Here is a 57671-nt window from a genome sequence, read left to right on the forward strand (position 1 = left end):
CGGATTATAAATTCGCTGAAAATTCGATGAATCCATTTTAATGTAAAAAAATCATATATCTTTTATAATCAATCATTTCATTTTTTATATAACATCTACAGCACTTGAGAAGCAGCAGTAATAGACTGGTCCTCCTTTCCTGGCAGGCTATAAATAATGCCTTGGAAATGAACATTAGAAAAAGAAAATTCTGGCTTTTTATATTGACTTCGAATTTATAATCCGCTATTGGCAAATGGAGTGGCGACCAACTCGCCACCATTAACCCCATATTTTAGTCTGTCTATGAAGAAAACATTATTCCTGGCGGCCCTCATCACACTCTCCTCCATCGCGGTTCAAGCGGCCACGGTGGTGATAACATTCGGCGTAAACTCCCTGGCTCAAGGCACATCCTCCATGGATGGCACCTATCTTGGGGAACAGGGAAAAGTAAATCAGATCAAGACCGGAAGTTCAGGGAACAGCTATACAAGTGGCGCCCTCAAAAATTTCGATGGTTCATCTACGGGCATCACTCTGGTAACAGGAGCCTCGGCCTGCGGTCCTAACGGCATCCTGACAGCGGACAAAATCCAAAATTCCTACAATCCCGAGAACTCCAACAAATTTTTTGACGTATTCGGTTCCGACATGACAACGGGCAACAGCGGAGGAGGATGCATCAATAAAAATCCCGGCCCTTACACCATGCAAATGCGGGGGCTCTCCGCCGGAAGCTATACGCTGACCATGCTTGTAGGGCGCGGCAACCCTTTTGGGACCGCCTCTTCAACCTATGATTTGACCGGGAATATAGAAGGACTCTCCGCCACCCTGCTTGACTACTCGGCCGGTTCCAATGCCTCACTTTCCGGCACGACGTTATCCTCGGAATTCGGAGAAGGAGAATGGGCTCTGGTGGAATACACCTTTACGGTCACGGAGGACAACACCACGCTGAGCCTGACCTCAAACGGTACCGGCAACATCAACGCTCTTGCATTATCCAGCATCCCGGAACCCGCCACGGCCTCTCTCGGCTTGCTGGGTCTCGCAGTCCTGGCGATGCGCCGCCGCCGGGCTTAATGAGACTCAAGCTCTCTCATCAATGGAGGCCGTAACAATGACGGTCTCCATTGATTTCTTTTTACGGAATCATCCGGTCGGAGGGATTCCCCATTGAGAATATACATTTTTTTGTTAGAATAAGGAATATGGAACGCAGGCGCTCCTTGAATCTCATGAAATTCCTCCGCGGCATATCGGCAACTCTCCTTCTATTCCTGGCCGGTACGGGCTCCCTGAATGCGGAAGAAATAGGTATCGGCGTCCTGAACGGAACCGTGGCTACGGAAGTGGCGTTTCTGAATGCCCAGCCCGGAACACTGGCGCAGGAAGGGGAAACATGGAACTTCATCACTCCGACGGCGGCGGCCAAAACCTCGGCAACAGACCTGAAAACTGTTCGGGGAACAGCCACACAGGCCTCCATATCCTTTAACAATCCCGGCTACTGCTTCAGCAACGGCACGTTTGCCGCCGACAAAAACCGTGACTACCTGCTCATGGACTCCTGGGCCGGAATCCGGGGCACGGAAAATGTAGTCATCTCCCAGCTCCCCGACTCCATGGCGGAATACTGCCATGTGGAAATCTACGGGGATTGCAACACCACGGACCGCGACATGCTCTATACGGTCAACGGCATGGTGAAAACCATCCAGGACAGGGAAAACTTCTCCGGCACATTTAACGAAGGAGCCAACAAGGTCACCCTGCAATATGTTCCGGTCGTGAACGGCGTCATCACCATCACGGGCAACGGAGCGGACTCCACCCGCTCCGCCATCAACGCCGTGCGCCTGATCTCCCCTGCTCCCGGCATCATCTCCTTCACCGCTACACCTCCTGAAATCATGGAAGGAAGCGCCTCGGGCGCGGAACTAAGCTGGAAAACCTGGAAATGCGGAGAAGTCACCTTAAGCACGAAAGACGGTGAAAACATTCCCGTCACCACGGAAAACGGCACGGGAGCGATCACGGTCAACCCTGAACAAACGACTACCTATGTGCTGAACGCGCGGGGAGAGGGCGAAACGGAATCCACGGCGGAAGTAACGGTAACCTTCAAGAAACAGGAACCGGAAATCCTTGTATTTGAGTCGGATAAAAAAAGGGTAGTTCCCGGAGCGGATGAAGAAGCCACCTTGACCTGGAGCACCGTCAAGGCGCAAAACCTGGAACTGACGGCCAACGGAAAAAACATCGCCATCACCAGTGAAAACGGAGCCGGCTCCCTTCGTGTCAAACCGACGGAAACAACTCTCTACACATTGACGCTGACCGCCGGCGATGGAACGCAAAAAAGCAAATCTATCATCATCGCCGTTCTGGCGGAAAATACGCCCAATGTCCTGGTCTTTCTGGTGGACGACATGGGCTGGCAGGACACCTCCGTTCCTTTCTATTATCAAAACGGCCAACCCGTTAAAACGGCACTGAACAACTTCTACAAAACACCCTCCATGGAAAGGCTGGCGGCACAGGGCCTGAAATTCACGAATGCCTATTCCTGCCCGGTCTGCTCCCCCGGCCGCACCTCCCTGATGACCGGCAAAAACTCCGCCCGTCACCGGGTCACCAACTGGACCAACGCCACCTCCGCCACACTCAATGAATCGGGGGGCGCCCTGCCCCATATCCAGGCGCCCCAATGGAACATGGGAGGCATGGATGAAACGGAAATTCCCCTTCCCCGCGTCCTCCAGAATGCGGGTTACCGGACCATCACGGTGGGCAAGGCACACTTCGCTCCTCCTTCCAGGCTCTTTTCCAACCCCATCCATCTGGGCTTCGACATCAACATCGCCGGCAGCTCCATTGGCCAGCCGGGCTCCTACCGTTCCCAGGACAACTTCGGTTCCGGAACCTACCATGTCCCGGACCTGGAAGAATACCATACCCAGGGAACCTCCCCCACGAATGAAAAGCAAAAGCAGAACTTCCTGACGAATGCCCTGACGCAGGAAATGAAAAAGCAGATCAAGCAGGCTGTGGATGACCATGTACCCTTCTTCGCGTACATGACCCACTATGCCGTCCACCAGCCGCACGGCAATCCGGACCCCAACGGGGATTATGATACATACACCGTTCCCAACGGCTCGGCCTTTGAATCCGGAGTACAGGTGAACGCCAGCCTCCGCACCTTTGCCACTCTGATTGAAGGCATGGACAAATCCCTGGGCGATCTGATGGACTATCTGAAAGAGCTGGGCGTGGCCGACAAGACACTGGTCATCTTCCTGTCCGACAACGGGGGAGACGCCCCCATCCAGCAAAACTACAGCCAAAATATTCCCATGATTGAAAAGGTCAGCGCGGTCGCTCCCCTGAGAGGGCGCAAGTGCAGCCGGTACGAGGGGGGAACCCGTGTTCCGATGATCGTGGGATGGGCGGAAGTAGCCCCGGAAAGCCCCATCCAGCAGGAATATCCTATTCCTCAAAATGCCGTGAACCATGACATCGTGGCCATGTGGGACATCTATCCCACCATCCTGAGCATGCTCAAGCTCAAGGTGCCTGTGGAACAAAAGGTGGACGGGGAAGACATCAGCCCCTACTTCAAAGGAGACGCCTCCTTCCACCGCACCCAGAAAATCTACCATCACTACCCGCACCACCATACCTACGCCAACTTCTACTCCACCTACCGGGAAGGAGACTGGAAAGTCATCTACAACTATATTGACCAGTACGCCAATACGGACCTCTGGACCAGTAACGGCTACAAGACTGCGGGCCGCTTCCCGTGGCAGCTCTTCAACTTGAAGGACGACATCAGCGAAAGCAACGACCTGGCTCAGGACCCCGCCCACCAGGTACGCCTGATGCGCATGGCGCGCGCCCTCATCCGGGAACTCAACCAGGCGGACGCACAATACCCCGTCCTCAAAAAAGATGGAAAAATCATCGCCACCGCCTATATCCGCATGCCGGACCTGCCGGATATGGACTCCGACGGGGACGGTGTACCGGACCTGATTGAAGACGCCAACAGAAACGGCCTCATCGATCCCGGGGAAACGGACCCGGACGATCCTTCGTCCGTCGTGCCCCTTCAGGAATAAACACTCCGACCAACAGGACAAGAATCATGAAGCAACCACGCCATTATTCCGCCGTTCCTGCCCGCATGCGGCTTGGCAGGCTGGTCATCTGCGCCGGAATATTCCTTTCAGGGGCTCTCCTCATGGGCGACACCGTCATCAATGCCGGAGGAGGCGTCAGTAATGCAAAAAAAACGGGCAACGGGGGAGGCACGCTGGACTACGGCCAAGTCACCATTTCCGGAACGGCCATCTATGAAAACAACACGGTCAGCGGATTTTCCCAGGGCGGTGCGGTTTACGCCGGCTCCATCATCCAGAATGAGGCCGTCTCCTTCTCCGGCAACCGGGCGGAATCCGGCAGCGGCGGCGCGCTCTACTGCCGCGGAAACGTAAAAATAGCGGCAGGCTCTTCTTTTTCCGGCAACATGGCATCCCACAACGGAGGCGCCCTGTGCCTGGATGCCAATGACGGGGAAGCCCCCCGCACCGCAGACATTGAAAGCGGCAGCACCTTCACGAACAACAGCGCGGGCAAGCTGGGAGGAGCCATCTATGCAGCCGGCAAAGACGCCGCCTGCCAAACGGAACTGACGCTCCACTCCGCAGACTCCTCCCATCCCATCTCCTTCAGCGGCAACTACCGCGGAAGGGCCGTCGGAACCTCTGCGGGCGGAAGCGCCAACTCCATCACGGTCATGGGCAACGTCAGCATGGTCATGCAGGCGGAACAAAACTGCCTGATCAGCATGGAGGACCCCATCTACTCCTTTGCAGGATACTCCGCCACCTCAAGCCTGAGGAAAACGGGGCCCGGTACCCTCGGATTCGGTGGAGGCATTTCCCGATGCCATTTTCCGGTAAGCGTGGAAGCCGGCACGGTGAATCTGGGTGCGACAGCTTCCCTGCAGGGAATGACGGAACTGGACATAGCCGGAGGAACCCGTCTGGGTTTCACGCTGCCGGCAGAACCGTCGGCAAATGCCAAATGGAGCGCTCAAGGACCGGTTAACCTGAATGGCGCTGCGGAACTCCACGTGACCCTGCCGGAAATGATGGACACAAAACAAGGCAAAACCTGGAAACTCGTGGAAGGCAGTGCCCTGTTCATGACGGGCCAGCCCTCCGTCTCCTATGACCCGGCAACAGCCGCTCCGTGGCAGCAGGCGGGCAGCTTCTCCCTGCACCGGGAGGAAACAATAGGAAAAAGCGCTCTGGTCTTAAGCTGGACTCCCACTCCCTCCCCCTATGAAAAATGGAAGAATGACCATTTTACCGACGACACTCCGGAAGACCAAACCGCTCCGGACGCCACCCCCGCCGGAGACGGTATCACCAACCTGATGAAATACGCCACGGGGCTGCCGCCCCTTCAGCCCTGCGGAAGTGTCACCACGCTGACGGTCAGGGAAGTGGATGGCACTCCGCATCTGGTGCTGGAATGGCCGGTAAATCCGGATGCCACGGATGTCGTCTTCACTGTGGAAAGCTCGGCAGACCTGAAAAAATGGGATGACGAGGGTACGGTAACTCCGAGGGGATCCCGCGGCGAGTACCAGGATCGGGTAACGATTAATCACAACGCGCCGGAACGTCGTTTCCTGCGTCTGAAAGTGACGCGGGAATAAAAGGGGAAAGTAGAAAAACTCTCTCTCCGGCCTTAAAAAATCCCCTTCTCTGCACTTTGCAAAAGTATGTTGTCCCCTGAAGGGAAGGAGACTTCCATGCTCCGGTTTTCCATAAATAAACTTTACCTGGAACAAATCGAAACCATACCCGCCTGCACCTTGTATCCACCTCTCCGGAGAAACTCGTTCCTGAACCAGGAGGCGTCTCCCCATGGACAGCCGCCTATAACCCTGGAACACATCAATTCCACGGGGGATCCCCGTACCTGTTCTCCCCCAGCTGGCTCTCCCCATAGGACAAATACCACAGCAGCAGCCATCCCAGCGCGGGCAGCCCCAGGCACACCAGCCAAATACCGCTTCTCCCCACATCGTGCAGACGGCGTACCATGGTAGCCGCCAGAGGAATGGCCAGGAGGGACAAAACCAGATAAAACAGCCCCAAAAAGACGATTCCCATCCACAGCGCCGGATAGAAGAAAAAACCGTACTTTTCCAGGACCAGGAGACAAACCGCGGCCAGCCACACCGGCCCCAGAATGGCATACACCTCCTGCAATTCGCTCTTGCCTGCACGTCCGCGGAAGCTGCACCACTCCCTGATCACCCTGAGCCAATGCTTCTTCCGTGACCAATGGGGAACAAGAACTCTCCCGCCACAATTCGCCTCTCCTTCCGCTGCCCTGTCTCCATCCTCGTCCAAAACAGTCATGGGCGGAATATAGGAAGACAAAGGCCTCCAAGCTCCGTCGGGCAACTTTCTCACCAGAGCCTGGTTGGACAACCGCCCCTGGTTCCGGGCCTGCAACAAAAGCACCAGGGCAACGGGTCCTTTGGAAGAACCGTCAATTGCCTGGTACTCGTAAAGATCGCTCATGGATCGGCCTTACTTGCCATCGGGGGAATGGCTGAACGCCGAAACGGGAATTTCCTGCTTGGGCAGATTGGGGCCTTTCCACTTCAGAGTCAGTGTAGAACCGGAACCGGCCGTTCCCACATAACCGATGCGGATGGGGTGCAGGCCCGCCTTCAAATACACGGGGTTGCTCTCTTTCCCCAAATCGGAGGACACTTCCGTTCCGGGATCGTACACCTTGTCCGCATCAATCAGTTCCATGCCGTGCAGGCGGACAAAAGCCTTGCTCCCCTTGTTGGCGTCCGTAGTCAGATAAAAAGTGTAGGCGCCGTCTTCGGGAACATTTACGTAACCCGTCAGCTCCACGCCGCGCTTCTTGGGACCGTTCATCTTGACGGACGGGGTCTGCGTCACACCCTGGGAAACCGCCGGAGTCTTCATCTGGCGAAAATCGGGTACCCAGGGGAATTCCCCTTCATACAGAGACCACTTCAGACCGGGAACTCCCTTCGCTTCCACGGCAGGCACCAGAGCCGTATCAAACACCGTCTTGGAAGGATGGGACGCCCGGCGGTTGGACAGAGCGGCAGCCTTCATGCGGGCCTGCAGCTCCGGCTTGGAGGCGGCCAGGTCCTTGCTTTCCTGCGGGTCCTTCAAGGTATCGAAAATCATGAAATCCTTGTCCGCATCCTTCACCCCCATGCGCAGCCCCTTCAAGCCGTCCACAAAAACGATCTGCTGCTGGCCGCGCTGGGCTCCCTTGTGCTCACCCAGGAAATCCTTGTACCCCGGGGTTTTGCCTCCGTGATTGTACTCGGTGTAAACAATGCCGGGCTTCTGCTGATCCGCATGTCCTGTCAGCGTCGGCATCAGGGAAACACCGTCGCTGCGGGCCGGAACAGGCACACCGGCGGCATCCGCCAGGGTAGCCAGCCAGTCATGAAATTGTCCGGGCTGAAGGCTGACCTGACCCTTGGGAATGCGGGCCGGCCAGCGCACCAGCGTGGGAACGCGCATGCCGCCTTCCCAGCAATCCCGCTTGATGCCGTCCATCATCCCGTAACTCTTGAAAAACTGCGGATTCTGCGCGCCATGCCAATGCTTCATATCGGCTCCCCCTTCATTGTGGGGGCCATTGTCGGACGTGAAGACGATCATCGTATTGTTGTCTATCTTCAAATCCTTCAGCAAATGAATCAAATCCGCCACCACATCATCCACACGGCGGATCATGGTGGAATGGCGCTTGGCCACCTCATTCGGAAAACGGGAATTGTCCGGATAAATATAAGTATCCTTGTCCTTCTCCGCCTTGGGGTCAAAAGCCGTATTTGCGGATTCCGTGCCGTTCTTCTTTACCCATTGCAGGCCGCCTTTCACACCGCCGCCGGAAGGATAGGGCGTACCGGGAACCGTCAGGCTCCCGTGAGGAGCCGGAAAAGCCAAATACAGGAAAAACGGCTTGCCGGTCTTGCGGGCGGACTTGCGCTGGTCCATGATCCACTGCTTGGCGCGGGCGCCAAACAAATCCGTGGAATAGGCGGTCAGGGGAACCTGCTCCTTGATATTCTTCCACTCCGGATTCGGGGCATAACCGTTGTATTCAAAAATATCCCGGGACTCGGAAGGATAGTGGAAATGTCCGGCCAAATGGTCCAGGATGCCGTAAAAATAATTGAATCCGCGCTGGTGGGGGCCGCCCGTCACCGGGCCATTGCTCTGGCCACCCCCGCCTACGCCCCATTTGCCAATGGCTGCGGTATCATACCCGGCTTCCTTCAAGACGGAACCCAGCGTATGGGAATCTTCAATGGGATGGTCAAAACGGTTATTCCTCACCACGCGGGAAGTTCCCTGGTGCACGCCCAGCAACAGGGAAGCGCGTGCCGGAGCACACACGGGCGCGGCGGAATAATGGCGGCGCAGTTGAATCCCTTCACGGGCCATGGCTGACAAGGCCGGAGTTTTAAACTCGTTCTTCCTGCCCACCGTGCGTCCATTCAAATTCTCCTGGCTCCAGTTGGAATCCAGATCGCCCCACCCCATGTCGTCCACGAGGATGAAAATAATATTGGGCTTGGAAGTCTTTGCCTGCCCGGACGCGGGCTTCACTGCTTGCCCTGAGGCGGTCATGCACGGAACCAGGGCAGCAAAAAAAACGGTGAAAAAATGCAGCAACTTCATATGAAAAAGGTGATATTATATATAAGAACGTCAGAAACAGGGAGCATTTTACATAAAACAATTCACTCCTCAAGCTAATTGAGAATTCCAGGGGAAGATTGACTCTCCGCCTTCAAGGACTACAAATCACAGGTGCTATGAAACTACCCCATACTTTCTCTCTGCGTCCTATTCCTCCTGTCCGGAAAGCTCTACGGCATGGAAAGGTGGATGACTGACCTGGAAAAAGCCAAAACACGGGCGGCGGAACAAAAAAAGGACCTGTTCATCATCTACAAAGGAAGCTCCTGGCACCCTGAACAATATGGCGTTCCAGAAAGAATGTTTACGTGCGGTACCGTCAGAAAACATCTGGAGGAACGGTTCGTTCTGCTCATGCAGGATTATCCCCCGGGTTCTCTGAAGGGACGAACCCTGTTCTCTTTCAAACTCCAGGTAAAAACCTCCCTTCCGGAACTCTCTTCACTGGTCTTCGGCCTGAACGGGAAAGAGCGAAACGAGAATGCCTCCCTCCAGACCATTACCGAATGGCTTCCCACCCTTCGTGAGCTGTGAAAAAAAAACAGATCGGGAACAAATATGCCGCAGAAGCATACAAGGAAGGCCCCCATCTTGCTTTAGGCATTAATTGCGGACTTTAACAATCATGCTGCTTTTTCCGGGCATTCAACTTCCGCCTTCTTGCAGGAAGCCCCGGGCTTGCCTTCCGCAGGGAAGGCAAAGAAATTAAAATCTTTTCTTCCGGTCATTCCGCCGGAAACGGTCGTTCCCGCGGTCTCCCCGTTCGCTGCGGAATCCGCTCCGGCCGCCCCGGAAGCCTCCGCGGTCATTGCGGTCACGGTCTCCACGGTAGCCGCCGCGGAATCCTCCGCCGCTGCGGCGGGGCGGACGAGGTGAATCCGCGGAATATTCAGGAATTCCCTTATCCTCGCGCACGTTCACTTCATACCCGCAGATGGTGGCCGTAGCCAGGGCATCCAGAAGCCGGGGAGCCACGGACGCATCCACTTCAATCAGGGAATGCTTGCCGAAAATGCGGATATCCCCCACGGTGCCCTTCTCCATTTCCACCGTGTTGTAAAACAATCCGGCAATATCCTTGGGCCGCAGGCCGATCATCTTGCCGCCGTTCATGAACAAGGTCACCGTATCCCCGTCATGGGTCCAGGAATCGCCCTTCTGCGGGCTTTCCGCTTCATCTCCGGGCTGCTGCACGCGGCGCGTCCTGCGGGCGGGCTTGTCTTCCGGAATGGGCTGTACTTCGCGGTGCGTACGCGCCTTCAGCAACTCAAACAGGGCGGTGGCGAGAGCTTCCGGAGAAGCCTCCACATCCTTCAACTCTTCAGGCAGAACCGCGTCCGGCGTGAGACGTTCCAGAATATCGTCCACCAGGGATTCCGTCCGAAGCTGGTCCACCTGCACGGCGGTAAGCACGGGTTCCGGAGTAAGTTTGACGCCGATGAAGCGCTCGATACGGCTCATTAGGGAAAAATCCCGGCGGCCCACGAACGTGATCGCCTTCCCCTTGCGTCCGGCCCGCGCCGTACGGCCGATGCGGTGCACGTAATCTTCCGGATCGCGCGGCAATTCAAAATTCACGACGGCATCCACATCGTCCACATCCAGGCCGCGGGCGGCGATGTCCGTGGCCACCAGCAGGCGCAAACTCCCCTTGCGGAAGGAATCCATCACGCGTTCGCGCATGATCTGGGGCATGTCCCCGTGCAGGCGGTCCACGGCGTATCCGCGGGCCGTCAGGCCGTCCACAATATCGTCCACCACCTTCTTGGTATTGGAAAACACCAGCCCCATCTTGATCTTTCCGGTATCCAGCAGACGGCTCAACACTTCTATTCTGGAGGAAAACACCACTTCATAATAAACCTGCTCAATAGTGGGAACCGTCAGTGTGGGGCGTTCAATGGAAATCTGGATGGGGTCCTTCATGAAACGGCTCACCAGCCGGTTGATCTCCGGAGACATGGTGGCGGAGAAGAAAAGAGTCTGCTTCGTTTCCGGCATGGCTTCCGCAATGCGTTCGATATCTTCCAGAAATCCCATGTCCAACATCTCGTCCGCTTCATCCAGAATCAGCATGCGGAGATGGTCCAGGCGCAGGGCGCCGGACTCCATCAGGTCCATCACGCGGCCCGGGGTGCCTACCACGAACTGCACGCCGCGGCGCAGCGCATCCAACTGGGGGCGGAAGGAGGAACCGCCGTAAATGGGCACCGCGGAAACGCCGTCCATGAACAGGGCCAGCTTATCCACTTCCCGGCAAATCTGCACGGCTAGTTCCCGTGTGGGGCACAGGGCCAGCACCTGGACGGCGCGTTCATCCGGATCAATACACTCCAGGGCCGGAATGGCAAACGCAAGCGTCTTGCCGGAACCGGTATGGGAAAGCCCCACGATATCAGACCCTCCGATGGCCGCGGGAATGGCTTGTTCCTGGATGGCGGACGGGGTGTCGAAGCCGAGAACCTCGATGGCCTCCAGAACTTCCGGTGAAATGCCAAGCGTCGAAAATGAAGATGTCTGAGTCATGGGGAAAAAGGCTCGGTCAGAGCCACGGGAGAAGCTGAACATTATTGCCCGCCGTGTCCAGCCAAAAGAACGAAACATGCAGCCACATGCCACGATTTCCGCAGGGCGTCCATTCTCCCGGAAAAAGGCCGCTTCCGCCCCTTCTGGTCTTTACGTTCGCACACGGGCTTGCAACTTGCGGGGAAACCTGTACGTATGTTACGAACTCACATCATTCAATTCATGGATAAAACGCAATCCGGCTCCCGTTCCTCTCTCCTCGGCATCTTCATCAACATCCTTCTGCCGGTGTTGATCCTGGACTATTGCAGCGCAGGCCCCGCCAACCCGCTGGAACGGCCTTCCGGAGAAAGCTTCTGGCACATCGGCCCCGTCTGGGCCCTGGTAATCGCCCTGTCCCTTCCGCTGGTGTACGGAATCCGTTCCCTCGTCGTCACCAAAAAATTCGACCTCATGTCCGGCGTAGGCATGGCCGGCGTGCTGCTTACCGGCATCATCAGTATCTTCGTCATCGGTCCGGGCGGACGCATCCACGGCGCTACCCCCTGGCTCTTCGCCGGCAAGGAAGCGCTGATTCCCCTCATTCTGGCCGCTGCCGTCATCGTCTCCCGCTCCACAAGCGCCCCCCTGCTCAACATGTTCATTTATACGCCGGAACTATTCGACGTCCGCAGAATAGAGCAGGCGGTGGCATCCGGCGGCAGGGAACGGGACTACCAGCGCCTGCTGGCCGGCTCGTCATGGATTCTGGCGGGAACGCTCGTGGCGTCCTCCATAGGCAACTTCTTCCTGAGCCTCTCCTTCATGTCCTCCGTCATGCGCCTGCCGGCGGAAGAACAGCAGGTAGCCTACAACGTAGCCATCGGCAGCATCACGTGGTGGGGATTCCTCATCATCGGCGTTCCCATCCTGGCGGCCCTCATCTTCATCATGATTAACCTGATCAGGCGCCTTGGGGAACTGACCGGGCTCACGCGGGATGAAATCCTTCTCAAATAAACCTCATCATGCGCCACTACATTGCATTCATCCTGGCGGCGGCCGCACTCAATGCGGCATGGGCCGCCGCACCGCAATTCAACCGGGTATTCGGTTCCCACATGGTTCTGCCCCACGGGAAAAACGTTCCAGTCTCCGGAACGGCGGCCCCCAACAAGGAAATATCCGTTACCTTCGGCGGCGCCACACTGAAAACGAAGGCGGACTCCAAAGGCAACTGGGCCGTCACATTGCCCCCCATGCAGCCCAATGCCGCCGGACAAACGCTCACAGCCTCCCAGAACGGAGAGGCCGCGACGCTGGAAGACGTGCTGGTAGGAGAAGTCTGGCTGGCCTCCGGCCAGTCCAACATGCTCTTCCGCCTGGACCAGACCCCCACGGGCAGGCAGCAGGATATCGCCGCTTCAGCCGATCCGGAATTGCGCATCTTCAACAATGTTCCGCAGGCGCACACGGCGGGAAAAGCATACACGGACAAGGACTTCGACTCTCTCACAACAGACAGCTTCTACAAGGGGTCATGGGCGGTCAGTTCCCCGCAATCCTCCGCCCCAACCTCCGCCGTAGCCTACTACTTTGCCAAAAAGCTCCGCCAGGAACTGGGAATCCCGGTAGGCATCATCCATTCCTCCCTGGGCGGTTCCGAAATGGCCGCCTGGATTCCCCAATCCGTCATTAACTCCAACGGCAGTTTGCGCAGCCTGCGGGGCAACGACTGGCTGCAATCCCCTCTCGTCTCCGCCTGGGTGCGCGGTCGCGCCAGGCAGAACATTGCTCCAAGACTCAAGGACGGGAGCCCGAACCACCCCTTCAAACCCGCCTTCCTCTATGAATCCGGAATCTCCTGGATGACCGGGTTCCCCATCAGCGGCATCATCTGGTACCAGGGGGAATCCGATGCGGAAATCATTGACAACGAGCAAAACGCCATGCTTCTCGGTACGCTTATCTCCTCCTGGCGGAAGGCCTTTTCCAACCCTTCCCTTCCCTTCCTGATGGTTCAGCTCCCCCGCATCAACGACAAATCCGCCCTGCGGGCCGGATGGCCGGAATTCCGGGAAGTTCAGGACCGAATCGCAAACACTCTTCCCAAGGTATACAGCGTCAACACCATCGATCTGGGGTCCGTCAACTCCGACGTGCATCCTCCTGACAAGCAGCCTGTGGGAGAACGTCTGGCGGACACGGCCCTGAACAAAATATACGACAGGAAAACTCCCTGTGAAGGTCCGTCATTCAAGGCCGCCAAAACTCAGGGCAACAAACTCCTGATCCAGATGGGCCACGCTGCGGGACTGACGACCAGGGACGGGCAGTCTCCGGCCCATTTTGAAATTGCCGGGGCGGACGGCGTTTACCACCCGGCAGAAGCAAAAATCATCTCCGCACGGGACAATGCCGTCATCCAGCTCACCTCCCCGGACGTGAAAAGCCCCAAGGAAGCGCGATACTGCTGGGCCCCCTTCGTCACGCCCAACCTGGTCAACGGAGCAGGACTGCCCGCCAGGGCATTCCGCACGAATTCCTCCGTGAAACCTGCCAAACACTGATAAGATCAAACAAATGAAAAAGGCCATCATCGCATCCGTCCTGTCCGCTCTCTTCATCGGCAGTCTTCATGCGGCCCCCGTCAAGGTAGCCTGCGTAGGAGACAGCATCACGTTCGGCTCCGGGCTCAAGCCGGGAGATGCCCGCTACCCCCAGGTGCTCGCCACCCTGATGGGGCCGGACTATGACGTCAAGGGATTCGGCAACCCTGGAAAAACGGCGGGAGACTATCCGGGACAGGCAGGCCGCTGGTTCGGAAGCACCCCCCAGCACAAGCAGGCCCTGGACTTCAAGGCGGACGTCTATATCAGCAACCTGGGCATCAACGACACGGGGCGCTGGTGGAATCCCGACCTGTTCGTCAAGGGCTACGACGACCTGTTCAAGGCATGGAAATCCGCCAGCCCGAAAGCCAGATTCTTTGCCTGGGGCATGCTGGGACCGGACTACCGCGGACCGCTCGGCAAAAAAGCCTTCCCCGGCAACTGCTATCCGGACGTACGCAAATACGCCCTGTCGGACAACGGTTCCGCCGCCAACCGGCCGGAAGCGGAAAAACTGATTGCCTCCGTAGCACGCAGGCACAAAGCCGCACTCTTTGACGCCCTCACCCCCCTTTCCGACCATCCGGAATGGTATGTGGACGGCCTGCACCCCACGGCGGAAGGCGCCAGGCGCATTGCGGAAATCACCTTCGCCAAGCTGGTGAAAAACATGAAAATCAAACAGCCGGCTCCCCAACTGGAAACAGGCGCGGACAGCCTTATCATCAACAACAAGGGAAATTCCGGCATCCTGCTGGACGGCTGGAGGCTCACGGACGGAGCCGGAACGCTTGTCTTTGAAAACACCACGGTCGTTCACCCCGGAGACAGGATCATCATCAGCATCGGAACGGAAACGCAAACGGACCCGACGAAGCCCCTGGCAATCAAATCCGCCAAATCCCCTTCCGCGTTCAAATTGCTGCCGCCAAGAAAATAACGCCTTTCATCCTCTTTTTCCAGGGCCGTTCCCACAGGGGAACAGCCCTTTTTCTTTACAAGATATTTGTTAGACAGCACTGGCCGTCAAAGGAAAAGACTCAATGGAAATTATATTGCGTTTTATTTGAGCATTTTTGCTTCCGGCGAGGTCATATAGTGCATGGAACAGAATAAATGCAAATCTTCCGCATGCTGCCTGCTGGGATCACTTGCCACAAACACCAGCATGGACTTCGGCGTTCTGCTGCTGCGCCTGGGCGTGGGCGCAATGATGCTGGTGCACGGCATCCCGAAGCTGAACATGCTCCTCAGCGGAAACTGGGCCATGTTTGAAGACCCGCTGGGCATCGGTTCCTTCCTTTCGCTGCTGCTCTGCGTAGGAGCGGAAGTGGGATGCTCCGTTCTTCTGTTTTTCGGTTTCCTGACACGCCTGGCCTCCCTGATCCTCATCATCAACATGTGCGTGGCCCTGTTCCTTTACCTCGGCCTGTCCGGCTGGGGTGCCCAGGAACTGGCAGCCATCTACCTCCTGATTTACCTGACCCTCTTTTACACGGGGCCCGGCAAATTCTCCGTGGATGCATGGTGGCTCCGGCGGGACTGCAAAATAGAGGTGGAATAAGCGCCTCGTAAAAGACCCCGGCCCGCGACGCCTCATGGCAAAAATACTTCTTTTTTCACTCGCCGCGGCAGGGGCCTTCCTTTAGGATGTGGCCACACCCAGTCCATCCGTTCAATGTCCGGCAAGTTAACCTATAAGCAATCGGGGGTCGATACCAAGGAAGCGGCAGCTTTTGTATCCGACATCAGTTCTCACGTTAAAAGAACACAGAAAAAGCGCTCTCTGCACCAGGCTTTCGGTCTCTTTGCCGCCGCCTATGACCTGAGTTCCTATCAGGAACCCGTCATCGTCACCGGATGCGACGGCGTAGGCACCAAGACGGAAATCCTCTTTGAACTGGACATGGTGGAAACCGCCGGCAAGGACCTCGTGGCCATGAACGTCAACGACATCCTTACCACCGGAGGCGATCCCCTTCTCTTCCTGGACTATCTGGGCATCTCCAATCTGGAAACGGAACGCACGCGCATCACGCGCCTGGTGGCCGGCATGTGCGACTATCTGGAATCCTGCAACTGCATCCTTGCCGGCGGGGAAACGGCTGAAATGCCCGGAGTCGTTCCGGAATCCATCGTGGAGCTTTCCGGCTTCTGCATCGGGTGTTGTGAAAAAAGCAAGCTGATCGACCCCACGACCGTACGCCCCGGAGACGTCTTCATCGGCTACAAATCCGACAGCTTCCATGCCAACGGCTGGAGCCTCATCCGCCGCGTTCTGGAAGAAAACCCGGACGTCGTCAACGAAGAGGAACTCCGCTCCCTGCTGCAGCCCACCCGCCTTTACCACGACGTGGTGGAAGACATGCGCCGCTCCAACGTCATTCCCAAGGCATACGCCCATATCACCGGAGGCGGCCTCCCGGAAAACCTGGAACGCTTCCTGGGAGACTATGGCGCGGACCTGACCATTCCGTACTGGGACAATGAAGCGGCCCAGAAAATACTGAAGCACGTGGACGCCGGCGACCGCTTCAACACGTTCAACATGGGCATCGGCTGGGTGGCTATCGTCAAACCGGAAGACGTGGAGGCCGCGCTCAAGGCAGGTCCGGGCGGCGTAGTGATCGGCACACTGAGGGAAGGCCGCGGCATTCATGTAAAAGTAGAGGGCGAATAAAGAACATCATTTTACCGCGTCGGTTACACCACACTTGCAGGACAATCCTTTCATATCAATCTCATGAGCGATTTTCTTAAACACGAGTGCGGCGTAGCCGCCATTCGCCTGCTTAAGCCTCTCTCTTATTTTCAGGACAAATACGGCAGTACCCTCTGGGCATTCAACAAACTGCTCATCCTGATGGAAAAGCAGCACAACCGCGGCCAGGACGGCGCGGGCATCGGCTGCGTGAAGCTCAACATGCCTTTGGGGCAGCCCTACCTGTTCCGCACCAGGGACGCCAGCAAGGACGCCCTTACCACCATCTTCAACGGCCAGATCAAAAAGCTCAACAAGAAAATCCGCCGCGGCCAGGTCAACCTGAAAGATGCGGAAGACATTAAGAATAACTTCGACTACGGCGGTGAAATCCTGATGGGGCATCTGCGCTACGGCACCTCCGGCCTCTTTGACGAAGGCTCCTGCCATCCCTACCTGCGCCGCACCAACTGGCCCACGCGCACGCTGATGGTGCTGGGCAACTTCAACATGACCAACACGCCGGAACTCAACCAGCGCATGATTGAACGCGGCCAGCATCCCGTCTTCGGCACGGACACGCAGACCGTTCTGGAAGAAATCGGCTATCATCTGGACGAAGCCCACACGGACCTTTACCGCGCTCTGCGGGACAGCGGCATGCCCGGCCCGGAAATTCCCCACGCCATCTCCTCCCAGCTCAACATTCAGGAAATCATCCACAACTCCGCCCAGCGCTGGGACGGAGGCTACGCCATCATGGGGGCCATCGGCAACGGAGACTACTTCTGCCTGCGCGACCCCCACGGCATCCGCCCCTGCCACTACCTGATTACGGACGAATTCATCGCGGTGGCCTCCGAACGCGTTCCCCTGATGACCGTATTTGAAGTGGAAAGCGAACAGGTGCACGAGCTTCCCCCCGCCAACATGCTTTCCATCAAGGCGGACGGCACGCACGCCATCACGGAATTCACCACCCCGCTGAAACCCACCCCCTGCTCCTTTGAAAAAATCTACTTCTCCCGCGGCAACGACCCCATCGTCTACCGGGAACGCAAGGCTCTCGGCGCGGCCCTGACGCCGCAAATCGTGGACTCCCTGGAAGACCGTTTTGACAAATCCGCCATCACCTACATTCCCAACACGGCGGAAACCGCCTATTACGGACTCCTGGAAGGACTGCGGGTATACCGCCGCAAACGCGTCCATGCCCAGCTTCTGGAAGCCCTCCGGAACGGAACGCTGGATGAAAAAATGCTGGACAGCGCCATTCTGAAACGCTGGCCGCGCGGTGAAAAAATCGCGCACAAGGACATCAAGATGCGCACCTTCATCACGCAGGAAAAAAGCCGCGCCCAGCTCGTCTCCCACGTATATGATCTTACATACGGAGCCGTGGGACCGGAAGACGTCCTCGTCGCCATTGACGACTCCATCGTCCGCGGCACCACGCTGAAAAAATCCATCCTGCGCATCCTGGGACGCACCAATCCCCGGAAAATCGTCGTCGCTTCCACCGCTCCGCAAATCCGGTATCCGGACTGCTACGGAATCGACATGTCCGAACTGGGCAACTTCATCGCCTTCCAGGCCGCAGTCTCCCTGATCAAGCAGCACGGGAAAGCCCGCCTGCTGGAAGAAGTCTTCCAGGCATGCAAGGCGGAACTGGCCAAACCCAGGGAAGAACGCCGCAACTGCGTCAAAGCCATTTACGACGGCCTGACGGATGCGGAAATCTCACGGGAAATCACCCGCCTGGTCACTCCGCACGACGCACCGTGCCCGGTGGAAGTCATCTTCCAGACCATCGAAAACCTCCACGCCTCCATTGAAGGACCCTGCGGGGACTGGTATTTTACGGGCGACTATCCCACGCCGGGCGGCTACACCACAGTTAATGTGGCATACATGCGCTGGTTTGAGGGTAAAGGGGGCCGTGCATACGATTTGCCCTTGTAGGCCCCCCCGATTTTTAGGTAATCTACGCCTAATATGTCGGGCCCCATTGATTATACGACCCTGGAAGACACTGAACTGGTCGCCAGAGCCCGGGAAGGAGATTCCCGTGCTTTTGACGAGCTGGTGATCCGCCACAGCCGTAAGCTTCATGCCACGCTGTACCAAATGACGGACAACTACGACGATGCCTATGACATCGCCCAAGAAGCGTTTTCCAAAGCCTACAGGGCCTTGCGCTACTTCAACGGTCAAAGCGCATTTTACACATGGCTTCACTCCATTGCCGTCAACCATGCCAGGAACTTCCTGAAAAAGCGCAACCGCAGAATGACCTACAGTCTGGACGACGACGAATACGGCGACCATACGGAAAAGGACATGAACATGGCGGATGAAACGGACGGGGCGGACCCCGAACGCCGCACTCATTTAAACGAACTTCAGCTCAAGATCAACGAAGCGCTCAAAAAGCTCTCCACAAAACACCGTGAAGTTGTGGTTCTGCACGACGTCAAAGGGCTTAATCATACGGAGATTTCCGCCCTTCTCGGCATCTCGGAAGGAACGCTCAGATCCCGATTGCATTATGCCCACAAGGAACTCCAGGGATTGCTGGCGGAATATCTTAGCTAATGCATTAAAAAATATTGAACACTGTATCCTGCTGGCCTGTCAAACGCTTAGTCCTGAAATCAGGACCAAACACCCTAACCCATATTATACACAAAATCAACGACGATGGATAAACAATCCACAGAACAAAAAGAGGAAACTCTGGTTGCCATGCTGGCGTCCTTCCGTAAGGAAGCCTGTTATCATGACAATTTTGAAGAAGATTTCCTCCGCAATTTTCATCTGAGAAAGGAAACCGATCAGGCTACTCAATCTACTTGGAAATTGTTGCTCGAACGCCTGGACAACTATCTGCAGAACTTTAGAGGTTGGCAGTGGATATACGCGTCCATGTCCATCGTGACATTGGCTGCCGTAGGCGTTATCATAGCGTCTGGGGACATGGAACCGGCGGACGCTTACGTATCTGCCCCCCGTATCCCTGACGGGAAACTTCAACCCGTTAGCGACGAAGAAGTAGAAATAACCTCAACTGACGGCGCGGCCGGAGCGACAACTACGCTCACCACGGATGCCCCGTCTAACGAAACATCGATCAAAGAAAATCAGCTACAGACTGATTCCAATACCGATGACAAACCGGTATCCCGAGTTCTCATTGAGATGTAAATGCTCATTATGAACTTGGTGGTTCCCATATTAGCAGGCATAGCCGTCGCAGGCATTATTCAGCAAGCGGCGGCCGTGCCTGCTCCTTTTAAGGTAACGGCTGTTCCTCAACAGGCAAACGGAGAATCATACACGACCCTGGCCGCCCGGACGGGCAAAGACTTTATTGCCGCCCTGATCCCTTACAGGGTTTTTAAAAACGGAGCCGTAACCTACCACCTGGGCGGCAAGGAAACACCGCCCCTCCAGGTATGGGCGCAGGAAAAGCTTACGGGACTGACGCTGTTCAAGGTAAATCCCGCTCTTCTCTCCGGCACCTCCCCTGCCATCGCCGCAAGCACTACCCTCAGACGGGGCGCCAGGCTTGCCTTCACCAACAGCGAAAATGAACCCACACTGGGCATTTACGTGGGCATGGAACACTCCATAGGGGACATCAGCTTTCCGTTGCGTCTCATCCGCGCTCAATTCCCCAAGCTGGCTGCACCCCCGATCGGCCAGCCGTGCTATGATGCGGACAACCGTCTCGTCGGCATCGTTCTGGGCGTTTCCCGCAAGGGCACCTGCCATCTTCTCCCGGCCCAGGCCATCTCTTTCCTGGCAGAAAACCCCAAAGCCAAACGGGTGCGGCTGGGCTGCCTGCTGGACATCAACTCATCCACGCCCGTCGTGGAAGGAATCATCAACGGCGGCCCGCTGGCGCGCGGCGGCATCCAGACCGGAGACATTCTCATGAGCATCAACGACGTCCCCATTCGCAACTACGGGGACATGCTGGATGCCACCTACTACCTCACAGGGGAAAAGCCCCTGACCATCCAGGTCATCCGCAGGACCCAGATCGTGGAAAGCAAGGGCATTATTCCCACGCAGGATTCCCGTTGATGCGGTCCCCGCACCCGGAGGAATGAAAGAAGCGCCCCTTCCCTCCTCAAAATCGGGACCTTGCCTTGTTTCAGGCTTGAACTTGACTGCCGCCCCACTTAAAAAGGGGCGTGCTTCAAATCGTCTTTAATAAAATCAGTGCTGCGGAAATATCCCGCATTCCTACGCTGGAACAACTGGACCTGCTGGGAGAATTCCAGGTTTCCGAATCCATGCTTCAAACGCTGGATGACGCCCGCTTCGGCAAAATGGAAAAAGACGGCAAAACGCTTTACCGGTACGTGGCCAAGGACTACCGCATCTACTTTGAAGTCATTGACGGCAAGGTAGTCGTTCACCGCGTGCTGCATGCCAACAGCCTGAACGACTTTTTATTCCGTACGAACATCTCTCCCACGGCGGGGGAAGATGAAATCCTCAGCCAGTCCAAGCACTTCTGGAAGCTGATTGACGAAGGCAAAAACTCCTCCAAAGCCTGAACTCCCCTTTCCATGGCCTGCATCATCCTAGGCGTCACCGGCTCCATTGCCGCGTACAAGGCGGCGGACATCGCCTCCGCCCTCGTCAAGCACGGACATGACGTGCACTGCGTCTGCACGGCCAAGGCCCTGGAATTCGTCACGCCCCTCACTCTCCACACCATCTCCCGCAACCCCGTTTTCTCCTCCTTTGACGATGAAAAAGGGGAATGGGTTCCCCCCCATATCCAGCTGGCTCAAAACGCCCACCTCCTGGTTGTGGCGCCCGCCACGGCAAACACCATGGCAAACTTTGCCCACGGCATGGCGCCGGACATGCTCAGTTCCCTCTACCTGGCCTGCAAGGCCCCCGTGTTGATTTGCCCCGCCATGAACGTCCACATGTGGGAGCATCCCGCCACCCGGAAAAACGCGGAAATCCTGAAACAGCGGGAACACCACCACATCTTCGGCCCCGCCGAGGCCGGCATCCTTGCGTGCGGAGCGGCCGGAGCCGGCAAGCTGATGCCGGTGGAACTGATTGTGGAAAAAACGCTTTCCCTTCTGCAGTAAAGGCTGTGTAAAAATCACCTCATGCCTTTTTATTGGTTTGCCCCCGGAGGGATAAATCTTTTATCATCCCCAGTATGAAGCTGCTCACGCTTTTCCTTGGAACCCTGTTGCTTTGTTCCTGCGGGTCTGACAAATATCCTGTCAGCTTCCATATGCAGACAGGCGCCTCCGACAGTCAGAAATTCTCCTTCCGGAATGAAGATGACGGTTACTACTACTCCAAAGTACCCTTCATCTCCCAGAATGACATTGACTCCTACTACTCCTTCCGGGCGGCGGACAATACTTACGGAGCCGTATTCAACATTAAAAAAGGCCTGCACAGCCGGGTGGAAGGGGTAACCGCATTAAATCTCGGCAAGCAGATACTGCCCATCGTCAACGGCCACCGCATGCAGCCCATGCGTCTCTACAACAATCCCATCAAGGGAGGCAAACTGGCCGTTCTGGGGGGCTTCTCCCCGGCGGACCTTGCCGCCATGGCGGAATTCATCCCTCCGGCGGACCCTAAAAGGGAAGAAGCCATCAACAAGCTCGCTCCCGTCACCAAGCCTCTGCTTCCTGCAATAGACCCCACCAAGGAAAAGAAAGAAGCCAAGGACCCTGAAGACCACAAAGACCGCACTGTGATCAGCACCCGCCGCGGACGGCTCTGATCCCGCACGTTTTATGAACATGCACAGCAAGTTCCTCCTGTTCCTGTCCGGATGCTTCCTGTTCCTGTGGAGCGCCTCTTATCTGGCGGCAGACATTGCCGTGCGCTTCCCCACCTCAAACACGGCCCTTCTGAACGACCGTCCGCAGGACTTTTACATGTACGTGGACCGGAACTTCGAGGGGCAGAAATCCCAGCCCTGGCAGGCCGGAGCCTACGGCTTTACCCGCACCCTGGTCAGAACCCAGGCAGGCCCGGTAGCCACCAAATTTCATGAAGGCATTGACATCAAGCCCCTCAAAAGGGATGCCGCAGGCGTCCCCCTGGACGATGTCCACCCGGTGGCCGGCGGTATCGTGGTCCATGCTTCCGCAAATCCTGCGCACAGCAACTACGGCCGCTACGTCGTCATTGAACACCGGCTGAAAGACGGACCGCTCTACAGCCTTTACGCCCACCTCGCCTCCGTCAACTGCCGGGAGGGGGACCAGGTAGGCACCGGAAACGTCATCGGGCGCCTGGGCTATTCCGGCGCAGGGCTGAACAAAACGCGGGCCCACCTGCATCTGGAGCTCTGTCTCAAGCTCCAAGACAACTTTCAACCCTGGTATGACAGCCTGAAAATGGCCACGCCCAACCGCCACGGCAATTACAACGGCCTGAACCTGGCGGGCTTTGATGCGGCGCCTGTCCTCATCCACTGCAAGGACGGGGAGGAATTCTCCCTGTCCCGCCATATCTCCTCCCTCCCGGTGCAATACGTAGTGCGCGTTCCCTCCACCGGAGAAATGCCCAGCCTGGTCAAAAACTATCCTTTCCTGCTGAAACCGGGTCCGTCACAGCCCAAATCCTGGGAAATCAGTTTCACCGGACCCGGAGTTCCCACCTCCGTCACTCCTTCTGCGGAACCCTGCAGTGAACCTGCCGTCATCCGGGCTGTTCCCCATCCCTTCTCCCAACTGTACAGAACCTGCAACCGCGTTTCCGGTTCCAGCAAGGAACCCAGGCTGACGGCTTCCGGAAAACGCTACATCCGGCTCATTTTCATGGGAACGGAACCATAAGCCCCTTATTGATCATGCAAATACCCTCCACCAGGCACCACACCATCCCCGCCGCCATGGCGGCATGCGCCGCGTTCCTGCTGTCCCTGGGGGGCCTCTCCTCTGCGGCGTCAGGCAACACTCCTCCCGCCGCTTCCGCCCTGTCGCAGGACGAACAGGCGCTATTGAAAAACAAAAAATACCAGCAGGGCCTGAAGGACCTGGCGGCACACCTCCCGCTGGAAGCCAGCAAAAACTTTCAGGAAAGCCTGAAAACGAAAAACCTCCCGGAATCTCAAAAGGCCATCATCAGGCCGTTCCTTGCGGAAGCCCTGATCCGCGCCCACAAGACGGATGAAGGCCTCGCCCTGTGGGAACAACTGCCGGACTCCGTTCTGAAATCCTATTGGACGGCCATGGGCCTGTTCAACAAGGGATACTTCACCAGGGCCCTGGAAAAACTCTCCTCCATCCCGGACTCCGATCCCCTTTCCGTTTACGCCTTCCAGTTGAAAGCCCAGCTGGCCCGGCAGCTCGGAGACCAGCAGCTTCTCGTGGAATCCCTGGCCAGGCTGGGCCGCACGGACTCTCCCTCCGTTTCACACACCGCCAACATCCTGCTGGCGGACACCCTGGCCGGCATGCAGAACTATACGGAGGCGCAGGCCATCCTCGAACAGGTAAAAAACAGCCTGTCCGGCACGGAAAAGCCGCCCATCCTGCTGCCCTATGCAGAACTGGTGGACGGAAAAATATCCGTCATCCAGGGCAATGTAGATCAGGCCATTAAAACGTTTGCTTCCATTGCGGACAACACCTCCTACCCTGCAAAAATCCGTGATCTGGCACGGGTGGCGCTGGCGGAAGGGGAAATTCTCCGGGAAAAACGCAATCCGGGGCAGGCGGAGGAAGAAGCGCGCGCGCAGCAGCCGGAAGAGGAAAACATCCACACCGCCGGAACGGGAGAAGACCGGCTCATCACCTTCATCGGCGGAAAGGCGGACTCGCCCCTGCTGATGGACGCCTTCAACATCCTTCTGAGAGAAGACACCTTCCGTACCGACCCGCAGGCACTGGAAAAACTCACCGGCTGGGTGAACTCCAAAGACGCCACACGGCAGCCTGCGGCCATGTACGCCATGGGCAGCCTCCTTCTGGAAAAGGGAGACCTGGCGGGAGCCATCAAGCTTGCCGGAGACGGCCTTGCCAAATATCCGCAAAACGTTCCCGTCCAGACTCTCTGTCTGAACATCATCACGGCCCTCCTTGAAAAAGGACGCACGGAAGATGCGGAACGCCTCATTTCCAAATACCCGGGCACATCTGCCGGCATCATCTTTCAGCAGGGCGCCCTGGCCTTCCAAAAGGGGGATTACCCCCTGGCTCAAAAACTATTCCGTGAAGCGTCCCGGCGTGGCACGGAAAAAACGGCGGAAACCGCGCTCTTCAATGAAAACCTGTCTGCCCTGCATGCCAACGACGCGAAAGGCGCGGCCGCCCTGGTCCGGGAAGCCGCAGGCTCTGCAAAGCTGCGGGAACACATCCTCTTTGAACAGGCTCACTATGCGGCCAAAAGAATGAACCCGGAGGCCACGGAACTCCTGGCCGGCTTCGTGGCCGTGGCGGAAGACCCCGCTCTGAAAACCCAGGCGCGCCTGGACCAGGCGGAAGTAGCTCTGAATCTCAATCCTCCGGACATCCAGACCGTGCAATCCACCCTCCCGTTGCTGGAAAAAGAACAGCTCACCCCGGACCAGGCCATGCAGCTTGGCCGCTTGAAAATCCTGCTGGCGGAAAACCTCCAGGAATGGACGGAGGCCATCCAGGCATGCCGGCAAACCATCGCTCTGGACAAAGATGGAAAGCAGGCCGATGCCCTGTACCTCAAACTTGGAGAACTCCTGTACAAAAACGGCGACTTCCACGAAGCCCAGCTGGTGCTCCAGCCCTTCCCCTCCAAATATCCGGACAGCCCCCTGAAAGCGGCGGCCCTCTTCCTGGCAGGAAAGGCGGCACAGCAAAGCAACACCGTCAACACGCTGGAAGCGGCCCTCACCATCTTCCAGACTCTGGGGGCGGGAACAACGCAATTTGCCCAGGCCGCCAAAATAGAAGAAGCCTCCGTCCTGCTGCGCATGGGAAAAGCGGACCAGTGCATCGCCGTTCTTGACGAGCTGCTTTCCAAGCCGCTGCCGCGCTACATGCGGCTGCTGGCCCTCTCCATCCAGGCGGATGCGTGGGTAACCAAGGAAGACACCCACTCAGACACCCTCCGCAAAGCCATCAACCTGTGCACGGAAATCCTGAACACTCCCAATCTGGGACTGGCATGGAAATTCAAAACCCTTACCCAGCGGGCCCAATTTTACGAAAGGCTGAACGACCAGGAAAAAGCCCTGGATGACTATGCTTCCGTTCTGGTCCATACGCCCAGCGGCAGTTCCGCCAACAAGCGCCGGGACTGGCACTGGTTCTACAACGCGGGATTTGCCTCCATCCGCCTCATGGGACAGGCACAAAACTGGGACGGCGCCCTGGCCCTGGCCAGAAAGCTGGCGCAAACCTCCGGCCCCAGAGCCAGGGAAGCGGCAGCCTATGCGCGCCGCATCCAGCTGGAGCACTTCATCTGGCAGGAGGACCCGGCTGAAACGGAACAGCCGCCGGAAATGCAGCCCGCCCCGGAACAAGCCCCCCAATAAGCAGTTTTGCCCGGTCATGGACACTCCTTCACCAGCCAGAGCATGGAGAATCAACGCGGCAGCCATCATCATGGATGCCGACGGCTACATCCTGCTGGGCAAGGACCACGGCCGCAATCCCTACTGGCATTTCCCCCAGGGGGGCGTCATCAAAAATGAAAGCATTGAACGCGCCCTGGCGCGGGAAGTCTGGGAGGAAGTGGGGCTGCGCCCCTCGGACTACAACATTGTGGCGCGCCTCCCCGGGCTGCGGTACAAATACCCTGCCAACCACCGTAAAATCACCCGCTGGGTGGGGCAGGAACAAACCTACTTCCTGGTGCGCTGCAAAACGAGCCGCCCCAAAACGGACCTGCACCGCAGCCCGGAATTCGCAAAAACAAAATGGGTGCTTCTCCAGGACATCAAGCTGGAAATGTTCCCCAAATTCAAAAGAAAAGTCATTAAGGACGCCCTCACTCAATTCTTCGGAAAGCCCCCAACCGCCAACCGCCCCTCTGCGGAAAAGCGCGTCGTACGGGCCGCCCACCCTTCAACACTAACTTCTTATACGATGAACCGTTACCTGGTGCCTCCGGGCAAAAAACTGCGTTTAAAGGACTACCCCACGGATGACAAATCCCTCTTCTCCGGAACCAAGGAAGAATCCCTGGTCGAATTCGACAAGCTGAGGGAAGAACTGCAGGAACTGCAGAAAAAACTCTTTGCCCAGCACAAGCACAAAATACTCGTCATTCTCCAGGCCATGGACGCCGGCGGCAAGGACGGCTGCGTCAAGCATGTCTTCTCCCGCGTGGACCCGCAGGGGCTCCATGTCGTGCCCTTTAAAAAACCCACCCCGGAGGAACTGGACCATGACTTCCTCTGGCGCGTGCACAAGGAAGTTCCGACCAAAGGCCAGATTGCCATCTTCAACCGTTCCCATTATGAAGACATCATCGCCGTGCGTGTAAAAAAAATCTTCCCGGACCCCGTCTGGAAGCGCCGCTACAAGCACGTGCTGGACTTTGAATCCATGCTCGCGGAAGAAGGCACCACTATCATCAAGCTTTTCCTGAATATCTCCAAGGAGGAACAGAAAAAGCGCCTGGAATCACGGCTTCAGGATCCGGACAAGCTTTGGAAATTCTGCATGGATGACCTTGACGACCGCAACCGCTGGGATGAATTCCAAACCGCCTACCAGGACCTCATTGAAAAAACATCCACTCCGGAAGCCCCCTGGTACATTATCCCCGGGGACCGGAAATGGTACAGAAACCTTGTCGTTGCACGCCTGATCGTGGAAAAACTCCGGCATCTCCAGCTTGCCTTTCCCACCCCCAACTTCGATCCGGCCTCCATTTCCATACCCGATTAACAAATCTCTGTCATAATAATAACTAATTTGTGCATTGAGTAAATATTTTTGTACATTTATCGTTATCATGCTGTCTCAGTATTACAAAATCGGCATTATTCACAGTAACAGTCAAAAGTTAATGTTTCTAACGCTTGACTGAGACCGTGAAAAATTGTTAGAAAACAACTTAACACGTAGAACGTGTAAACATTCTATATAGAAAAACAGAACCCAATGTACTTAGCATCCCAACGTAAAGAGTTTATTCTGAAAACCCTGGCCGAGCATGGAGCCGCAAGGACAATTGCCCTGGCCAAGCAGATGAAGGTCACGGATGAAACGGTCCGCAACGATTTAATTAACCTTGAAAAAAGGGGATTCCTCAAGCGCGTTCACGGCGGCGCACTGGCGCTCACTCACAAATCCCTTCATGAAGACATTGTCACTCAGGACCATGTCTCCATCCAGATTGCCAAAAAAACCGTTCAGAACATCCCGACCTCCGTCGTCATGTTCATTGACAGCAGCACCATGGGTTACCAGATATGCAACCATGTCAACTCCAGAGACACGCATATTGTCTCCAACAACCCCACCCTTCTGACCAGGCTGGAAGGCATCCCGAGCCTCAGCTTCTACTGCACGGGCGGCCGTTTCGACCGTGAAGCCCAGGTCTACGTGGGCCAGGACGCGGCACACGCGGCCGGATCCCTGAACATTGAACTGGTGGTACTCACCCCGGACTGCTACTCCCCCAAGCATGGCGCCGGGTACAAAAACATGCTTCAATCCGAATTCATCAGAAGCGTCATCCCCCAGGATGCCAAGGTAATCATCGCCATGCCTTCCACAAGCATCGCAAACAGCCCGGCATTCTACACGGTCGCTCCCAACCTGGTGAGCATGCTCATCACGGACGAAGCCATTGCTCCGGAAATGGTGGAAGAAATTGAAAAGAGCGGCGTCAAGGTGGAAATCGCCTAACACGACTGCCGGCATCCTAAAAATCAACTCGGGCGGAGGTTCTTCAAGAGCCTCCGCCCTTTCTTATGACGGGCGGGGCCTCTTCCACTCCAGACGGTACTCCCGGCTGCCGGCAAGTTCATCCTCCCGGGAGCCGATCTCTTCAAACCCGCTGCGCTTGTAAAACTGCCATGCACGCGGATTCTCCTCATAAACGCCTACAGTCAGCACCCCCTTGCTGTGATCCTTGACCCAATTCAGCAATGCCGTCCCTATACCCTCACACTGGCGTTCCGGATCCACAAACAGGGCGGCCAGCTCCCCCTCTCCCACCAGGCAGGCAAACCCCACCACGCGGTCACCGTCACGGCATATCCAAGTCCGCGCCTTCGGCAAATACACCTGCCTCATATCCTCCACCAAGCCACACCAGAAACCGACCCCGGCAAACGCATGGGCCTGTTCGGACGCCTTCAGCCAAATATTCAGGACCGCCTCCTCATCCTTGCTCTGATAATGTTCTATATTCATAAGCATCTACTGGAAAAACCGCTGTTTTCCACAGTCTATAAACCCTAGCACGAACTACGCACGGCGGCAAGAAGGAAAGAAAAGCGGACAATCCGCCCAAAACGCGGCTCCCTGCTCCTTTACGGACAATCCGCCGCCATAAAAGCCCATCAGGCTGTCTCTCCTACTCACGGCCTGTAAACAAACACGGGACCGGTGCGGGAAGACTGGACGCGGCGCACCTTCCCGACAGCCTCCGCCACCAGCCGCACGGCCTCCCGCACCTCTTCCTCCGTAGTGGTAAAAGACAGGGAAAAACGCAGGGAGGAACGCACCTCGCCGTCGGACAACCCCATGGCCGCCAGCACATGGGACGGCATGGGCTGCACGGTATGGCAGGCGGACCCGGCGGAACACAACAGCCCGGCAGGTTCCAGCAAAAGCATCAGGGCCTCGGCCGTGCACCCGGAAAAAGCCAAATTGGACGTATTCGGAATCCTCTCCGCGGCACCGGAATGCACCGTCACTCCGTCCACGGCCTGCGCCAGGGAAAACTCAAAACTGTCCCGCAGACGCCTCACGCGCCCCGCTTCCTCCACATGCCGGAGGGCCACGCGGGCCGCAGCCCCAAAACCGATGATTCCCGGCACATTCTCCGTGCCGGACCTCAGCCCGTACTCCTGACCGCCACCGAACAAGGCAGGCTCCAGAGGAACGCCGGAGCGCCTGTACAGGCATCCTATACCCTTCGGACCATGCAATTTATGGGCGGAAACGGACGCATAATCCACATCCATCCCATGCAGGCACACGGGAATCTTTCCGGCACACTGCACCGCATCCAGATGCACGGGCAACCCATGCCGCCGGGCGGCGGCGCACAAAGCCGCCGCATCCTGAAGCACGCCCGTCTCGTTATTGGCCCAGGCAAAGGAAACGCCGCCCGCTTCCCCGGCGCACAGGGCTTCCCATTCTTCCGGTACGGCCCTTCCTTCACGGTCCACGGAACATATGCGCCCGTTCCCCAGGGCAACGGATGTTTTCAGGGAAGCATCGTGATCCGTGGACAGTACGGCCACGCCCTTTCCTTCACGGGCCATCTGCCGGAATGCGGCATTCGTGGCCTCCGTTCCTCCGGAAGTAAACACGATTTCCGCCGGAGACGCGCCCAGCAGGGCCGCCACTCCGGCGCGGGCTTCCTCCACCGCCTCCCGCACGCGCCTGGCCTCTGCATACCCCGCGGAAGGGTTGAAAAACCGTTCTTTCAGGAACGGTTCCATGGCGGCGTAAACTTCCGGAAGAAGGGGGGTGGTGGCGTTATTGTCCCAATAAATCACGCCTTCATAACTCGCCCAATCAGGGACAGGAGTCAAGCCGGAACATAATGCCCGGCTGAACAAGATCACTCTTCACTTTTCCCCACGATTCCGCATAATGCCGCCCATGCGTTTCCTCATCACGGCCGGTCCTACCAGAGAGGCCATTGACCCCGTAAGATACATCACCAACCGTTCTTCCGGCAAAATGGGATACAGCCTGGCGGAGGCGGCGGCCCACGACGGCCACCGCGTCCTGCTCATCTCCGGCCCCACTTCCCTGGACGTTCCGCACGGCGTTGACTTCCTTCCCGTGGAAACCGCCCAGGAAATGTATGACGCCGTGCAGAACCAGGCGCCCTATGCGGACATAGCCATCCTCAGCGCCGCCGTTGCGGACTACAGGCCGGTTTCCGTACCGGACCGCAAGATCAAAAAAACAGGGGAGCGCATGATTCTGGAGCTGGAGCGCACCAAAGACATTCTGGGCTCCATGCGCACGGAATTCGGCTTCCGCGGCATTCTGGTCGGCTTTGCGGCGGAAACCCACGATGTGGAATCCTATGCGCGCGGCAAGTTGGAGCGCAAGCAATGCGACATGGTCGTGGCCAATGATGTTTCCCGCCGGGACATCGGCTTCGACGCATCGGAAAACGAAGTGCTGCTCATCTACCCGGACCGGACGGACCTGCTGGAAAAAGCCGCCAAAACGCACATCGCCCACCAGATCGTGGAACGCGCGTGCCGCCTTGTACGCGGGAAAGGCCTGTCATCCTGACCGGCATACCTTTTCCGGGCTTGAACCCGGCCGGAATTAAGCCATCATAAACGATCAGCCGCAGCGTACCGCTTCTCTCAAACAACCCCCTGCTCCTTCATGCCCGTTACTCTTCAGGACCTAGGCTGGAACGACCACTTTCAAGACGCCTTTGACGCCATTGCCAAACCCGGCTGGATTCCGGGGCGCCTGATCCGGGAAACGAAAATCAACTTCACCGCCCTGCTGGACGGAGGAGAGGACATGGACGTGGTCGTGAGCGGAAAACTCTGGCATGACGCCGCCACGGATGCGGAACTTCCCGCCGTCGGAGACTGGGTGGCGATCGACCCCGGAGAAGCGGAGGATGAAGCCGTCATACGCGCCATTCTTCCCCGCCGGACCTGTTTTTCCCGCAAGGCGCCGGGAAAAAGCAGCGCGGAACAGGTGCTGGGCGCCAATGTGGACATCGTGGCCGTCGTCACGGAACCGGGAACCGACTTCAACCCCAGACGCATGGAGCGCTACTTCACGCTCATCCGTCGCAGCGGAGCCATGCCCCTCATCCTGCTCAACAAAGTGGACCTCTTCTCCAGGAAAGAAGTGGAGGAAGCCACGCACATCCTCCGGGAACTCTGCCCGGAATGCGGCATTATCTGCATCAGCGCCCTCCGCAACAAGGGCATCAAGGACTTCCGCAAATGTCTGGAACGAGGAAAAACAATCTCCATCGTAGGTTCCTCGGGCGTGGGAAAATCCACGCTGGTCAACACCCTGCTGGGGGACGAATGGCTCTGGACGGGGGAAGTGAATGAAGTCACCGGCAAAGGACGCCATACCACGGTGGCGCGGGAACTGGTGCTTCTCAAGCATGGCGGCCTGCTGATCGACAATCCGGGCATCAGGGAAATCCAGATGTGGACGGACGAACACACGCTCCGGGAAAGTTTTGCGGACCTCACGGAACTGGCCCATGAATGCAGGTTTGCGGACTGCAGCCACGGCAAGGACGCCGGATGCGCCATCAGAAAAGCCGTGGAAGAGGGGCGCCTGGACAAGGAACGCTACCTGAACTTCCTGAATCTGGAAAACGAAATTTCCCAGCTTGCCAAGCGCCAGAAAAAACGGCAGATGAACGTGGAAAGGGCCGGAAAAAGGGATAGGAAAGTCCAGGCCCGCAACTACGAAGACCGCGTGGAGCTGGAACGCCGCCACAGGCCCAACCACCGGGCTCATGACTGATTCACCGTCAAATTGACTTGCCAGGCCGCGGGTGCTCGCTTACCTGTAAGGGATGCTCCCCGTACGCAGCTTGCCACTTGCCGCCGCAGGCCTCCTGATGCTGTCCCTGCTCCCTCTCTCCTTCGCGGAAGAAGCCGCTCCCCTTCCGGACAGGGCCACAGCATCCCTGACTGACATGGAGCCGGTCAAACTGGCAAGGGACCCCAACAGCAAACTGCTTATTGCGGAATGCCGCATCAACGGCATCCCGTGCAACCTCATCGTGGATACGGCCGCCTCCCACACCACGTTCGACGTCAAATTCATCAAAAAGCACTTCCCGGATCTGGCTCTGCAGGAAGTTCAGATTGCCCCCGGCTCCAATGTCCACACCGCACCCCGGGTATTTTCCATGGAATCCTTCTCCATCGGCGGCCTTCTGATCAAAAACTTCTACGGGTGCACCATGGACCTGGCCCCTCTTCAAAAAAGCACCCGAATTCGCGTGGACGGCATCCTGGGCATCAACTATCTGAGCTTCTGCCCCTTCCTGCTCTCCGTCAGGGACGCCACCCTGCAATTCCTCGAACGTTCCCGTTTCCCCCTTAAAGACATGAAACCGCTGGACGTTGAACGCCATGACTCCGGCATCCTCTACATCCGGTGCACCAGGGACGGCGCGCCGTTTCTCCTGGCTCTCGACTCCGGCTCCACACTCTCTCTGGCCCCTGTGGAGCAATGGCCGGCGGACCCGGACGGTAGTCATGTCAAAGCCATGGCGTCAGACATCAACGGAAGCAGCGGCAGCCATTCCGTCATGAAGCTGGGTGTTCCTTCCACGCTCCACATGGGACCGGACTTCCACATGGAAGGCCTTTCATTCGTCGTGACGGGAACCGGCGGCAGACGCCAGATCGGCGTGGATACCCTGCGGCACTTTGACATCATTGTGGACGCGCCGCAGGGGGAAGTCTATGCCCTGCCTCTCCATTCAACTACAGAGGACAGCGAAAAAACGACGGATGCTCCTCCGCTCAAACGGGAATCTTGAGCATGATGCAGATCATGCGGATGGTGCGGGCCGTAGCGCCATAATGGGCTTTCAGAGCCACCTGGGCGCGCGAAGCCTGCGCATGCGCCAGCAACGGGTTGTCCAGCATTTCCTTGAGAACGTCCGGCAACTGTTCCTCCCCGCATCTGGTGATACCGTCCACCCCTTCCAGAAGCTGGACAAGGGCATCAAAATTCTCCATATGCGGCCCCGTCAGCACGGGCACGCCGCAGGCAACGGCTTCTGCCGGATTCTGTCCGCCGTCCGCCAGGAAACTCTTGCCGATCACGGCCACGTCGGCCAGGGCCGTCCAATCCTTCAGCTCCCCGGTCGTGTCCACAACATAGCAGACGTTCTCCTTGAGGGTTTCAGGAATTTCTCCTTCCGTCCGCAAAATGCACTGCCAGCCGCGGGCGGACAAATCCTTCACCACGGCATGGCGGCGTTCCGCATGCCGGGGAACAATCAGGGGAAAACCGCCGGCTTTCCTGGCAGCCTCCGCAATCAGGACTTCCTCCCCGTCATGCGTGCTGGCGGCCAGCACCACAGGCTTGCCGCGCTTCAACTTCTCCAGAATGGCGGAAAACTCGGGATTCGCATCACGGCGGTCCGCCGTCTGCTGGTCAAACTTGATGCTTCCGGTCACATGAATGACGGCCGGAGAGACTCCCACGGACTCAAACCGCTGCACATCCCCCTTGTCCTGCACGCCCATGGCGTCCAGAAAAGAAAAATAATACTTGGAAAGCCACTTGAACGCGCGGTACCGGCTTTCCGATCTGGCGGACATGCGGGCATTGATCATCGCCATGGGAATGCCGCGCACCTTGGCCGCGCGCGCAAAATTGGGCCACAGCTCCGCCTCCACCAGCACAATGGCTTCCGGTTCAAAGCGGTCAAAGCACCTGCCGGGAAGCCCCAGCAAGTCAAAAGGGGAGTAAATCACGCGCACGCCGGGCACCTGGGCATTCATGGCCGTGGCATGCCCCGTAGCCGTACTGGTGGCCAGCACGGCGGAACCGCCGCGCTCCCGGAGCCATGCACGCAGAAACTTGAGGGCTATCACTACTTCCCCCACACTCACGGCATGCACATACAGCACGCCCTTCGGCTCCCTGTTGTAGGAAACGCGGTACAGGCCAAAACGCTCCATCAGCCCCGTGCCGAATCCCCCCCGGCGCTTCTGCTTGAGCAGATAGGAAGGCAGAGTCACCAGCCAGCCGATGGTGTACAGGATATTATAACAACATGACAATAAAAGGGCTTTCATCTTACTCCTTCGGCAATCGATAGAACAGCAGCATATTTTTCCCGTACCGGCGGGTATCCACCAGGCGCAGTCCGTCAAAATCGGCGGAACCTTCACTCCCGGTCCCCCAGCCTTCCTGGACCTCCGCAATGAACACGCCTTCATCCTTCAGCAGACCGGCCACACCGGCTTCCACCAGTTCCACGACAAAATCCCTGTCCAGCGGCCCCTTGCAATAGGGAGGGTCGGCAAACACCACATCATACTTTCTGCCGGCGGTCAATTCCCTCTTCACGAACTGGACGGCATCCCCCTGGATCACCGTGCCGCCCTCAAGCCCGGTCTTGGACAAATTGGCCTTGGCGGTGGTGCAGGAAGCCCGGGAAGCATCCACCATGCGGGCGGTTCTTGCTCCGCGGCTCAGGGCTTCCAGCCCGAACGCTCCCGATCCGGAGAACAGGTCCAGGACGTCGGCATGCTTGATCAGAGGATGCAGGATGGAAAAAAGGGCTTCCCTCACCCGGTCCGTGGTGGGGCGAACCTCCCCCTTGGGGACGGACAAGGATATTCCACCGGCTAATCCACTGATAATACGCATCTTTTATAACCGGAAGTAAGAAAAAACATCAGCCGTTACTGGCGGGCGCGGGCCTTGGCCTTCTCCAGAAGGGGATCTCCCACGATGCTGGTCATGGGAACGCGCAGCACGATGGACTGATTGGCAATAACGAAATTGTCCGGATTCTTCTCGGACATGTTGTACACAAAATAAACATACTTTCCATCCTTCGTCTTGCCGAGGATGACGGTTTCCGTCAGCGTGGAAAGGATCGTCTTCTTCTCCAGCGTCCATTCCTTGCCGCTCCACGCCCCATACACATTCATATCGTCATAGGACACGTCGCCCTTCAAAGCCAGGGAGCCGTTGGGGGAAATCCATGACTTGGTATTGGAATCATACTTAAGCGTGCTCATCGGCAGGGGCCCCTGCTGAACCACTGTTGCCAGATTCCAGATGCCCTGCTCGCCGTCCGGGAAAATCCCCATCGCTACGGGAGCCACTTCCTGAATCTGCTTCTTTTTCCAGCACTCCAGATATTTGGCATAATCTTCCTTGGTCCAGCCCAGGCGTTCGTCATACGGAACAGGCTGTCCGGGAACAATCTGGGAAACCAGCTCCTTCTTGTCTTTTTCAGGCAGGGAGCTGAAAACGCCGTCAATCTTTTCCATGAATGGCTGAAGGCCTTCGTCAAGCAAAACGCTGACGGCAGAGCCTTCCACCATCTTCCCGACCGGAAGATAATCATTGATAATTTCCGGTTTTCCTGCTGCAGACAGGGAGGAAACCAGAGCCGGGACCATCAGTAATAAGGCCAGATTGCGGAACGCTTTCATAACTTGTCGGTTCATTTTACTCAACAAAAGACCCTTGGCAAGAGTCAAAGTGAGTGTTATCCGTATGCATATCATGAACTGGAAGTTACTTTTCACCACCATGGCCGCCGCTTTGAGCCTTGCTTCCTGCGTGTCCACCCCCGCCTCCCGTATTCAGAAAAACCCCGCTTTATTCAATTCGCTTCCCCCCGCTCAAAAGGCGCTGGTGGAAACCGGCCAAATTGCGGAAGGCATGTCGCCGCCCGCCGTATTCCTGGCATGGGGAGACCCCTCCGCCGTGGCGGAAGGCAACCTCAACGGAAAGCAGGCCACCCGCTGGATCTACTCTTCCCTGCAGCCCGTTTACACGCCGCCGCCCTCCTTCTGGTACGGTCCGTACTGGGGCGGCCCTTATTGGGGGGGACCGGGCTTCTATAGCCCGTATTATCCCTATTACAACGACGTCACCTACGTTCCGGTAAATACGGGATACGTTCTATTCATCAACGGCAAGGTGAAATCCTGGGAACGCAGGCGCTGATTACAAGGCGTTCCCCCTTCCGCAGAAGCTGAGCCTACATGCCCCCATTCCGGGCGCATCTCCGTTCTCCCCTCTCCGGGCACGGCGGTTATCCCGGAACAGGACCGGGCACGCGCCATTCACTTCTTATCCCTGTCCGGCGGATATTCCAGTTCCTCCCGGAATCTGGGGAAAAAAGACTTCAACTCCCCGGACACTTGCGGATATTTCAGCTTCATATCCGTCAGGGCGCCGGCAATCGCACACAGGCAGACAAGCCGGGAATACCACTTGTTATCCGCCGGAACCACATACCATGGAGCATCCGGAGTGGCCGTATTCCGGATCATCTCTTCAAAAGCCTTCTGGTAGCCGTCCCAATATTCGCGCTCATGGATATCCCCTTCTGAAAACTTCCAATTCTTGTCGGGAGTATCCAGGCGCGCCAGAAGACGCTTCCTTTGCTCCTCATAGGAAAGATGGAGAAAGATTTTCACAAACCGCGTTTTATTGGCATGCAAATGGCGTTCCAGGTTATTGATGGACCTGTATCTCTCCTTCCAGAAAGCCTTGCCTGCCTGGCCCGGATCAAATCCTTCCCCCGCAAGGTATTCCGGATGCACGCGCACGCTCAGCACCTCCTCGTAATAGGAACGGTTGAAAATGCCGATCATGCCTCTCTGCGGCAGGCGCATCACACACCTCCACAAAAAATCGTGGGTCCGTTCCACAGTGGAAGGATACTTGAAACTGCTCACCACACATCCCTGGGGATTGATGCCTCCCATCACATGCTTGACGATACCGTCCTTGCCGGCACTGTCCATCGCCTGCAAAATCACCAGCAGGGCATAGGACTCGCTGGCGTAAAGCACCTCCTGCAACTGTCCCAGCAATTCGATGCCTTTTTCAAGCTTCTCAACGGCTTCCTTCTTGCTGTCCTTGTCCAGCTTGCCCAGATCCCCCGGATCATGATGGGACAATTTAAATCCCTTGCCGTCCTTCACACGGTAAGGCTCAATGAACTTCTTGCAGCGTTTGATCAAATGGGAAGGAATTTCCATAATCCTTGTAAGACATCTTTCTGACGCAAGACGTTGAAACAATCGGGGAAAGCGTCAATCCTTCCTTGCCGGCGGCAAAACCTTTCCATTGAAATAAACGGTAAATCCCTGGCACAGGGCGGAGCGTTGATACAAGCCCGAATCCTCCATCGCTTTTAATACGGGAGCATACCGGCCCGGGCGGGAAATGACAACGGCATCATAATCTGACCAATAATTCGCCGGAGGCTGAAAATGCCATCCATAAAATTTCCCGCCAAACTCATTGCAAAGCAGAAGAACCTTCATTCCTTTCTCCTGCAATGATTTGCAATAGGAAACAGCCTCCCGGTAATTTTCCCGGCTATAAATACTGCAAAAACGAAGACGGAAATCGCTTGCCAGCCAGACAATCATCATCAGGATAAACAGAACAACCCGGCAACGGTTGGAAGACTTCCAGTTCTGGGGCCATACCCTGGACCAAATCAGGCACAATACAGGCAGCAGAGGAGCGCAATGCCTGCCGGAAAACCGGAAATCCATGGCTTCCGTTCCATAAAGAAACACCATGCCGGGAATCAGCACAAGAGCGAGGAGCGCCCATGGCAATGATCTGGAGGATTGCCTGCGCCATAACACAACTCCATAAACCAGGGCGCCGCCCATGGCCAGGGCGACAACGCCGCCCAAAACCAACCCTTCCATCTTCCATAAGGAATCCAGGGTCGTACACAGCCTCAACTCGGCACGCGGAGGCCCCAGCCCGGCCAATCCCATTAACTCATACAAGGACGCGGCCACATTAACAACCCAGCTGGAAGATATCACCACGGAACGGGCCCCGAGGGAAAGGGTATAGGCATAATACGCAGCCAGCCCTGCAAAAGGGAAAATCCAGCAAAACACGGCCTTCCAAAAACTCCGCCCTCTAAACTGCCGGAATGACAGGACGAAAAATGCAGCCATAAAGCCGAAGCCCCAAACCACCCCTGTCAGGCTTGTCAGGCACAGAAAAAACAAGGTCCCAAAAAGGGCATGGAACCTTGCCGGATGCCCTCTGCTGGCTTGATAAAGCAGCATGGTCACCCCGCAGGAAGCCGCAATTTGTAAAATATAAGGGCGCAGTTCTTCGGTATAATAGATAAAAAACGGGGAAAGCAACAGGATGACCAGGGCTTTTGGTTCCTTTCTGAAAAACCAGCCTGCCAGAAAAACCCAGACCCCATTGAACAGGCGAAGAGCCAGCTCGGATTCGGCTCCTGTCAACTGATGCCACAAAAACAAAAGATAGTAATAAAAAGCAATCTGGGCGTCGCTCCCGCCAATCCGGCAAATTTGCCGCCAGCATTCTTCCAGGCTCGGCTGGACAGCGCACAATGCGGTACAGCATTCATCAATCCAAAAACTCTGGTCATGAAATGAAAAACAGCACGACAGAAAAGACAAAACCAGCCAATTGTACTTTGCCCACCAGCCGCTGTGTTCCTTGTGCATTGCACAAGGAACATAGTAGATTGCCAAATGGGTGTCAAACTAAACGAAATAATTCAGAGAGAGCCAACAACGAACGGAATAGTGGCAGTAATGAGAATCTTTTCGATCCGCCTTCCGGCCCGGCTTCGCCATCCTCCCCTGCTTCCTGCCATTTGCACGGCCTGGCCATGACAGGCCTCCGCACGCATGGCATCAGGAATCAGCCATCCGAAAAAACCAATATGTATTGTAAAAACAGGCAGAAGAATATCACTCCTCCATGTGCACCTGGCTTTCCGGCGTATTCTCCAGCTTGCAGTCGGCTATGGTCCATGTGCGCGGCGGTTCCACCCGGTTGCCCTTGATCAGGATATTGGCGCATCTTCTGAACTGGAAGGGCTTCTGCCCCCACCCCTTGTAATCGTTGTTGTAAATAACTCTGTTGTTGATGAACTTGATATTCTCCGTGGAAATGGCAAACAGCAAAGGGACGTCGAAGGTTTTGAAGACGTTGTCCTCAATAAGAATATTGCGGTGGTAATAATCCTTCTGGTTGTTCAGCTGCTTGACCTCCGGATAAATGGAAATGATCGCGTTGGTGAACTGGTAGCGGGAAGTCAGATTGTTGATGAACGTATTCCTGCGGATCACCACCTCGTGGCAGGCGCCGCTTTCATACCAGCCCTGGGCATCTCCGGCCAGCAGGATGGCGGCGCCGGAGGAATGGTCAAACAGATTGCCTTCCACCAGCACCTTTTCGGGGGTGGTGAACAAGGTGCCGCGCGCCCGGTTGTTGCGGACAATATTGTTCCGGAACACCACGGACGGATAAAAATCCGCATTTTCCACGGCATCGCCCGCCTTCACCCCACTGGGAAGAGGTTCCTCCAGCGTGATCAGCAATTCCTTTTCATTCGTTTTGACGGCTGACTTCACAGTGCCCGTTTCTCCCGGTTCCAGGGTGGGACCGTTGATGAACCGGATTTTCTCACCGGGAAGGAACACTTCAAATCCTACGGCCTGGGGATGCATGTACCTGCATCTCAGAGTTTGGCTGTCCACCACCTCCTGAATTCCCAGACAGGTGGAATGGACATTGATGGCGTCATCCATCATCCCCTCAAACAAAGCTTTTTCCACAATGATTTCACCACGGGTATTGGAAAAATGAGTAGCGTCCGCTCCGGACGTGTGCACACGCTTCGTCCCCTTTCTGATGAAAACTCCCCCTCCCTTGATGCTGATATCCTCCGAACGCTGCGCCAGCAGCGCCATGCCGGTGCTTTGATGCAGGGCTACGTTATTCAGGCGCGTCTTCCGCGCCCGGTAAATCACGCATCCCGGATGGGGGCGGTTGTAATTCCGGAATACCAGCGTATCGCCGGGCTTGATACCTCTTTTCTTGAGGTCCCATTTCAGCTTGAGGCGGTTTCCGCCCGCTGGCTCCACATGGCCGTTCCAGCCGATGTCCGCCGTATTGGCGATGATATGCCCCGTTCCCTTCTCAAAAGCCATGCAGCTGGCCATGCCTTCCCGCCAGCCTTCCCCGATAAAGACAAACCTGTTGTTTTTGATTTCGTACGGATAGGTTTTCCTGTCTATCTCCACTTCCGTGGATTGGTCATCCACAGCGGTCACGCGTCCTTCGGAATAATAGGGCCGTTCATAATCGATCGCCAGGCGCTCCACAGTGACGTTCTCGCTATCCATGATCAGCAGCGGCACCACCTTCCCGTGAAACAGGAACAGGGAACCGTTCCCTTCAACCCGGACATCGCTCAGGTCCACCAGAGGCACGCACACCGGATGAACGAGAGGTTGATCGTGGTTGGAAATGTAAAAGCTCATGTCCAGCGCTCCATCCGGATAAAAATGATACACTCCCCTGGGGATGCTCAATACGCCTCCGCCCCTCCTTCTCAGCGCGGAAATGGCGTCGCGCAGGGCTGGTCCCTGGTCCTTCCTGACACCGGGAATCATGCCAAACTTGGCGGCATTCACTACGGCCGTCTGCATGGTTCCTCCCTCCTCTCCGATCTTCCAGGCCAGATCCACCCAGTCCGCGTGGTCATAGGAATTGTTCTCCACCCTGTCCGCCATTAGGTACAGGTTCTTCAGGCCGTTGGCGGCCACCTTCACGGAAAACCTCTTGGCAGGCATGCCCCGTTTCATGACTCCGGAACTCCACAGCACCTCCGAGCCGCTCATCACGCGGAACTCAACGCTTCCCTCCCCGTCCGTACCGTCATCCACGCCGCAAGCGCCTTCCAGGCCCATCACCCTTCCTCCCTGGATACTCGGCACCGGAAGGGGAATCATGGAAGTGGCATGCGTGCCAATCCCCCTGGCATACTTCTTGCCGCCTATACTCAGTTCCGTATCTTTAAAAGACCTGTCCAGACGGGTCTGCCCGGTCTCCTGCCGTGCCATCAGCAGGCTGGCGGCAGGCACTTCCACGGCCATCCGTGCAGGAGGAAGAGCTTCTTCGGCACTCCGGCACGTCTCAAAAGACATGCCGGTCATACAGGCCGCCGCAAAATACCAGGAGAACATTCGGTAAAACATGACGGTTATCATACTGCCGCATCGCGCCTGTCCTATCAAACATTCTTTTGGAAAACAAATTCGGTACGAATGGATCTCCTGAAAACGGAGATTGCCTTTCCGCCGGAATTAATGGACACTATCTTCATGAGACTAGGATTCATCATCTTGCCGGGCGTCCTTCTCACTCTCTCAGCCTGCGGCCGCGGGGGAGCTACCCTGGAGACGGACAATGTACAGGCGGAATGGTTCCCCAAAGGCAGCAGAACGGCCATTGTTCTGGAGAATGAAACGGAACCGGCCGCCGATAAAACGGCCCGGAACGTCCCCGCCGCACTCACCCTGCTTTATACATCCCACGGGGACGGCCAGGGGCTGCTCAGCGTCAACGGGAATTCTCCGGAAATAGCCACCGTCGCCCGGCAGGACGCGAACGCCAGCGCTACCTTCCATTTCAAAACACCCTCGCGGGAAATCAGCCTCCATGAAGTCCGCCGTTCATCCGCGGAAGGAAACACGGCACGGCTGTCCGGCTGGACTTATCAGGAACAAGCCGGTGCAACTCCTCGCACCGGTGCGGCCGGCTCCCTTGCCATCACGGACAATTCACCCCGCTAACCCAGCCATGCCTCTGATGAAACGGAAAGGACGGAAAATCTGGACAGCGGTTCTGCTGGCTGCTGGCGCGGTGCTGGCGTTCACCCATTGTTCCGTCCGTTCCCTGGTCTATCTGCCGCCCCAGCCCAAGGACAAAACCGCCTATCTGCAAAAACGCGCCGAGTGGGAACCCCACAGGCGCACCTTCCACCGGGAGGGGGCCAGCCTCAGCGGATGGCTCATTGAAAAGAAAGGGCAGCCTCTCCTGGTCTATTACGGAGGCAACGCCATGGACATCTCCATGATGCTGCCCTATCTGGATCAATTCCCCCACGCCAAGCTTCTTGTCAACTACCGCGGCTACGGCCTCAGTACCGGCAGTCCCACGGAACAGGCCATCATGGGGGATTCCCTGGCTATCCTGGACGACGTGCTGAAAGAGACGGGAAGAACCCCGGACGACGTCATTCTGGTAGGCCAGAGCCTCGGCTCCGGGGTAGCCACCCAGATCGCCTCCGTCCGGAATGTAAAAAAACTGGTACTTCTGGTTCCCTTTGACAGCCTGCTGGAGACCGCCAGGGACCTCTTCCCCTACCTGCCCGTCAAGCTCATCCTGCCCGACCACTTCCGTTCCGACCTGGCGGCTCCCAAAGTCTCCTGCCCCGTCAGCATCCTGGCGGCGGGATCGGATGAAGTCATTCCTCCGGCTCATGCCAAGCGGCTGCGCGACTGCTTCTCCACTCCCGTCAACTATCAGGAATTCCCCGGAGCCATGCACAACACCATCTGGCACAGCCCAGGATTTGACAGGGCATTCGCCAAAAGCATCAGCTACTGAACCGGATTACGAACGGGGAGCCAGGGAAACCCTGCGCAGGCATTCTCCCGCATGCTCCAGCAGCAGCCAGGAGGCGTCCTCCGGCAACGCATCCGGAAACAGGTTGGCCCATTCCACGACCAGTACGGCGTCTCCGTCCAGATACTCGTCCCAGCCTATCCCGAAAAGCTCGGACTCGTCCCGCAGCCTGTAAAAATCAAAATGGCAGGCCCCCAGCCGTCCGTCCCGGTGTTCATGCACCAGGGAAAACGTGGGGCTGGCGGCGGCATCCGTGCTCCCCAGCCCCTCCATAATCCCCTGAGTCAGATGCGTTTTCCCCGCTCCCAGCTCTCCCACCACGCCCAGCACCTCTCCAGGCATTAAAATTTTACCTATTTCCCGCCCGAGAGCCCGCATTTCTTCCGGAGAACGCGTTAAAACAGCCCCGTTTTTAAAAAATTTATGCCACTCGCTCATTTTTTTATGAAATTTTACTTGTCTAAAGAAAAGTGATATGGTTTAGTGCGGCTCCCGCAACCGCGGGCGAACCTTAACAGTGATAGTAATGGCATACGCAATTTTCAAAACAGGTGGAAAGCAGTACCGCGTCCAGAAGGGCGACGTGATCGACGTTGAATGCATCAATACCCTTGAAGAGGGTGCCGAAGCAAGCTTCGATCAGGTGCTTATGGTGGAAAATGATGGAAACGTGACCCTCGGCACCCCCACGGTGGAAGGCGCCACCGTCTCCGCCAAGGTAGTCAGCCAATTCCGCGGCAAAAAGATTATCGCCTTCAAATTCAAGCGCCGCAAGGGCTTCCACAAGAAAAAAGGTTCCCGCCGCGCCATGACGAAGCTGGAAATCACCGACATCAAAGCCTAATTTCAACCTCTAATTTCATCTTAATCTTATGGCTCACAAGAAAGGTCAGGGTTCTGTCAAGAACGGTCGCGACTCCCGCAGCAAGCGCCTCGGCGTGAAAAAATTCGGCGGCCAGGAAGTAATCGCGGGCAACATCATCATCCGCCAGCGCGGCACCAAGTGGCACCCCGGCAAGGGAGTGGGCATGGGCCGTGACTACACCATCTTCTCCCTGGTGGACGGCCGCGTGTTCTTCGACCGTGAAGGCCGCCGCGTCAATGTAGCTCCGGAAACCGAGTCCGCCAACTAACCGTTGCGGTTCACAGCTATTTCCCTGCAAGGGCGGCCATCCACAGGGTGACCGCCCTTCTTTTTCCCCTTCCTTCCCACCCCGGCCACTCAAAACAAAGAACAGGAATTGTTCTTGCAAAATGATAGTGCCTTCTCCACTATTCCCCGCAGAGCATGAAATATAAAACGAGTTCCAAAACAGATACCTCAGACGCCGTAAAAACGGCTTCTACCCTTCCAGTCATTTCCGGCTTGAGACTCACCAAGCAACGGCAGGAAGTATACCAGGTCCTTCTGGAACAGCGCGACCACCCCACGGCCAATGAAGTCTACCACCGGGTCCGCAAAAAACTCCCCAGCATCTCCCTGGCTACGGTTTACAACTGCCTGGAGGCTTTGGTAAACCATGGCCTTGTCAATCAGGTCAACTTTGAACGCAGTTCCTCCCGCTTTTGTCCCAACCTCGTCGATCACGGCCACTTCCAGGACACCCGGACCGGCCGGATTTACGACATTACCATCAAGGAAGGCGTGGACCTGAGGGAATTCATCAATCTGCCCGACGACGTATGCGTGGAAGAGGCCCAAATCACCTTGAGGGGTTCCATCATTACACCGCAGGGTTAATTCCTTCTTTTACATCATGAGCTTGGTCATTAAAAATTTGCACGCCAGCGTGCAAGGCACGGAAATTCTTAAAGGCATCAATCTTGAAATCCCCAAGGGGGAAGTGCACGCCATCATGGGGCCGAACGGCTCCGGGAAAAGCACGCTCTCCAAAGTCCTCTGCGGCCATCCGGACTACGAGGTGACGGACGGGGAAGTCTGGCTGGACGGACAAAACCTGCTGGACATGAGCATTGACGAACGCAGCCGTGCCGGCCTTTTTCTGGCCTTCCAATACCCCATGGAAGTTCCCGGCGTGTCAAACGCCAACTTCCTGCGTGCGGCCATGCAGGCGCGCATGCCCCAGGGGGAGGAACTTGACGCCGTCACGTTCTACAAAATGCTTTACGCGAAAATGGACCAGCTCGGCATGTCCCGCCAATTCACCTCCCGCGCCGTGAATGAAGGCTTTTCCGGCGGGGAGAAAAAACGCAACGAAGTCCTCCAGATGCTCCTGCTGGACCCCCTTTACGCCATTCTGGACGAAACGGACTCCGGCCTGGACATCGACGCCCTCCGCATCGTCTCCGAAGGAGTCAACTCCATGCGTTCCCCCTTCCGTAGCTTCCTGGTCATTACCCACTACAAACGCCTGCTGGACTACATCAAGCCGGACGTGGTCCACGTGCTGGCCGGCGGACGAATTGTCCGCACCGGGGGCGGAGAACTGGTGGACGAACTGGAAAGCAGGGGATATGAATTCCTGAAGGAAATCGAAGGAGCGGCCAACGCATAACCCGGCAATCCGGCAGTCATCATGAGCGAAACACCTGACACGCCTGCGAACGACAGCGCGCAAAACCTGTTTGACTTCGACCGGAGCAAGGGAAACTTCTCCTTCCCGGAACGCCACAAATTCGACGCCGGCTACGGCCTTACGGAAGCCACCATCGACTACATCTGCGACGTCAAGGGCGAGCCGGACTGGATACGCCGTTTCCGCAAAAACGCCCTGGCCGTCTTTGAAAGCAAGCCCATGCCCACGCATTGGGCCTCCCCGGAAATTGAAAAAATAGACTTCTCCCAGATACGCTACTACCTTTCCGACGGAGAGCGGCCCAAAAGAAGCTGGGAAGACGTGCCGGAAGACGTCAAACGCACCTTTGAGCGCCTGGGCGTGCCGGAACAGGAGCGGCAATTCCTGGCAGGCGTGGAAGCCCAGTACGACTCCGAATCCGCCTACTCCAACATGAAGGAGGAACTGCGGAGCCAGGGCGTCATCTTCGTCAACTCGACGGAAGGCCTCAAAAACCATGAAGAAATCTTCCGCCCGTGGTTCGGAAAAGTCATCCCTACGGGTGACAACAAATTCTCCGCCCTGAACAGCGCGGTCTTCTCCGGCGGCTCCTTCATCTACGTGCCCAAGGGGGTCAAACTCAAGCACCCGCTTCAGGCATACTTCCGCATCAACTCGGAAAACTTCGGCCAGTTCGAGCGTACCCTCATCATCGCGGACGAAGGAGCGGAACTCATGTACATGGAAGGCTGCACGGCGCCCCAGTTTGAAACGTCCACCCTCCACTCCGCCGTTGTGGAACTGGTGGCCCTGAAAGGAGCGAAAATCCAGTACGTCACCGTGCAGAACTGGTCCTCCAACGTATTCAACATGGTCACCAAGCGCGGCCTTGCCATGGAAGATGCGGAAATCCGCTGGATTGACTGCAACATCGGCTCCGGCCTCACCATGAAATACCCCGCCGTAGTCCTCAAGGGCAAAAGGGCCAGGGGGGAGGTCATTTCCATCGCACTGGCCAATACGGGCCAGCACCAGGACACCGGCGCCAAAATGATCCACGCGGCGGACGACACTACGTCCAACATTGTCTCCAAATCCATCAGCATCGGAGAAGGTCGCGCCAGCTACCGCGGCCAGGTCGTCATGGGCAAGGGGCTCAAGGGCTGCAAGAACAATACGGAATGCGACGCCCTGCTGCTGGCGTCCAACAGCCGTACGGATACCTACCCCGCTATCACGGTGAAGGGAGACCGGAACATGGTGCAGCATGAAGCGTCCGTCTCTCAGGTCTCGGAGGAAATGCTCTTTTACATGCAGCAGCGCGGCATTCCGAAGGCGGCGGCCATGTCCCTGGCGGTCAACGGCTTCATCAACGATCTAGTACAGGAATTCCCGATGGAATATTCCGTGGAGCTGCGCAGGCTCATTGACTTGGAAATGGAAGACAGCATCGGATAAAGGAAGGAAATGATGAATCAATTGCTCAACGACGAACGGTTTCCGGCAGGCTTCCTCCCCGAATGGTTTGAAGCGCGGCACAGGCAGATGAAGGAACGGGCGGTACAGCTTCCCGAACCTTCCCGCCGCATGGAATCATGGCGGTTCGGCGCTCCCGCCAACGAATCCTTGGAAGAATTTGAAGCGGCATCCCCCCTGGCCCCGGAAACCCTGGCAGCCATCATCCGGGACCATGCCTCCATGCCGGACGCCCTCCGGGTGGTGTATGCCAACGGGCTGCCCGTCTCCATGCCGGAGGAACTCCCGGAAGGGCTCTCCGTCATGGATTTGGAAGACTTTATTCTCCAATACCCGGACTTGGCCCGGAAACATCTGGAAAACATGCCGGAGATGCTCGGCTCCGAACGTCTGGCCGCGCTGAACGCGGCCCTTCAACACAACGGGCTGGTCATCCTGGCGGACAGGGAAATCTCCCGGCCTCTGGAAATCTTCCACTTCATCTCCGGAGACAACGTAGCCGTCTTCCCTTATACGCTGGTCATCACGGAAAACGGAGGCCGTCTCCGCATCCTGGAGCGCCACATCAGTGCGGACCATGGCATGCAATTCTGCGGAGCCATGCAGCAGCACCATCTTTCTTCCGCTTCCTCCGTCAAATACGCCCTGGTGCAGGAACTCAACACCCGGTCCCGCGCCGTGGAGCTCACCCACATCACGGCGGACGATTCCGCGGAAATGGAACACTTGGCCAGCCATCCGGGCGCGGCATGGTCCAGGCAGGAAACGGTCTGCGTCCTCACGGGAGACGGAGCCCATGTACGCCTGCTCTCCGCCAATCATCTGAAAGAACGCAAGCAACTGGACCAGCGGACCTACCAGAGGCACCGCTACCGCGGAGCCTCCAGCAATCTGTTTTACGCCAGCGTGCTGGACGACGACTCCGCCAGTGTTTTCAGCGGCATGATCCTGGTGGAGGAGGGAGCGCACGACACTAGCGCCTACCAGAGCAACCGCAACCTGATCCTCAGTCCGCAGGCGGAAACCAACTCCATTCCGGGTCTGGAAATCCTTGCGGACCGGGTGCAGTGCTCCCACGGTTCCGCCACATCGTCCATCTCCCCGGAAGAAATCTTCTACCTCCTTTCGCGTGGTATTCCGGAGCAAACGGCCCGCAGCATGATTGCACGGGGCTTCCTGAAGCATGCCCTGGACCAACTCAGCGATGAAGCCATCCGCACCGCGGTGGAAAACATTGTCCTGTCCTGATCTCCGTTTCTCCGGATACGTCCCGGACCGCCCTCCGGCGGCCATCAACGGTTTTTCCGCCGCCAGAAGCACGGCTCCGCCGTTTATTCCGGAATGAGGCCTCCATTCCGGGCTGCTCCTGTTGCATGAAATCTCATGCTTTCCGGGACTGTATATCCTGCAGCATGTATTTTCTCCGTTTCTGTTACCTGGCATATTCCTTCTCTGCATCCATGCGGCCGGAGCGGAACGCCCCAATATCGCGCTCATTAACGCAGACAATTTGGGCTGGGCGGAAGCGGGGTGCTACGTGCAGAAGAAAATCAATACCCTGAATCTCGACAAACTGGCTTCCGAAAGCCAGCGATGGGTATACTTCTACTCCGGCGCTCCGGTCTGCTCCCCGTCCCGCAACGTCCTGCTGACCGGCAAACACACGGGCAATTGCGACGTTCAGGACCTGAAACGCGTGGATGCCCGCGAAAACTGGCGGGACCTCAAGGGAGACTGGCCCATCAGAACGGCAACCTATACCCTCCCGGAAGCCCTGAAAAAAGCCGGCTACACCACTGCGGTATTCGGCAAATGGGGCATAGGCGACTTTGGGACCACGGGCGCCCCGGACAAGCACGGAGTGAACAGATTCTACGGTTATACGGACCAGAAATCCTGCCACACCTACTATCCTCCCTATCCTCCCTATCCTCCCTATCTTTGGAATGACGGGAAAAAGAAAATGCCCAACACCTCCCTGCCGCTGTCACCATCAAGCACGGCTCCCAGCCGCAGGGGGAAGTGCTGACGGACGCCTACCGCGCAGAAAAACACAGCTCCGATTTGATTGCAGATAAAATGCAGGAATTCGTCAGAAACCAGGCACACGGAAAAAAGCCCTTCTTCTTGTATTACGCCCCGCTGGAACCCCACGTGGCTATGCAGCCCCTGCAGGAATGGATTGACCGTTACCCGCGCGACTGGGACAAGCGCCCCTACCGGGGAGAAAACGGCTATCAGCCCCATCCCCGTCCCAGGGCGGCCTATGCCGGCATGATCTCCCAGATGGACCACAATGTGGGCCGCCTGCTGCAAACGCTGGAAACATGCTGCCTTGAGAAAAACACCATTGTCATCTTCACCAGCGACAATGGCACGACGCATGATGTAGGCGGCGTGGACCATGAATTCTTCAACTCCGTGGACAGCCTGAAAGGACTGAAAGGCCAGCTTTACGAAGGGGGAATCAGGGTCCCCGGCATCATCCGCTGGCCCGGAAAAATCTATCCCGGCAGAATCATCACGCAGCCGGCATTCCATGCCGATGTGATGCCCACGCTATGCGCCCTGGTGGGAGCGGATGCAGGTTCCCCACTCGGAATAGACCTTTCCCCCGTCCTGCTCGGCAAAAAAAAGGCTCTGAAAGACCGACGCCCCCTGGTCTGGGCCGGCGGCGGCTACGGAGGCCAGGTGGCCGTGCGCTTCGACACGATGAAAGTCATGCGCCGCAACCTCTTTCCCGGTAAAAAACCGGCCAACTGGGAAGTATACGACATCTCCCGGGACCCCTCGGAAACGCACGACCTCGCCTCCAGCCGCCGCGATCTCATCGAGATGGCCGTCTCCGTTCCGGGCAAGGAGCACAAACCCTCTCCCGGCTTCCCGGCTCTGTGCTGCAGGACTCCGGAACAAACGGACAAATAACGCGGGCAGAAACGGGAGCTTCCATCCCCGCCCCCCTTCAACTCTACCCTTGACGTACCACGCCCCGGAGGTAATCTTTCCCGCATGAATCTTACTTCTTCCCTTCTTTCCGGGGTGCTCCAGGGCGGAACATGCACCAGAGAAGAACTGCTGGCCCTGCGCCGGGAGCCGCTGGAAGAATTGTGCCGGGCAGCCAATGCCATCCGCGAACGTTTCTGCGGAAACGTCTTCGACCTTTGCACCATCATCAACGGACGCAGCGGCAGATGCTCGGAAAACTGCAAATACTGCGCCCAGTCCGCGCACTACTCCACGGCTGTGGAGGAATACCCCCTGCTGAGCGACGAAGCGCTGCTGGCGGGAGCCAGATACAATGAAAACAAGGGAATCCTGCGCTACTCCATTGTCACTTCCGGCAAAAGGCTGACGGATGCGGACGTGGAACAGCTCTGCGCCAGCTACAGAAACATTGCCGCCCAATGCGGCATCTCCCTGTGCGCCTCTCACGGTCTTCTCTCCAAAAAGCATTGCGAGCAGTTGAAGGCGGCGGGCGTCACCCGTTACCACAACAATCTGGAAACCTCCCGCCGCAACTTCCCGAACATCTGCACCACCCACACGTACGACGACAAGATCCAGACGATCAAATGGGCCATGGAAGCCGGGCTGGAAGTATGCAGCGGCGGCATCATGGGGCTGGGAGAAACATGGGAAGACAGGATTGACATGTACATGGACATTGCCGCCCTGGGTATCAAATCCGCTCCCGTCAACTTCCTGACCCCCATTCCCGGCACCCCCTATGCGGACATGACACCGCTGGGGGAAGAAGAGCAATTGCGCATCGTGTCCCTGGTGCGCTTCATCATGCCGGACGGATTCGTCCGCATTGCCGCGGGACGGAACACCATGCGGGACCACGGCCGGAAAATCTTCATGTCCGGGGCCAACGCCGCCATCTCCGGAGACATGCTCACCACCTCCGGAGTAACGATCAGGGAGGATCTGGCCATGCTCGCGGAACTGGGCTATGAAGTCCGCATGAAATAAGCTTTCCCCGGCTTGCCATCCCTTCCCCTTCATCATGAATCACGCTGACTGGTCAAAAAAAGATCTGGAATACATCTGGCACCCCTGTTCCCAGATGAAGGACTATGAAACGCTGCCTCCCATCGTCATCGACCACGGCCGGGGAATCAGCCTGTACGACGTGGACGGCAAGCGCTACATGGACGTCGTCAGTTCCTGGTGGTGCAACCTGCTGGGCCATTGCCATCCCAAAATCAGCCAGGCCGTCAAGAACCAGCTTGATTCCCTGGAGCACGTCATCTTCGCCAACTTCTCGCACAAGCCCGCCATCACCCTGTGCGAGGAACTGATGAAAAAAATTCCGGCGGGACTCTGCAAATTCAATTTTTCCGACAACGGCTCGGCTTCCATCGAATCCGCGATGAAGATGAGCTTCCAATACCATTATCAGACGGGCAACCGCCGGAAAGTACGCTTCATGTCCCTGAGCGACGGCTACCACGGGGAAACTCTGGGTGCCCTGTCCGTCGGCGGCCTGGACCTGTACTCGGAACTCTACAAGCCGCTTCTGCTGGACATCGTGCGCATTCCCGCCCCGGACTGCTACCGCTGCCCCAAAGGAAAAAAAAGGGGATGCTGCCAGGCGGAATGCATTGATGCGGCGCAGGAAGTATTCGCCCGCCACGGTGAGGAATGCGCCGCCCTGCTGGTGGAACCCCTGCTCCAGGGATCGGCCGGCATGAGAATGTACCCGCCTTCCTATCTTGCCCAACTCCGCGCCCTGTGTGATTCCTACGGCGTCCATCTCATTGCGGATGAAATCGCCACGGGATTTGGCCGTACGGGCAGCATGTTCGCGTGCGACCAGGCGGGAATCACTCCGGACATCATGTGCATCTCCAAGGGGCTGACGGGCGGTTACATGCCCATGTCCATCGCCATCACCACGCAAAAAATCTACGATGCCTTTTACGCGGACTACCGGGAGGGGAAAGCCTTCATGCACAGCCACACCTATGCCGGCAACCCTCTGGGCTGTTCCGCCGCGCTGGCCGTTCTGAAAGTGCTGGATGAAGAACAAATCATTCCCCGTGCACGGGAAAAGGCCCCCTTCTTCCATCAATTGATCATGGATGCCCTGGGAGATCATCCCCATGTGGGGGAAATCCGCCATCTGGGACTCGTCAACGCCATTGAACTGGTGGAAGACCGGGAAAGCAGGAAAAGCTTCCCCTCCGAACGCCGCCTGGGCTACCAGATTTACAAGGAAGCCCTCAAACAGGGACTGCTGCTCCGCCCGCTGGGCGACGTGCTGTACTTCAACCCGCCCCTCGTCATCTCTCCGGAAGAGATGCAGGAGGCTGTTTCCATCTGCGCCGGCTGCATCCGGAAAGTGCTGGGATAAACATTTTCCGCGGTAAAACAATATGCCCGGCAATTTTTTTGAAGGAAAGATGAAACTTTTTTTCATGCGCGGTGTTTGTTAAAATACCCTGTAAACCCTCCACACCGTCATGATACACTTCAATCCCCTGTATAAACGTCCGGCGCTTTCCGCGCTCATCCTCCTTGTCATGGGTTCCGGCTTCTGCCAAGCCCAGGAACTGCTTTCCGATTCCGCCAGAAAAGAAGCGGCGGAATGGCTCAAGGAAGTAAAAACCGGGCATCTGAACACCAGTTCGGCCCGTCTTCAAAAAGCCGTGGCTGCCCTGACAACGGCCATCGCCACGGAAAACGCCGCCATGAAACTCTACGTGGACGCCATGAAAGACCGGTTCCTGAATCCCACCAGTATGATGTCCCGCATGCTGAACCGCGGCGGCGGCGGTTACCGGATGATGCGCATGCCCGCCATGAACGGCGGCAGAGGCAGCAGCAATGGCCGCAACGGCAGCAGCCAGAATGAAAGCCCCAGCTCCGCCTTCTCCAACTGGCGCAAGCAGAACACGGGCAACAATGTGGCTCCCGGCTTTAAAAAGGCCCTGCAGCTCCAGTGCAAATGGATGCTGCTCTGCCTGAAAAAAGCGGAGGCGGAAAAAAACGAGCGCGAAATCAACATTTCCCCAAGCGTGCTGTCCATGCTGGATGAAGTGGCCGCCAACGCCAAGGATGTGGGCGAACAGCTCGCCATGGTGGGCGGAGCCAGCGACGTCATCCGGACCTACCTGAACATCAGCGACTACCGGTCGGAAACCCTGCCGGACAACCTGATGGACCTCAACGGCATCTTCGACCGCGTGCTCCTGGTTCCCTACAAGGAAAACAAGGATGTGGAAAACTTCCGCAAGCTCTGGAACAAGCGCATCGGCCTGGAACTGGCTCTGCTGATGAACAACACCGCCAGCGACAAGAAAACGGCTGAAGTGGAAAAAGCCAACTTCCTGCTTAAAAGGCAGTGGGAACGGGAAAAAGCCTGTTTTGAACTCGGCGACCAGGTTGCTTCTCTGGACAAGATGAAGAGCCTGCTTCCCGGCATCAAGGACCCCAACGACAAGCAACGGGCCATCCGGGACCTGGAATACCTGCTCCTGAGCCCGGCGGAAAAGGAAAAACTCCGTGAAGCCCGCACCGCCCGCCGGCAGCCGGGAGGCCCGCCGCGCTTTTAAAGGAGCCTTGCAGGTTACCCTTTTTCATCCCCCGGTCCGTCAACCGGGGGATTTTTGTTATCCGGACAGCGCTCTCCCCCCTATAAAACCGGAGGGCGTTCCCTGCCGGGCTGGAACCAGGTCTTGCGCAGGCGGTAAATGCGCACTCCTTCAATATTCTCATCCAGGTGCCACGCCGTGCGGATGCCGTGGTGTTCCCATATGTGGCGGCAAAGCATTGTAAAAAACTTCCTGTCCATATCGGAAAGGTCTCCCTGGGGCGTCAGGCAGACGATATAGACGTTGTCCCGGCAAAGATTCAGGGCAGTCTGTCCGTTCCAGCCCATTTCCTGCAACTTCTTCTGCACGGGCTTCAGCGGAAAATTCCATCCGCCCAGCGTCACCACGTTTTTCCGGGAACAGCTCCACGCCTTGCGGAAAACGGACTGCCCGGGAGCCAGGTCATCAATAGTGCCGCCGGACATCTGCACACAAAACAGGGAATCCGGCTCCCGGTCCACCCGTTCGCACAGCAGGCGCCCCGCCTCCGGGGAAAACGACTCCATATTGGCCTCCCAAACGGCGGCGCACGCCTGGGAAAGAGAGACGGCAAACGCGCAGAACATGGGCAAGCTGCCCGTCAAAGCCCCCTTCCCCGTCCATTTGACGCGAACGGCCTGGAAATGCTCCGGCCTGAGCAGGCATAACCCGGCAATCAGGAATGTGGGATACACCACCCGGAAATACAGGCGGTCTATGCTGGCCATGTACAACAAAACCAGCACCAAAAGGCCGCCCACACAACACAGGAGCGCCGGAGAATCCCCGCGGCGAAAGGAGGCGCGGCAGGCCAGTCCAAACAAAATCCAGCAGGGCAGAAGGTCCACGATGGAATCCCAGGAAAACAAATGCAGGGCCTTTTCTCCGCGGATCCACATTCTGGGCCAGAAATCGTTCCCGTCCCGCGCCAGCCTGAGTCTTCTCAAATAGTCGGTGTTGAACACCTCCATATCGCAATTCGTGAACATCTGCACCATCTTGATGTCATTGGCAAACACCCCGTAGGAAGCACATTCGTACTCGTCCTCCGAACGGATGGGAGACGTATCGGACAACAAGGCGCGGGCCTCGTTCCAGGCAGCCACGTCACATCCCTCAAACACGCTGCGGTGGGCATGCCTGTTGTATCCGTTCAAGCCGTAGGAAAAGGCAAACACGCATGCCAGGGCTCCCCAGAGGCGTCCCCGGGAACGAAGCTTTTCCCAGGAGGGCCGGAACCCGTCCATGCTCCCCGCCGCCAGCACCGCCCCGAAAAAGGCATCGCACACCAGGGCGGCATCCAGCCGGATCATGCTCCCCAAAACACACAAAAAGACGCCCGCAGCCAGCTTCCACCAGGATGAAGAACCATGCTTCAGGCAGGTAAGCACGCCGGTGAACCCCACGAGAAACGCGGCATGGCTGAATTGCAGGGCGGCATAAAAGCCGGGCATGATCAATAGCCATACCAGCAGCAGCACGAGCGTCGTGAAATCATAGCTGCGCGCCTTGCGGGCATGCGCCGTAAGCATCGTGAAAATGGCGGCTCCGCTGGACAGCGTGGCAACGGCCAGAAACACCGGCCAGACGGACAATCCGCCCAGAACGGGGGCGACCATCAGAAGAAACCTCGTCAGCAGGGGATTGACGAAAATGACGTGCGCATCGGCATAGGAAGGATCGCCCCAGCCGTCCAGTACGGAGGCGATCACCAAATCATCATTAGACTGGTAGGCGACGCCGACAATACTCCAGGCAAGAACCAGCAGGATAATATTGAACCATACCGGATGAAGCAGGGGCAAAAGCGATATCCATCTCCAGACCTGTTTCATCATAAGCAAATTCCCTGACTGCCCAGCCATGGTTCCCGGCCGGGGCACGCATACTAGAAACGGGAAAAACGAAAGTCAAGAGCCGTATCCGTTTCATTCCCGGCCTTCCGGCCATAAATGTCCCCCGGCGCTTCAACGGTTCAGGCACACAATAATGCCGGTAATGATCAGCAGGTTTCCGGCCACTTTGCGCAGCGTCACCGGCTTTCCGAAAAAAAAGCGGTCAAAAAAAAGAATGTACACGTAGGCGGAACACTCCAACACGTTCACCGTCACCATCGGCAAATGGGAAAGGCAGTAAAACGTGAGCAGGCTGCACCCAAAAAAAATGGCATACGCAGACACGGTAGCCCGGTTCACGAAATAGGAAAGGCCGGACAGCCGCTCATTCATGGCGGACTTCTTTAAAATCACCTGGGAACAGGACGCCATAAAGACAGAAAACAGAGTCAGGCCGATATAAAACCCCTCATTCATGATGCGTCCTCCTCCGTGGATACCAGAATAATTCCGCCGATGATCATGGCCGCGCCCAGAGCCAGCGTCCAGGAAAGGGCTTCCCCCAGACACAGCCATGCCAGCAGAATGCCCCAGATCACGACCGCAGAGCGGTTGGCGTACGCCACGCCAAGATTAAACCTCTTCAGCATGACCTGCCATCCTATGGCGTAAATGCCCAGCAGCAGCAGCACGCCGCACAGCAGGACATACCTGTGCCAGTCCATCCAGCCATAGGGGGCGGCCATACGCCCCATCATCGTGTTGAAGGCATAGACAATGAAAAGAAGATGTAAAACCAGATAATTGATCATGAAAGAGAGAAAAAGGAAACGTCCGGGAAGTTACTCGTAACGCCGGGCCACGATCACGGAAGGCCTGTGCTTGGTCTCCTTGTAAATTTTGGAAATATAGATGCCGATGACGCCCAGGCTCATCAGAATAAAGCCGCCGACCAGCCAGACGGAGGCCACGGAAGACGCCCAGCCCGTCGGCGCCACGTTGTACAGGAGCTGCCGCCCCAGAATCCATGCCACATACAGCATGGCGACCAAAGTCACCGCCAACCCGAAATAGGAAATATACACCAGGGGCTTGGCACTGTAGGAAACCACGGAATTCACCGCCAGCGCCATCTTCTTGCGGAACGTATAAGTCGTAGGGGAGGAAGAAGCCTTCTTCACCGTGCACGGCACCTGCCGGAACCCGGTAGCAACGCACAGGCCGAAAAAGAAAGGTTCCCTGTCCTGGAACTTCAGCATTTCACGCACAAACTGCGCGCTCATCAGGCGCGCGGTTACCATATTCTTCGTGATCTGCTGGTCGGAAAGCAGGTTGAACAGGGTATAAAACAACTCGCCGGACACGGCCTCAAAAAAGCCGCCTTTCCTTCTCTCCTGCACGCCATACACCACATCCGCCCCCGTATCGTCCATCTTCCTAGAAAAATCCTCCAGCCATTCGGGCGACTCCTCCAGATCGCTGTCAATCAGGAATATCCTCTCCCCGCGCGCTTCCTCACAGGCCACGTACATGGCCAGATGATGCCCGAAGTTGCGGGACAAATCCACCACGCGCACCCTCCGGTCCTTCTCCCGCTCCGCCAGAGCCCGTTCCAGCCCGTCCCTGGGGCAGCCGTCGTTCACCAGCACCACTTCCGTCCGGTCCGGATCGTAACCGGCCGCACGGGCGGCGGAAAAACAGCGGGAGCAGAACTCCGCCAAATACCCCCCCGTGCAATACACCGTAGCCGCAATGGACAATTGAATCTGCGGATCAGTCATAAATCTTTCACGTACATCAGAACACGTTTTCTTTCCCCATTCTTGACGCATTCCCCCGTATCTTCCGGGGAGAACTCAAACCCCATGCGTCCATGAAAATGGACGGACTTGGTGTTATCCTCCAGAATCCGGGCGCACAGGCGTTTCAAACCAAGGTCTTTTGCGGCAACATCCATCATCCCTTCATAGGCAAAGGAAGCGGGCCGCAATTCCTGAAAATCCCGGTTATAAATATAAATACCGATCTCGCCCTGGCGGGACTCCCGGTCAAACCACGGCAGATACACCAGGCCGAGCGGAACCTGGTCCGCATAAATCACGCAGGCACAGGCATTCTCACCGCGGACGTTTTTCTCCAGCCATGCGCGGTGCTGTTCTTCCGTTACCTGGTTCAGCAGAAAAAAGGGGCTGACCATATCGGAATTGCGCCATACGCGGAGTTGCGCGCGCATGGCTTCGTCCACATCGGACACGTTAACCAAACGCAGTCTCATGATTCCGCCGCTCCTTCCACGCCAAAACCGGCTTTCAACACGCGGCGGCAGCCCTCC

At 57.0% G+C, this 57671-nt stretch carries 55 protein-coding genes (1 of these 55 running past the window's edge); 37 read left to right on the forward strand and 18 right to left on the reverse strand.

Annotated elements, in window-relative coordinates:
• Positions 1-285 precede the first annotated feature (285 nt).
• The 3 genes from HMPREF3039_RS07745 (at position 286) to HMPREF3039_RS07755 (ending at position 5719) form a co-directional block, all read left to right on the forward strand.
• Entirely contained in the window at positions 286-1068 is a 783-nt protein-coding gene (locus HMPREF3039_RS07745) for a PEP-CTERM sorting domain-containing protein (protein ID WP_067573979.1), read from the forward strand.
• 155 nt (positions 1069-1223) lie between these two features.
• Complete coding sequence (locus tag HMPREF3039_RS07750; RefSeq protein WP_167506766.1) at positions 1224-4112, forward strand: sulfatase-like hydrolase/transferase; 2889 nt, start codon at positions 1224-1226, stop codon at positions 4110-4112.
• Positions 4113-4138: 26 nt separating this feature from the next.
• Positions 4139-5719, forward strand: a complete 1581-nt coding sequence (locus HMPREF3039_RS07755) for a hypothetical protein (protein ID WP_067573984.1) — start codon at positions 4139-4141, stop codon at positions 5717-5719.
• Between the two features lie 241 nt (positions 5720-5960).
• On the opposite strand, the gene HMPREF3039_RS07760 is transcribed toward HMPREF3039_RS07755, so the two are convergent.
• Together HMPREF3039_RS07760 and HMPREF3039_RS07765 are read right to left on the reverse strand one after the other, a co-directional pair.
• A complete protein-coding gene (locus HMPREF3039_RS07760) occupies positions 5961-6596 on the reverse strand; it encodes a DUF805 domain-containing protein (protein ID WP_067573986.1) in 636 nt (211 codons plus the stop codon).
• Between the two features lie 9 nt (positions 6597-6605).
• A complete protein-coding gene (locus tag HMPREF3039_RS07765) occupies positions 6606-8708 on the reverse strand; it encodes a sulfatase-like hydrolase/transferase (protein WP_067574111.1) in 2103 nt (700 codons plus the stop codon).
• Between the two features lie 261 nt (positions 8709-8969).
• Here HMPREF3039_RS07765 and HMPREF3039_RS07770 point away from each other — a divergent pair, with 261 nt between their 5' ends.
• The gene (locus HMPREF3039_RS07770; protein ID WP_147549855.1) at positions 8970-9314 is read left to right on the forward strand and encodes a hypothetical protein; all 345 of its coding nucleotides are present in this window, start codon (positions 8970-8972) and stop codon (positions 9312-9314) included.
• A gap of 171 nt (positions 9315-9485) precedes the next feature.
• Here HMPREF3039_RS07770 and HMPREF3039_RS07775 read toward each other — a convergent pair whose 3' ends face one another.
• The gene (locus tag HMPREF3039_RS07775; protein ID WP_067573991.1) at positions 9486-11306 is read right to left on the reverse strand and encodes a DEAD/DEAH box helicase; all 1821 of its coding nucleotides are present in this window, start codon (positions 11304-11306) and stop codon (positions 9486-9488) included.
• A 222-nt stretch (positions 11307-11528) separates the two neighbouring features.
• Here HMPREF3039_RS07775 and HMPREF3039_RS07780 point away from each other — a divergent pair, with 222 nt between their 5' ends.
• The 16 genes from HMPREF3039_RS07780 to HMPREF3039_RS07855 all read left to right on the forward strand — a co-directional run bounded on the left by HMPREF3039_RS07780 (position 11529) and on the right by HMPREF3039_RS07855 (position 28441).
• Entirely contained in the window at positions 11529-12305 is a 777-nt protein-coding gene (locus HMPREF3039_RS07780; protein WP_067573993.1) for a VC0807 family protein, read from the forward strand.
• A gap of 8 nt (positions 12306-12313) precedes the next feature.
• Positions 12314-13855, forward strand: coding sequence for a sialate O-acetylesterase (locus HMPREF3039_RS07785; protein WP_067573995.1), 1542 nt, complete (start codon positions 12314-12316; stop codon positions 13853-13855).
• Between the two features lie 13 nt (positions 13856-13868).
• Positions 13869-14837, forward strand: coding sequence for a GDSL-type esterase/lipase family protein (locus HMPREF3039_RS07790; protein ID WP_067573996.1), 969 nt, complete (start codon positions 13869-13871; stop codon positions 14835-14837).
• A gap of 162 nt (positions 14838-14999) precedes the next feature.
• The gene (locus HMPREF3039_RS07795; protein ID WP_082770178.1) at positions 15000-15461 is read left to right on the forward strand and encodes a DoxX family protein; all 462 of its coding nucleotides are present in this window, start codon (positions 15000-15002) and stop codon (positions 15459-15461) included.
• A 114-nt stretch (positions 15462-15575) separates the two neighbouring features.
• On the forward strand, positions 15576-16577 hold the full coding sequence (gene purM / locus HMPREF3039_RS07800; RefSeq protein WP_067573998.1) for a phosphoribosylformylglycinamidine cyclo-ligase: 1002 nt from the start codon (positions 15576-15578) through the stop codon (positions 16575-16577).
• Positions 16578-16640: 63 nt separating this feature from the next.
• Entirely contained in the window at positions 16641-18560 is a 1920-nt protein-coding gene (locus HMPREF3039_RS07805; protein WP_067574000.1) for an amidophosphoribosyltransferase, read from the forward strand.
• A gap of 33 nt (positions 18561-18593) precedes the next feature.
• Positions 18594-19193, forward strand: a complete 600-nt coding sequence (locus HMPREF3039_RS07810; protein ID WP_067574002.1) for an RNA polymerase sigma factor — start codon at positions 18594-18596, stop codon at positions 19191-19193.
• A gap of 105 nt (positions 19194-19298) precedes the next feature.
• Positions 19299-19802, forward strand: coding sequence for a hypothetical protein (locus HMPREF3039_RS07815; RefSeq protein WP_067574004.1), 504 nt, complete (start codon positions 19299-19301; stop codon positions 19800-19802).
• A gap of 75 nt (positions 19803-19877) precedes the next feature.
• Positions 19878-20687, forward strand: coding sequence for a PDZ domain-containing protein (locus tag HMPREF3039_RS07820; RefSeq protein ID WP_147549858.1), 810 nt, complete (start codon positions 19878-19880; stop codon positions 20685-20687).
• Between the two features lie 110 nt (positions 20688-20797).
• On the forward strand, positions 20798-21166 hold the full coding sequence (locus HMPREF3039_RS07825; protein WP_067574009.1) for a hypothetical protein: 369 nt from the start codon (positions 20798-20800) through the stop codon (positions 21164-21166).
• Between the two features lie 12 nt (positions 21167-21178).
• Entirely contained in the window at positions 21179-21718 is a 540-nt protein-coding gene (locus HMPREF3039_RS07830; RefSeq protein WP_067574010.1) for a flavoprotein, read from the forward strand.
• A gap of 152 nt (positions 21719-21870) precedes the next feature.
• Complete coding sequence (locus HMPREF3039_RS07835; protein WP_147549861.1) at positions 21871-22374, forward strand: hypothetical protein; 504 nt, start codon at positions 21871-21873, stop codon at positions 22372-22374.
• 19 nt (positions 22375-22393) lie between these two features.
• Entirely contained in the window at positions 22394-23437 is a 1044-nt protein-coding gene (locus HMPREF3039_RS07840; RefSeq protein WP_067952051.1) for a M23 family metallopeptidase, read from the forward strand.
• Between the two features lie 14 nt (positions 23438-23451).
• A complete protein-coding gene (locus HMPREF3039_RS07845) occupies positions 23452-26115 on the forward strand; it encodes a tetratricopeptide repeat protein (protein WP_067952053.1) in 2664 nt (887 codons plus the stop codon).
• Positions 26116-26131: 16 nt separating this feature from the next.
• The gene (locus HMPREF3039_RS13330) at positions 26132-27475 is read left to right on the forward strand and encodes a PPK2 family polyphosphate kinase (protein WP_167506767.1); all 1344 of its coding nucleotides are present in this window, start codon (positions 26132-26134) and stop codon (positions 27473-27475) included.
• Between the two features lie 216 nt (positions 27476-27691).
• A complete protein-coding gene (locus tag HMPREF3039_RS07855) occupies positions 27692-28441 on the forward strand; it encodes a DeoR/GlpR family DNA-binding transcription regulator (protein WP_067574016.1) in 750 nt (249 codons plus the stop codon).
• Between the two features lie 63 nt (positions 28442-28504).
• On the opposite strand, the gene HMPREF3039_RS07860 is transcribed toward HMPREF3039_RS07855, so the two are convergent.
• Both HMPREF3039_RS07860 and HMPREF3039_RS07865 read right to left on the reverse strand, forming a co-directional pair.
• Entirely contained in the window at positions 28505-28951 is a 447-nt protein-coding gene (locus tag HMPREF3039_RS07860; protein ID WP_067574119.1) for a GNAT family N-acetyltransferase, read from the reverse strand.
• 167 nt (positions 28952-29118) lie between these two features.
• Complete coding sequence (locus tag HMPREF3039_RS07865) at positions 29119-30267, reverse strand: cysteine desulfurase family protein (RefSeq protein WP_067574018.1); 1149 nt, start codon at positions 30265-30267, stop codon at positions 29119-29121.
• A 106-nt stretch (positions 30268-30373) separates the two neighbouring features.
• On the opposite strand from HMPREF3039_RS07865, the gene HMPREF3039_RS07870 reads away from it, so the two are divergent.
• From HMPREF3039_RS07870 to HMPREF3039_RS07880, 3 genes are all read left to right on the forward strand, one after another.
• A complete protein-coding gene (locus HMPREF3039_RS07870) occupies positions 30374-31024 on the forward strand; it encodes a phosphopantothenoylcysteine decarboxylase domain-containing protein (RefSeq protein WP_067574121.1) in 651 nt (216 codons plus the stop codon).
• A 99-nt stretch (positions 31025-31123) separates the two neighbouring features.
• Positions 31124-32245 carry a ribosome small subunit-dependent GTPase A gene (gene rsgA, locus HMPREF3039_RS07875; RefSeq protein WP_067574021.1) on the forward strand — a complete coding sequence of 374 codons (1122 nt, stop codon included), beginning with the start codon at positions 31124-31126 and terminating at the stop codon, positions 32243-32245.
• A gap of 70 nt (positions 32246-32315) precedes the next feature.
• Positions 32316-33275: a retropepsin-like aspartic protease gene (locus HMPREF3039_RS07880; protein WP_167506769.1), complete on the forward strand. Its 960-nt coding sequence runs from the start codon at positions 32316-32318 to the stop codon at positions 33273-33275.
• Here the strand turns inward: HMPREF3039_RS07880 and HMPREF3039_RS07885 are convergent.
• The 3 genes from HMPREF3039_RS07885 to HMPREF3039_RS07895 are packed head-to-tail and all read right to left on the reverse strand — an operon-like array spanning position 33259 to position 35934.
• Positions 33259-34545 carry a 3-deoxy-D-manno-octulosonic acid transferase gene (locus HMPREF3039_RS07885; RefSeq protein WP_067574025.1) on the reverse strand — a complete coding sequence of 429 codons (1287 nt, stop codon included), beginning with the start codon at positions 34543-34545 and terminating at the stop codon, positions 33259-33261. The genes HMPREF3039_RS07880 and HMPREF3039_RS07885 overlap by 17 nt on opposite strands.
• Before the next feature lies 1 nt (position 34546).
• Positions 34547-35122 (reverse strand): 16S rRNA (guanine(966)-N(2))-methyltransferase RsmD, encoded by a 576-nt coding sequence (gene rsmD / locus HMPREF3039_RS07890; protein WP_067574026.1) that lies wholly within the window; start codon positions 35120-35122, stop codon positions 34547-34549.
• A gap of 35 nt (positions 35123-35157) precedes the next feature.
• Positions 35158-35934: a hypothetical protein gene (locus HMPREF3039_RS07895; protein WP_197483356.1), complete on the reverse strand. Its 777-nt coding sequence runs from the start codon at positions 35932-35934 to the stop codon at positions 35158-35160.
• A gap of 58 nt (positions 35935-35992) precedes the next feature.
• On the opposite strand from HMPREF3039_RS07895, the gene HMPREF3039_RS07900 reads away from it, so the two are divergent.
• Entirely contained in the window at positions 35993-36439 is a 447-nt protein-coding gene (locus HMPREF3039_RS07900) for a hypothetical protein (protein ID WP_147549864.1), read from the forward strand.
• Between the two features lie 119 nt (positions 36440-36558).
• Here HMPREF3039_RS07900 and HMPREF3039_RS07905 read toward each other — a convergent pair whose 3' ends face one another.
• From HMPREF3039_RS07905 to HMPREF3039_RS07915, 3 genes are all read right to left on the reverse strand, one after another.
• Entirely contained in the window at positions 36559-37482 is a 924-nt protein-coding gene (locus tag HMPREF3039_RS07905) for a polyphosphate kinase 2 family protein (RefSeq protein WP_067574032.1), read from the reverse strand.
• A gap of 54 nt (positions 37483-37536) precedes the next feature.
• Positions 37537-38958 (reverse strand): hypothetical protein, encoded by a 1422-nt coding sequence (locus tag HMPREF3039_RS07910; RefSeq protein ID WP_156473607.1) that lies wholly within the window; start codon positions 38956-38958, stop codon positions 37537-37539.
• 249 nt (positions 38959-39207) lie between these two features.
• On the reverse strand, positions 39208-41451 hold the full coding sequence (locus tag HMPREF3039_RS07915) for an NPCBM/NEW2 domain-containing protein (RefSeq protein WP_167506770.1): 2244 nt from the start codon (positions 41449-41451) through the stop codon (positions 39208-39210).
• Positions 41452-41628: 177 nt separating this feature from the next.
• On the opposite strand from HMPREF3039_RS07915, the gene HMPREF3039_RS07920 reads away from it, so the two are divergent.
• Together HMPREF3039_RS07920 and HMPREF3039_RS07925 are read left to right on the forward strand one after the other, a co-directional pair.
• Positions 41629-42099: a hypothetical protein gene (locus tag HMPREF3039_RS07920; protein WP_147549870.1), complete on the forward strand. Its 471-nt coding sequence runs from the start codon at positions 41629-41631 to the stop codon at positions 42097-42099.
• Between the two features lie 7 nt (positions 42100-42106).
• Positions 42107-42916 carry an alpha/beta hydrolase gene (locus HMPREF3039_RS07925; RefSeq protein ID WP_067574040.1) on the forward strand — a complete coding sequence of 270 codons (810 nt, stop codon included), beginning with the start codon at positions 42107-42109 and terminating at the stop codon, positions 42914-42916.
• Between the two features lie 6 nt (positions 42917-42922).
• Here HMPREF3039_RS07925 and tsaE read toward each other — a convergent pair whose 3' ends face one another.
• Positions 42923-43372: a tRNA (adenosine(37)-N6)-threonylcarbamoyltransferase complex ATPase subunit type 1 TsaE gene (gene tsaE, locus HMPREF3039_RS07930; protein ID WP_067952061.1), complete on the reverse strand. Its 450-nt coding sequence runs from the start codon at positions 43370-43372 to the stop codon at positions 42923-42925.
• Positions 43373-43460: 88 nt separating this feature from the next.
• Between tsaE and rplU the strand changes: the two genes are divergently transcribed.
• The 11 genes from rplU to HMPREF3039_RS07985 all read left to right on the forward strand — a co-directional run bounded on the left by rplU (position 43461) and on the right by HMPREF3039_RS07985 (position 53486).
• Complete coding sequence (gene rplU, locus HMPREF3039_RS07935) at positions 43461-43778, forward strand: 50S ribosomal protein L21 (protein WP_067574042.1); 318 nt, start codon at positions 43461-43463, stop codon at positions 43776-43778.
• Between the two features lie 28 nt (positions 43779-43806).
• Positions 43807-44067 carry a 50S ribosomal protein L27 gene (rpmA, locus tag HMPREF3039_RS07940; protein WP_067574044.1) on the forward strand — a complete coding sequence of 87 codons (261 nt, stop codon included), beginning with the start codon at positions 43807-43809 and terminating at the stop codon, positions 44065-44067.
• A 155-nt stretch (positions 44068-44222) separates the two neighbouring features.
• Positions 44223-44675 carry a Fur family transcriptional regulator gene (locus tag HMPREF3039_RS07945; RefSeq protein ID WP_082770183.1) on the forward strand — a complete coding sequence of 151 codons (453 nt, stop codon included), beginning with the start codon at positions 44223-44225 and terminating at the stop codon, positions 44673-44675.
• A gap of 16 nt (positions 44676-44691) precedes the next feature.
• Positions 44692-45450 (forward strand): Fe-S cluster assembly ATPase SufC, encoded by a 759-nt coding sequence (gene sufC, locus HMPREF3039_RS07950; RefSeq protein WP_067574046.1) that lies wholly within the window; start codon positions 44692-44694, stop codon positions 45448-45450.
• A gap of 21 nt (positions 45451-45471) precedes the next feature.
• A complete protein-coding gene (gene sufB, locus HMPREF3039_RS07955) occupies positions 45472-46908 on the forward strand; it encodes a Fe-S cluster assembly protein SufB (RefSeq protein WP_067574048.1) in 1437 nt (478 codons plus the stop codon).
• A 9-nt stretch (positions 46909-46917) separates the two neighbouring features.
• The gene (locus HMPREF3039_RS07960) at positions 46918-48174 is read left to right on the forward strand and encodes a SufB/SufD family protein (protein WP_067574050.1); all 1257 of its coding nucleotides are present in this window, start codon (positions 46918-46920) and stop codon (positions 48172-48174) included.
• Between the two features lie 121 nt (positions 48175-48295).
• A complete protein-coding gene (locus HMPREF3039_RS14500; RefSeq protein WP_067574052.1) occupies positions 48296-48955 on the forward strand; it encodes a sulfatase-like hydrolase/transferase in 660 nt (219 codons plus the stop codon).
• The gene (locus tag HMPREF3039_RS14380; RefSeq protein WP_067574054.1) at positions 48949-49851 is read left to right on the forward strand and encodes a sulfatase-like hydrolase/transferase; all 903 of its coding nucleotides are present in this window, start codon (positions 48949-48951) and stop codon (positions 49849-49851) included. The genes HMPREF3039_RS14500 and HMPREF3039_RS14380 overlap by 7 nt, the downstream gene beginning before the upstream one ends.
• 84 nt (positions 49852-49935) lie before the next feature.
• A complete protein-coding gene (bioB, locus tag HMPREF3039_RS07975) occupies positions 49936-50901 on the forward strand; it encodes a biotin synthase BioB (RefSeq protein ID WP_067574056.1) in 966 nt (321 codons plus the stop codon).
• Between the two features lie 34 nt (positions 50902-50935).
• Complete coding sequence (gene bioA, locus HMPREF3039_RS07980) at positions 50936-52285, forward strand: adenosylmethionine--8-amino-7-oxononanoate transaminase (protein WP_067574058.1); 1350 nt, start codon at positions 50936-50938, stop codon at positions 52283-52285.
• Positions 52286-52394: 109 nt separating this feature from the next.
• The gene (locus HMPREF3039_RS07985; RefSeq protein ID WP_067952063.1) at positions 52395-53486 is read left to right on the forward strand and encodes a hypothetical protein; all 1092 of its coding nucleotides are present in this window, start codon (positions 52395-52397) and stop codon (positions 53484-53486) included.
• An 80-nt stretch (positions 53487-53566) separates the two neighbouring features.
• Here HMPREF3039_RS07985 and HMPREF3039_RS07990 read toward each other — a convergent pair whose 3' ends face one another.
• The 6 genes from HMPREF3039_RS07990 to rffA all read right to left on the reverse strand — a co-directional run.
• The gene (locus HMPREF3039_RS07990) at positions 53567-55342 is read right to left on the reverse strand and encodes a hypothetical protein (protein ID WP_147549876.1); all 1776 of its coding nucleotides are present in this window, start codon (positions 55340-55342) and stop codon (positions 53567-53569) included.
• A gap of 129 nt (positions 55343-55471) precedes the next feature.
• Positions 55472-55816, reverse strand: a complete 345-nt coding sequence (locus HMPREF3039_RS07995; protein ID WP_067574064.1) for a DMT family transporter — start codon at positions 55814-55816, stop codon at positions 55472-55474.
• Entirely contained in the window at positions 55813-56151 is a 339-nt protein-coding gene (locus HMPREF3039_RS08000; protein WP_067574066.1) for an EamA family transporter, read from the reverse strand. The genes HMPREF3039_RS07995 and HMPREF3039_RS08000 overlap by 4 nt, the downstream gene beginning before the upstream one ends.
• A gap of 30 nt (positions 56152-56181) precedes the next feature.
• Positions 56182-57120 carry a glycosyltransferase family 2 protein gene (locus HMPREF3039_RS08005; RefSeq protein WP_067952066.1) on the reverse strand — a complete coding sequence of 313 codons (939 nt, stop codon included), beginning with the start codon at positions 57118-57120 and terminating at the stop codon, positions 56182-56184.
• Positions 57117-57614, reverse strand: coding sequence for a GNAT family N-acetyltransferase (locus HMPREF3039_RS08010; RefSeq protein ID WP_067574068.1), 498 nt, complete (start codon positions 57612-57614; stop codon positions 57117-57119). Before HMPREF3039_RS08010 ends, HMPREF3039_RS08005 begins: the two co-directional genes overlap by 4 nt.
• Positions 57611-57671 carry the final stretch of a dTDP-4-amino-4,6-dideoxygalactose transaminase gene (gene rffA, locus HMPREF3039_RS08015; RefSeq protein ID WP_067574129.1) on the reverse strand. The gene runs 1082 nt beyond the window's last position, so the window shows 61 of its 1143 coding nt (coding positions 1083-1143); its start codon lies off the right edge, out of view; the stop codon is at positions 57611-57613. Before rffA ends, HMPREF3039_RS08010 begins: the two co-directional genes overlap by 4 nt.

Origin of the sequence: Akkermansia sp. KLE1798, from assembly GCF_001580195.1 — a bacterium.
Lineage (GTDB): Bacteria > Verrucomicrobiota > Verrucomicrobiia > Verrucomicrobiales > Akkermansiaceae > Akkermansia > Akkermansia biwaensis.

Excerpts from the sequence above, each read along its gene's own strand:
- HMPREF3039_RS07900 (WP_147549864.1), top strand. The coding sequence starts at position 35,993 with ATGAACTGGAAGTTACTTTTCACCACCATGGCCGCCGCTTTGAGCCTT.
- HMPREF3039_RS07830 (WP_067574010.1), top strand. The coding sequence starts at position 21,179 with ATGGCCTGCATCATCCTAGGCGTCACCGGCTCCATTGCCGCGTACAAG.
- bioA (WP_067574058.1), top strand. The coding sequence starts at position 50,936 with ATGAATCACGCTGACTGGTCAAAAAAAGATCTGGAATACATCTGGCAC.
- HMPREF3039_RS07895 (WP_197483356.1), bottom strand. The coding sequence starts at position 35,934 with ATGAACCGACAAGTTATGAAAGCGTTCCGCAATCTGGCCTTATTACTG.
- HMPREF3039_RS07990 (WP_147549876.1), bottom strand. The coding sequence starts at position 55,342 with ATGATGAAACAGGTCTGGAGATGGATATCGCTTTTGCCCCTGCTTCAT.
- rpmA (WP_067574044.1), top strand. The coding sequence starts at position 43,807 with ATGGCTCACAAGAAAGGTCAGGGTTCTGTCAAGAACGGTCGCGACTCC.
- rsmD (WP_067574026.1), bottom strand. The coding sequence starts at position 35,122 with ATGCGTATTATCAGTGGATTAGCCGGTGGAATATCCTTGTCCGTCCCC.
- HMPREF3039_RS07805 (WP_067574000.1), top strand. The coding sequence starts at position 16,641 with ATGAGCGATTTTCTTAAACACGAGTGCGGCGTAGCCGCCATTCGCCTG.
- HMPREF3039_RS07910 (WP_156473607.1), bottom strand. The coding sequence starts at position 38,958 with ATGCACAAGGAACACAGCGGCTGGTGGGCAAAGTACAATTGGCTGGTT.
- HMPREF3039_RS07745 (WP_067573979.1), top strand. The coding sequence starts at position 286 with ATGAAGAAAACATTATTCCTGGCGGCCCTCATCACACTCTCCTCCATC.
- HMPREF3039_RS07795 (WP_082770178.1), top strand. The coding sequence starts at position 15,000 with ATGGAACAGAATAAATGCAAATCTTCCGCATGCTGCCTGCTGGGATCA.
- HMPREF3039_RS07845 (WP_067952053.1), top strand. The coding sequence starts at position 23,452 with ATGCAAATACCCTCCACCAGGCACCACACCATCCCCGCCGCCATGGCG.
- HMPREF3039_RS08010 (WP_067574068.1), bottom strand. The coding sequence starts at position 57,614 with ATGAGACTGCGTTTGGTTAACGTGTCCGATGTGGACGAAGCCATGCGC.
- bioB (WP_067574056.1), top strand. The coding sequence starts at position 49,936 with ATGAATCTTACTTCTTCCCTTCTTTCCGGGGTGCTCCAGGGCGGAACA.
- rplU (WP_067574042.1), top strand. The coding sequence starts at position 43,461 with ATGGCATACGCAATTTTCAAAACAGGTGGAAAGCAGTACCGCGTCCAG.
- sufB (WP_067574048.1), top strand. The coding sequence starts at position 45,472 with ATGAGCGAAACACCTGACACGCCTGCGAACGACAGCGCGCAAAACCTG.
- HMPREF3039_RS07860 (WP_067574119.1), bottom strand. The coding sequence starts at position 28,951 with ATGAATATAGAACATTATCAGAGCAAGGATGAGGAGGCGGTCCTGAAT.
- sufC (WP_067574046.1), top strand. The coding sequence starts at position 44,692 with ATGAGCTTGGTCATTAAAAATTTGCACGCCAGCGTGCAAGGCACGGAA.
- HMPREF3039_RS07775 (WP_067573991.1), bottom strand. The coding sequence starts at position 11,306 with ATGACTCAGACATCTTCATTTTCGACGCTTGGCATTTCACCGGAAGTT.
- HMPREF3039_RS07785 (WP_067573995.1), top strand. The coding sequence starts at position 12,314 with ATGCGCCACTACATTGCATTCATCCTGGCGGCGGCCGCACTCAATGCG.
- HMPREF3039_RS07925 (WP_067574040.1), top strand. The coding sequence starts at position 42,107 with ATGCCTCTGATGAAACGGAAAGGACGGAAAATCTGGACAGCGGTTCTG.
- HMPREF3039_RS07855 (WP_067574016.1), top strand. The coding sequence starts at position 27,692 with ATGTACTTAGCATCCCAACGTAAAGAGTTTATTCTGAAAACCCTGGCC.
- purM (WP_067573998.1), top strand. The coding sequence starts at position 15,576 with ATGTCCGGCAAGTTAACCTATAAGCAATCGGGGGTCGATACCAAGGAA.
- HMPREF3039_RS08005 (WP_067952066.1), bottom strand. The coding sequence starts at position 57,120 with ATGACTGATCCGCAGATTCAATTGTCCATTGCGGCTACGGTGTATTGC.
- HMPREF3039_RS08000 (WP_067574066.1), bottom strand. The coding sequence starts at position 56,151 with ATGATCAATTATCTGGTTTTACATCTTCTTTTCATTGTCTATGCCTTC.
- HMPREF3039_RS07755 (WP_067573984.1), top strand. The coding sequence starts at position 4,139 with ATGAAGCAACCACGCCATTATTCCGCCGTTCCTGCCCGCATGCGGCTT.
- HMPREF3039_RS07915 (WP_167506770.1), bottom strand. The coding sequence starts at position 41,451 with ATGTCTTTTGAGACGTGCCGGAGTGCCGAAGAAGCTCTTCCTCCTGCA.
- HMPREF3039_RS07870 (WP_067574121.1), top strand. The coding sequence starts at position 30,374 with ATGCGTTTCCTCATCACGGCCGGTCCTACCAGAGAGGCCATTGACCCC.
- HMPREF3039_RS07810 (WP_067574002.1), top strand. The coding sequence starts at position 18,594 with ATGTCGGGCCCCATTGATTATACGACCCTGGAAGACACTGAACTGGTC.
- HMPREF3039_RS07920 (WP_147549870.1), top strand. The coding sequence starts at position 41,629 with ATGAGACTAGGATTCATCATCTTGCCGGGCGTCCTTCTCACTCTCTCA.
- HMPREF3039_RS13330 (WP_167506767.1), top strand. The coding sequence starts at position 26,132 with ATGGACACTCCTTCACCAGCCAGAGCATGGAGAATCAACGCGGCAGCC.
- HMPREF3039_RS07815 (WP_067574004.1), top strand. The coding sequence starts at position 19,299 with ATGGATAAACAATCCACAGAACAAAAAGAGGAAACTCTGGTTGCCATG.
- HMPREF3039_RS07840 (WP_067952051.1), top strand. The coding sequence starts at position 22,394 with ATGCACAGCAAGTTCCTCCTGTTCCTGTCCGGATGCTTCCTGTTCCTG.
- HMPREF3039_RS07995 (WP_067574064.1), bottom strand. The coding sequence starts at position 55,816 with ATGAATGAGGGGTTTTATATCGGCCTGACTCTGTTTTCTGTCTTTATG.
- HMPREF3039_RS07765 (WP_067574111.1), bottom strand. The coding sequence starts at position 8,708 with ATGACCGCCTCAGGGCAAGCAGTGAAGCCCGCGTCCGGGCAGGCAAAG.
- HMPREF3039_RS07835 (WP_147549861.1), top strand. The coding sequence starts at position 21,871 with ATGCAGACAGGCGCCTCCGACAGTCAGAAATTCTCCTTCCGGAATGAA.
- HMPREF3039_RS07885 (WP_067574025.1), bottom strand. The coding sequence starts at position 34,545 with ATGAAAGCCCTTTTATTGTCATGTTGTTATAATATCCTGTACACCATC.
- HMPREF3039_RS07770 (WP_147549855.1), top strand. The coding sequence starts at position 8,970 with ATGACTGACCTGGAAAAAGCCAAAACACGGGCGGCGGAACAAAAAAAG.
- HMPREF3039_RS07985 (WP_067952063.1), top strand. The coding sequence starts at position 52,395 with ATGATACACTTCAATCCCCTGTATAAACGTCCGGCGCTTTCCGCGCTC.
- rsgA (WP_067574021.1), top strand. The coding sequence starts at position 31,124 with ATGCCCGTTACTCTTCAGGACCTAGGCTGGAACGACCACTTTCAAGAC.
- HMPREF3039_RS07945 (WP_082770183.1), top strand. The coding sequence starts at position 44,223 with ATGAAATATAAAACGAGTTCCAAAACAGATACCTCAGACGCCGTAAAA.
- HMPREF3039_RS07780 (WP_067573993.1), top strand. The coding sequence starts at position 11,529 with ATGGATAAAACGCAATCCGGCTCCCGTTCCTCTCTCCTCGGCATCTTC.
- HMPREF3039_RS07790 (WP_067573996.1), top strand. The coding sequence starts at position 13,869 with ATGAAAAAGGCCATCATCGCATCCGTCCTGTCCGCTCTCTTCATCGGC.
- HMPREF3039_RS07760 (WP_067573986.1), bottom strand. The coding sequence starts at position 6,596 with ATGAGCGATCTTTACGAGTACCAGGCAATTGACGGTTCTTCCAAAGGA.
- HMPREF3039_RS07905 (WP_067574032.1), bottom strand. The coding sequence starts at position 37,482 with ATGGAAATTCCTTCCCATTTGATCAAACGCTGCAAGAAGTTCATTGAG.
- HMPREF3039_RS07960 (WP_067574050.1), top strand. The coding sequence starts at position 46,918 with ATGATGAATCAATTGCTCAACGACGAACGGTTTCCGGCAGGCTTCCTC.
- tsaE (WP_067952061.1), bottom strand. The coding sequence starts at position 43,372 with ATGAGCGAGTGGCATAAATTTTTTAAAAACGGGGCTGTTTTAACGCGT.
- HMPREF3039_RS07750 (WP_167506766.1), top strand. The coding sequence starts at position 1,224 with ATGAAATTCCTCCGCGGCATATCGGCAACTCTCCTTCTATTCCTGGCC.